The sequence below is a fragment of the Mycobacterium sp. NGS57 genome (assembly GCF_059812405.1).
Window position 1 is genome coordinate 57011 of the sequence record NZ_JCALCP010000005.1, and the last position, 55749, is coordinate 112759.

The 55749-nt window shown below is 67.6% G+C and carries 57 protein-coding genes (1 of these 57 running past the window's edge); 23 read left to right on the forward strand and 34 right to left on the reverse strand.

What is annotated here, in order from left to right; all coding sequences use genetic code 11:
• Positions 1 to 124 precede the first annotated feature (124 nt).
• Positions 125 to 1000, forward strand: a complete 876-nt coding sequence (locus AC5Y43_RS11190; RefSeq protein ID WP_499972313.1) for a slipin family protein — start codon at positions 125 to 127, stop codon at positions 998 to 1000.
• On the opposite strand, the gene AC5Y43_RS11195 is transcribed toward AC5Y43_RS11190, so the two are convergent.
• From AC5Y43_RS11195 to AC5Y43_RS11205, 3 genes are all read right to left on the reverse strand, one after another.
• Positions 981 to 1493, reverse strand: a complete 513-nt coding sequence (locus AC5Y43_RS11195; RefSeq protein ID WP_499972315.1) for a DUF3145 domain-containing protein — start codon at positions 1491 to 1493, stop codon at positions 981 to 983. The two genes, AC5Y43_RS11190 and AC5Y43_RS11195, sit on opposite strands and share 20 nt — an antisense overlap.
• A 134-nt stretch (positions 1494 to 1627) precedes the next feature.
• A complete protein-coding gene (locus AC5Y43_RS11200; RefSeq protein WP_499972317.1) occupies positions 1628 to 2455 on the reverse strand; it encodes a serine hydrolase domain-containing protein in 828 nt (275 codons plus the stop codon).
• Positions 2455 to 3474: a methyltransferase domain-containing protein gene (locus tag AC5Y43_RS11205; RefSeq protein ID WP_499972839.1), complete on the reverse strand. Its 1020-nt coding sequence runs from the start codon at positions 3472 to 3474 to the stop codon at positions 2455 to 2457. The genes AC5Y43_RS11200 and AC5Y43_RS11205 overlap by 1 nt, the downstream gene beginning before the upstream one ends.
• A 74-nt stretch (positions 3475 to 3548) precedes the next feature.
• On the opposite strand from AC5Y43_RS11205, the gene AC5Y43_RS11210 reads away from it, so the two are divergent.
• Both AC5Y43_RS11210 and AC5Y43_RS11215 read left to right on the forward strand, forming a co-directional pair.
• Complete coding sequence (locus AC5Y43_RS11210; protein WP_499972319.1) at positions 3549 to 4634, forward strand: S-(hydroxymethyl)mycothiol dehydrogenase; 1086 nt, start codon at positions 3549 to 3551, stop codon at positions 4632 to 4634.
• Positions 4634 to 5257, forward strand: a complete 624-nt coding sequence (locus tag AC5Y43_RS11215; RefSeq protein ID WP_499972321.1) for an MBL fold metallo-hydrolase — start codon at positions 4634 to 4636, stop codon at positions 5255 to 5257. The genes AC5Y43_RS11210 and AC5Y43_RS11215 overlap by 1 nt, the downstream gene beginning before the upstream one ends.
• An 81-nt stretch (positions 5258 to 5338) precedes the next feature.
• Here the strand turns inward: AC5Y43_RS11215 and AC5Y43_RS11220 are convergent, their stop codons facing one another.
• Positions 5339 to 6028 (reverse strand): SHOCT domain-containing protein, encoded by a 690-nt coding sequence (locus tag AC5Y43_RS11220; protein WP_499972322.1) that lies wholly within the window; start codon positions 6026 to 6028, stop codon positions 5339 to 5341.
• A gap of 63 nt (positions 6029 to 6091) precedes the next feature.
• On the opposite strand from AC5Y43_RS11220, the gene AC5Y43_RS11225 reads away from it, so the two are divergent.
• From AC5Y43_RS11225 to AC5Y43_RS11235, 3 genes are all read left to right on the forward strand, one after another.
• A complete protein-coding gene (locus AC5Y43_RS11225; protein ID WP_499972324.1) occupies positions 6092 to 7048 on the forward strand; it encodes an SDR family oxidoreductase in 957 nt (318 codons plus the stop codon).
• 13 nt (positions 7049 to 7061) lie between these two features.
• A complete protein-coding gene (locus AC5Y43_RS11230) occupies positions 7062 to 8162 on the forward strand; it encodes a class I SAM-dependent methyltransferase (protein ID WP_499972326.1) in 1101 nt (366 codons plus the stop codon).
• 69 nt (positions 8163 to 8231) lie between these two features.
• The gene (locus AC5Y43_RS11235; protein WP_499972328.1) at positions 8232 to 8615 is read left to right on the forward strand and encodes a hypothetical protein; all 384 of its coding nucleotides are present in this window, start codon (positions 8232 to 8234) and stop codon (positions 8613 to 8615) included.
• 13 nt (positions 8616 to 8628) lie between these two features.
• Here AC5Y43_RS11235 and AC5Y43_RS11240 read toward each other — a convergent pair whose 3' ends face one another.
• Both AC5Y43_RS11240 and AC5Y43_RS11245 read right to left on the reverse strand, forming a co-directional pair.
• Complete coding sequence (locus AC5Y43_RS11240; RefSeq protein ID WP_499972330.1) at positions 8629 to 10284, reverse strand: Hsp70 family protein; 1656 nt, start codon at positions 10282 to 10284, stop codon at positions 8629 to 8631.
• Between the two features lie 97 nt (positions 10285 to 10381).
• Entirely contained in the window at positions 10382 to 11467 is a 1086-nt protein-coding gene (locus AC5Y43_RS11245) for an NAD(P)H-dependent amine dehydrogenase family protein (protein ID WP_499972331.1), read from the reverse strand.
• 72 nt (positions 11468 to 11539) lie between these two features.
• Here AC5Y43_RS11245 and AC5Y43_RS11250 point away from each other — a divergent pair, with 72 nt between their 5' ends.
• The 3 genes from AC5Y43_RS11250 to AC5Y43_RS11260 all read left to right on the forward strand — a co-directional run bounded on the left by AC5Y43_RS11250 (position 11540) and on the right by AC5Y43_RS11260 (position 13829).
• Positions 11540 to 11890: an MmpS family transport accessory protein gene (locus AC5Y43_RS11250; RefSeq protein WP_499972334.1), complete on the forward strand. Its 351-nt coding sequence runs from the start codon at positions 11540 to 11542 to the stop codon at positions 11888 to 11890.
• A gap of 8 nt (positions 11891 to 11898) precedes the next feature.
• Positions 11899 to 13194: a cytochrome P450 gene (locus AC5Y43_RS11255; protein ID WP_499972336.1), complete on the forward strand. Its 1296-nt coding sequence runs from the start codon at positions 11899 to 11901 to the stop codon at positions 13192 to 13194.
• A gap of 86 nt (positions 13195 to 13280) precedes the next feature.
• Complete coding sequence (locus AC5Y43_RS11260) at positions 13281 to 13829, forward strand: ester cyclase (RefSeq protein ID WP_499972338.1); 549 nt, start codon at positions 13281 to 13283, stop codon at positions 13827 to 13829.
• On the opposite strand, the gene AC5Y43_RS11265 is transcribed toward AC5Y43_RS11260, so the two are convergent.
• The 4 genes from AC5Y43_RS11265 to AC5Y43_RS11280 are packed head-to-tail and all read right to left on the reverse strand — an operon-like array spanning position 13819 to position 16207.
• Positions 13819 to 14511 (reverse strand): haloacid dehalogenase type II, encoded by a 693-nt coding sequence (locus AC5Y43_RS11265; protein WP_499972339.1) that lies wholly within the window; start codon positions 14509 to 14511, stop codon positions 13819 to 13821. The two genes, AC5Y43_RS11260 and AC5Y43_RS11265, sit on opposite strands and share 11 nt — an antisense overlap.
• Positions 14508 to 15116: a class I SAM-dependent DNA methyltransferase gene (locus AC5Y43_RS11270; RefSeq protein ID WP_499972341.1), complete on the reverse strand. Its 609-nt coding sequence runs from the start codon at positions 15114 to 15116 to the stop codon at positions 14508 to 14510. Before AC5Y43_RS11270 ends, AC5Y43_RS11265 begins: the two co-directional genes overlap by 4 nt.
• A 9-nt stretch (positions 15117 to 15125) precedes the next feature.
• Entirely contained in the window at positions 15126 to 15869 is a 744-nt protein-coding gene (locus AC5Y43_RS11275; RefSeq protein WP_499972841.1) for an Rv3717 family N-acetylmuramoyl-L-alanine amidase, read from the reverse strand.
• 2 nt (positions 15870 to 15871) lie between these two features.
• Positions 15872 to 16207 (reverse strand): hypothetical protein, encoded by a 336-nt coding sequence (locus AC5Y43_RS11280; RefSeq protein WP_499972342.1) that lies wholly within the window; start codon positions 16205 to 16207, stop codon positions 15872 to 15874.
• A gap of 101 nt (positions 16208 to 16308) precedes the next feature.
• On the opposite strand from AC5Y43_RS11280, the gene AC5Y43_RS11285 reads away from it, so the two are divergent.
• Positions 16309 to 16677 (forward strand): ClpX C4-type zinc finger protein, encoded by a 369-nt coding sequence (locus AC5Y43_RS11285; protein ID WP_499972344.1) that lies wholly within the window; start codon positions 16309 to 16311, stop codon positions 16675 to 16677.
• Between the two features lie 2 nt (positions 16678 to 16679).
• On the opposite strand, the gene AC5Y43_RS11290 is transcribed toward AC5Y43_RS11285, so the two are convergent.
• Complete coding sequence (locus AC5Y43_RS11290) at positions 16680 to 17330, reverse strand: enoyl-CoA hydratase-related protein (protein ID WP_499972345.1); 651 nt, start codon at positions 17328 to 17330, stop codon at positions 16680 to 16682.
• A complete protein-coding gene (locus AC5Y43_RS11295; protein ID WP_499972346.1) occupies positions 17272 to 17955 on the reverse strand; it encodes a TetR/AcrR family transcriptional regulator in 684 nt (227 codons plus the stop codon). Before AC5Y43_RS11295 ends, AC5Y43_RS11290 begins: the two co-directional genes overlap by 59 nt.
• Positions 17956 to 18022: 67 nt before the next feature.
• Here AC5Y43_RS11295 and AC5Y43_RS11300 point away from each other — a divergent pair, with 67 nt between their 5' ends.
• Positions 18023 to 19192: an acyl-CoA dehydrogenase family protein gene (locus tag AC5Y43_RS11300; RefSeq protein ID WP_499972347.1), complete on the forward strand. Its 1170-nt coding sequence runs from the start codon at positions 18023 to 18025 to the stop codon at positions 19190 to 19192.
• Here AC5Y43_RS11300 and AC5Y43_RS11305 read toward each other — a convergent pair.
• Entirely contained in the window at positions 19189 to 19740 is a 552-nt protein-coding gene (locus AC5Y43_RS11305; RefSeq protein ID WP_499972349.1) for a TetR/AcrR family transcriptional regulator, read from the reverse strand. The genes AC5Y43_RS11300 and AC5Y43_RS11305 overlap by 4 nt on opposite strands.
• A 33-nt stretch (positions 19741 to 19773) precedes the next feature.
• Positions 19774 to 20373, reverse strand: a complete 600-nt coding sequence (locus AC5Y43_RS11310; RefSeq protein WP_499972351.1) for a TetR/AcrR family transcriptional regulator — start codon at positions 20371 to 20373, stop codon at positions 19774 to 19776.
• A gap of 75 nt (positions 20374 to 20448) precedes the next feature.
• Here AC5Y43_RS11310 and AC5Y43_RS11315 point away from each other — a divergent pair, with 75 nt between their 5' ends.
• A complete protein-coding gene (locus AC5Y43_RS11315) occupies positions 20449 to 20847 on the forward strand; it encodes an ester cyclase (RefSeq protein WP_499972353.1) in 399 nt (132 codons plus the stop codon).
• A complete protein-coding gene (locus AC5Y43_RS11320; protein WP_499972355.1) occupies positions 20844 to 21314 on the forward strand; it encodes a DUF1772 domain-containing protein in 471 nt (156 codons plus the stop codon). Before AC5Y43_RS11315 ends, AC5Y43_RS11320 begins: the two co-directional genes overlap by 4 nt.
• Positions 21315 to 21337: 23 nt before the next feature.
• Here the strand turns inward: AC5Y43_RS11320 and AC5Y43_RS11325 are convergent, their stop codons facing one another.
• The 17 genes from AC5Y43_RS11325 to AC5Y43_RS11405 all read right to left on the reverse strand — a co-directional run bounded on the left by AC5Y43_RS11325 (position 21338) and on the right by AC5Y43_RS11405 (position 37801).
• A complete protein-coding gene (locus AC5Y43_RS11325; RefSeq protein WP_499972357.1) occupies positions 21338 to 21826 on the reverse strand; it encodes an Rv2253/PknI dimerization domain-containing protein in 489 nt (162 codons plus the stop codon).
• 19 nt (positions 21827 to 21845) lie between these two features.
• Positions 21846 to 23114, reverse strand: coding sequence for a cytochrome P450 (locus tag AC5Y43_RS11330; protein ID WP_499972360.1), 1269 nt, complete (start codon positions 23112 to 23114; stop codon positions 21846 to 21848).
• A gap of 27 nt (positions 23115 to 23141) precedes the next feature.
• Entirely contained in the window at positions 23142 to 23741 is a 600-nt protein-coding gene (locus tag AC5Y43_RS11335; protein WP_499972842.1) for a TetR/AcrR family transcriptional regulator, read from the reverse strand.
• A gap of 115 nt (positions 23742 to 23856) precedes the next feature.
• Complete coding sequence (locus tag AC5Y43_RS11340) at positions 23857 to 25059, reverse strand: thiolase family protein (protein WP_499972362.1); 1203 nt, start codon at positions 25057 to 25059, stop codon at positions 23857 to 23859.
• Entirely contained in the window at positions 25056 to 25469 is a 414-nt protein-coding gene (locus AC5Y43_RS11345; RefSeq protein WP_499972364.1) for a Zn-ribbon domain-containing OB-fold protein, read from the reverse strand. Before AC5Y43_RS11345 ends, AC5Y43_RS11340 begins: the two co-directional genes overlap by 4 nt.
• Positions 25466 to 26677: a CaiB/BaiF CoA transferase family protein gene (locus AC5Y43_RS11350; RefSeq protein ID WP_499972365.1), complete on the reverse strand. Its 1212-nt coding sequence runs from the start codon at positions 26675 to 26677 to the stop codon at positions 25466 to 25468. The genes AC5Y43_RS11345 and AC5Y43_RS11350 overlap by 4 nt, the downstream gene beginning before the upstream one ends.
• On the reverse strand, positions 26678 to 27694 hold the full coding sequence (locus AC5Y43_RS11355) for a phosphotransferase family protein (RefSeq protein WP_499972369.1): 1017 nt from the start codon (positions 27692 to 27694) through the stop codon (positions 26678 to 26680).
• The gene (locus tag AC5Y43_RS11360) at positions 27691 to 28962 is read right to left on the reverse strand and encodes an alpha/beta hydrolase domain-containing protein (protein WP_499972370.1); all 1272 of its coding nucleotides are present in this window, start codon (positions 28960 to 28962) and stop codon (positions 27691 to 27693) included. Before AC5Y43_RS11360 ends, AC5Y43_RS11355 begins: the two co-directional genes overlap by 4 nt.
• 97 nt (positions 28963 to 29059) lie before the next feature.
• Positions 29060 to 29467 carry a cupin domain-containing protein gene (locus AC5Y43_RS11365; protein WP_499972371.1) on the reverse strand — a complete coding sequence of 136 codons (408 nt, stop codon included), beginning with the start codon at positions 29465 to 29467 and terminating at the stop codon, positions 29060 to 29062.
• Positions 29468 to 29470: 3 nt separating this feature from the next.
• Entirely contained in the window at positions 29471 to 30025 is a 555-nt protein-coding gene (locus AC5Y43_RS11370; RefSeq protein WP_499972844.1) for a TetR/AcrR family transcriptional regulator, read from the reverse strand.
• A gap of 104 nt (positions 30026 to 30129) precedes the next feature.
• Positions 30130 to 30558 (reverse strand): nitroreductase family deazaflavin-dependent oxidoreductase, encoded by a 429-nt coding sequence (locus tag AC5Y43_RS11375; protein WP_499972373.1) that lies wholly within the window; start codon positions 30556 to 30558, stop codon positions 30130 to 30132.
• A complete protein-coding gene (locus AC5Y43_RS11380) occupies positions 30551 to 31801 on the reverse strand; it encodes a cytochrome P450 (RefSeq protein ID WP_499972374.1) in 1251 nt (416 codons plus the stop codon). Before AC5Y43_RS11380 ends, AC5Y43_RS11375 begins: the two co-directional genes overlap by 8 nt.
• Entirely contained in the window at positions 31798 to 32595 is a 798-nt protein-coding gene (locus AC5Y43_RS11385) for an SDR family NAD(P)-dependent oxidoreductase (RefSeq protein ID WP_499972375.1), read from the reverse strand. The genes AC5Y43_RS11380 and AC5Y43_RS11385 overlap by 4 nt, the downstream gene beginning before the upstream one ends.
• On the reverse strand, positions 32595 to 33803 hold the full coding sequence (locus AC5Y43_RS11390) for an amidohydrolase family protein (protein WP_499972377.1): 1209 nt from the start codon (positions 33801 to 33803) through the stop codon (positions 32595 to 32597). The genes AC5Y43_RS11385 and AC5Y43_RS11390 overlap by 1 nt, the downstream gene beginning before the upstream one ends.
• Positions 33800 to 35266, reverse strand: coding sequence for an aldehyde dehydrogenase family protein (locus tag AC5Y43_RS11395; protein WP_499972379.1), 1467 nt, complete (start codon positions 35264 to 35266; stop codon positions 33800 to 33802). Before AC5Y43_RS11395 ends, AC5Y43_RS11390 begins: the two co-directional genes overlap by 4 nt.
• A 64-nt stretch (positions 35267 to 35330) precedes the next feature.
• On the reverse strand, positions 35331 to 36161 hold the full coding sequence (locus tag AC5Y43_RS11400) for a mycofactocin-coupled SDR family oxidoreductase (protein ID WP_499972380.1): 831 nt from the start codon (positions 36159 to 36161) through the stop codon (positions 35331 to 35333).
• 32 nt (positions 36162 to 36193) lie between these two features.
• Positions 36194 to 37801 carry an AMP-binding protein gene (locus tag AC5Y43_RS11405; protein ID WP_499972382.1) on the reverse strand — a complete coding sequence of 536 codons (1608 nt, stop codon included), beginning with the start codon at positions 37799 to 37801 and terminating at the stop codon, positions 36194 to 36196.
• A gap of 265 nt (positions 37802 to 38066) precedes the next feature.
• Here AC5Y43_RS11405 and AC5Y43_RS11410 point away from each other — a divergent pair, with 265 nt between their 5' ends.
• The 10 genes from AC5Y43_RS11410 (at position 38067) to AC5Y43_RS11455 (ending at position 53081) form a co-directional block, all read left to right on the forward strand.
• Positions 38067 to 39281 carry an MCE family protein gene (locus AC5Y43_RS11410; RefSeq protein ID WP_499972846.1) on the forward strand — a complete coding sequence of 405 codons (1215 nt, stop codon included), beginning with the start codon at positions 38067 to 38069 and terminating at the stop codon, positions 39279 to 39281.
• Entirely contained in the window at positions 39278 to 40309 is a 1032-nt protein-coding gene (locus AC5Y43_RS11415; RefSeq protein WP_499972383.1) for an MCE family protein, read from the forward strand. The genes AC5Y43_RS11410 and AC5Y43_RS11415 overlap by 4 nt, the downstream gene beginning before the upstream one ends.
• Complete coding sequence (locus AC5Y43_RS11420; RefSeq protein ID WP_499972385.1) at positions 40294 to 41370, forward strand: MCE family protein; 1077 nt, start codon at positions 40294 to 40296, stop codon at positions 41368 to 41370. The genes AC5Y43_RS11415 and AC5Y43_RS11420 overlap by 16 nt, the downstream gene beginning before the upstream one ends.
• Positions 41367 to 42677, forward strand: a complete 1311-nt coding sequence (locus tag AC5Y43_RS11425; RefSeq protein WP_499972388.1) for an MCE family protein — start codon at positions 41367 to 41369, stop codon at positions 42675 to 42677. Before AC5Y43_RS11420 ends, AC5Y43_RS11425 begins: the two co-directional genes overlap by 4 nt.
• Positions 42674 to 43867, forward strand: a complete 1194-nt coding sequence (locus tag AC5Y43_RS11430; protein ID WP_499972389.1) for an MCE family protein — start codon at positions 42674 to 42676, stop codon at positions 43865 to 43867. The genes AC5Y43_RS11425 and AC5Y43_RS11430 overlap by 4 nt, the downstream gene beginning before the upstream one ends.
• Complete coding sequence (locus AC5Y43_RS11435) at positions 43867 to 45417, forward strand: MCE family protein (RefSeq protein WP_499972391.1); 1551 nt, start codon at positions 43867 to 43869, stop codon at positions 45415 to 45417. The genes AC5Y43_RS11430 and AC5Y43_RS11435 overlap by 1 nt, the downstream gene beginning before the upstream one ends.
• A gap of 17 nt (positions 45418 to 45434) precedes the next feature.
• Positions 45435 to 46850, forward strand: coding sequence for a PE family protein (locus AC5Y43_RS11440; RefSeq protein ID WP_499972392.1), 1416 nt, complete (start codon positions 45435 to 45437; stop codon positions 46848 to 46850).
• 199 nt (positions 46851 to 47049) lie between these two features.
• A complete protein-coding gene (locus AC5Y43_RS11445) occupies positions 47050 to 48609 on the forward strand; it encodes a serine/threonine-protein kinase (RefSeq protein WP_499972393.1) in 1560 nt (519 codons plus the stop codon).
• Positions 48610 to 48663: 54 nt separating this feature from the next.
• Complete coding sequence (locus AC5Y43_RS11450) at positions 48664 to 50814, forward strand: McrB family protein (protein WP_499972395.1); 2151 nt, start codon at positions 48664 to 48666, stop codon at positions 50812 to 50814.
• Positions 50815 to 50816: 2 nt separating this feature from the next.
• Positions 50817 to 53081: a DUF2357 domain-containing protein gene (locus tag AC5Y43_RS11455; RefSeq protein WP_499972399.1), complete on the forward strand. Its 2265-nt coding sequence runs from the start codon at positions 50817 to 50819 to the stop codon at positions 53079 to 53081.
• An 89-nt stretch (positions 53082 to 53170) separates the two neighbouring features.
• On the opposite strand, the gene AC5Y43_RS11460 is transcribed toward AC5Y43_RS11455, so the two are convergent.
• From AC5Y43_RS11460 to hxsB, 3 genes are all read right to left on the reverse strand, one after another.
• Positions 53171 to 53707: a class I SAM-dependent methyltransferase gene (locus AC5Y43_RS11460; protein ID WP_499972401.1), complete on the reverse strand. Its 537-nt coding sequence runs from the start codon at positions 53705 to 53707 to the stop codon at positions 53171 to 53173.
• A gap of 34 nt (positions 53708 to 53741) precedes the next feature.
• Complete coding sequence (gene hxsC, locus AC5Y43_RS11465) at positions 53742 to 54773, reverse strand: His-Xaa-Ser system radical SAM maturase HxsC (RefSeq protein ID WP_499972402.1); 1032 nt, start codon at positions 54771 to 54773, stop codon at positions 53742 to 53744.
• A gap of 125 nt (positions 54774 to 54898) precedes the next feature.
• On the reverse strand, positions 54899 to 55749 hold the 3' portion of the coding sequence (gene hxsB / locus AC5Y43_RS11470; protein WP_499972849.1) for a His-Xaa-Ser system radical SAM maturase HxsB. 604 nt of this gene lie beyond the right edge of the window; the window shows 851 of its 1455 coding nt (coding positions 605-1455); the start codon falls outside the window, past its right edge; its stop codon occupies positions 54899 to 54901.

Consider the following 55749-nt stretch of genomic DNA (forward strand, 5'->3'; position numbering starts at 1 on the left):
CGGATACCGTCATCGAACTGCTCCTCGGTCAGTCGCGGAGCGCAACGTCAACCCAAATCCGATGACGAACAGCCCGGCGGCGCCTGCCGAAAGGTAAAGGCCAGGGGCGGAATTGGAGCCAATAATGATCATCCTGTACGCACTGGCCGCAGCGGGTGCGCTTGGCGTGCTGTGGCTGGGAGCGAGCCTGCGCGTCGTCAAGCAATTCGAACGCGGTGTCGTCTTTCGATTCGGCCGCGTCCAAAAAGCAGTCCGCGGACCGGGACTGACGATGTTGCTACCTTTCGCCGATCGGCTCGACAAGGTCAACATGCAGATCATCACGATGCCCGTGCCCGCTCAGGACGGCATCACCCGCGACAATGTCACGGTACGGGTGGACGCCGTCATCTACTTCAACGTTGCCGATCCGGTGCGGGTGGCCGTCGACGTGCAGGACTACGTGTCCGCCATCGGGCAGGTAGCCCAGACATCATTGCGTTCCATCATCGGCAAAAGCGATCTCGACGATCTACTGTGCAACCGGGAAGGTCTGAATCAGGGCCTGGAGCTGATGATCGACAGTCCCGCGCTGGGTTGGGGTGTGCACATCGACCGGGTCGAGATCAAGGATGTCGTCCTGCCGGACTCGATGAAACGGTCGATGTCGCGCCAAGCGGAAGCCGAGCGTGAGCGACGAGCGCGGATCATCACCGCCGACGGCGAACTACAGGCATCGCAGAAACTGTCCCAAGCGGCCGAAGTGATGGCCGAGCATCCCGCCGCGCTGCAACTACGGCTCCTGCAAACCGTCGTCGAAGTCGCCGCCGAGAAGAACTCCACCCTGGTGCTGCCCTTCCCCGTCGAACTGCTCCGCTTCCTCGAACGCGCGACGTCGCCAGCAGCCGAACCGAACGATGAGGCCACGCCCGCCGGGCCGGACGAAACGTCCACGCTCGAGCGTGCTCGGGTCCCCGACGATGCCAGCGAGCTCCAGCTAGCTAGCCGACCCCCCGGCTGAGCCAGGTCACCTCGCCGGCGTCGCCGCCGTCGCGATAGACCTCGAGCGCCTCGTCCCACGCCGTCCCGAGCACCGAATCCAGCTCGGCGGCCAGCGTGTCCGCGCCCTGGGCCATCATCACGCGCAACCGCATCTCGCCGACCATGACGTCGCCGTTGGCGCTCATCGACCCGCTCCACAACCCGAGCTGCGGGGTGTGGCTGAACCGGTGGCCGTCGACTCCCGGGCTGGGATCCTCAGTGACCTCGAAGCGCAGCACCGACCACGAGCGCAGCGCGTTGGCCAGCCGGGCGCCGGTGCCCACCGGCCCGACCCAGTTGGTGACCGCGCGTAGTTGTCCCGGCATCGCCGGCTGCGGTGTCCACACCAGGTTGGCCTTGGACTGCAGGGTCGACGAGAGCGCCCACTCGACATGCGGGCAGACCGCCGCGGGCGAGGCATGAACGTACACCACGCCTGTCGTCATGTCGGCGAATTGGTTCGACGCACGCATCTCCTGCTCCTTCGGTTCCACGAGGGACGTCTTCCCCAACGACCTGGCGGTTCCGTACGGACCAAAAAATTTGTGTGTCGTGCGTGTCTATTGTGCCTCGTGATACCCGTGTTGCGCTAGTGTGCATTCCCAAATCAGGTGTTTTCACATATCACCAGGTCGCAAACCTCGGGCCACACGCCCAGCGCCCACTCGCCGAATTCGCGGTCGGTCAGCACCACCAGCGCCAGGTCAGCGTCGGGATCCGCCCAGATGAAGCCACCTGCCTGGCCGAAATGGCCGAACGTGCGCGCCGAGTTGCGCGCGCCCGTCCAGTGCGGCGATTTCGCGTCTTTGAGCTCGAATCCCAGTCCCCAGTCGTTGGGCCGCTGCTGGCCGTATCCGGGCAGCACGCCGTCCAGGCCGGGAAATTGCACGGTCGTGGCCTCGGCGTGCAGCTGCGCAGAGACCGTCGTCGGGCGCAGCAGGTCGCCGGCGAAAACGGCCAGGTCGGCGACCGTCGAGGTCGCGCCGAACCCGGCGGCCGCAAAGCCGCCGTCCAGCCGGGTCGCCGCCATGCCCAGCGGCTCGCACACCGCCTCGGCCAGGTAGGCGCCGAATTCGATCCCCGACTCGGCCTGCACCGCCTCGGCCAGCACGGCGAAGCCGTAGTTGGAGTACATCCGCCGGGTGCCGGGCTTGGCCAGCACCCGATCGGAGTGCATGGCCAGGCCCGACGCGTGCGCCAGCAGGTGGCGGATCGTGGCGCCGGGCGGGCCGGCCGGGGTGTCCAGCTCGACGACGCCCTCCTCGACGGCGACGTGCACGGCGCGGGCCACCAGCGGCTTGGTCACCGACGCCAGCTCGAAGACCCGCCCGGTGTCGCCGTGGCTGGCCAGCACCCCGCCGGGCCCGACGACCACGGCGGCGGCGGCCGGCACCGGCCAGTCGTCCAGCACCGCCAGGGCTTTGGACGCGCCCATCACTTCCGGGCGATGTAGTAGCTGTTGATCGGGTCCGACTCGATCTCGACCACCGCGACGTCGTCGAACCCGGCGTCGGCGAGCATCGAGGTGGCCAGCTGCGTGCCCCACGCGGTGCCCAGCCCGGCGCCGTCCAGCGCCAGCGACACCGTCATGCAGTGCATCAGCGACACCGTGTACAGGTAGGTGCTCATCGGGACGCCGACGTTCTCCTCGAGCCGGCTCGACGCCTTGATGTCGGCCATCAGGAAGACCCCGCCGGGTCGCAGCGCGCGGTAGATGTTCTCCAGCACCCGCGCCGGCTGGGCCTGGTCGTGGATGGCGTCGAACACGGTGATGACGTCGTAGGCGTCGCGCTTGTCCAGCTCCGTCAGGTTGTGGCTTTCGAAACTCGCGTTCGTCAGGGCGAGCCGGGCGGCCTCGTCGATCCCCGTGGCGATGGCCTCGTCGGAAAAGTCGATGCCGGTGAACCGGCTGGCCGGGAACGCCCGCGCCATCACGTTGATCGCGTGGCCGCTGCCGCACCCGAAGTCAGCGACGTCGGCGCCGGCGCGCAGGCGGTCGGGCAGGCCGTCGACCAGTGGCAGCACGACGTCGACGAGCGCGATGTCGAACACCGCGGCGCTCTGCTCGGCCATCAGCGCGTGGAAGCGGGGGAACTCGCTGTAGGGCAGCCCGCCGCCGTTTTTGAAGCAGCCGACGATCTTCTGCTCGACCTCGCCGAGCTGCGGCAGGAACATCGCCACCAGGGCCAGGTTGGCCGGCCCGGCCGCGCGGGTGAGCGCGCCGGCGCGGTGGGCGGGCAGCGAGTAGGCGGCGGTGTCGGGGTCGTAGTCGACGACGTGCCCGGTGGTCATGCCGGCCAGCCACTCCCGCACGTAGCGTTCGTTGAGCCCCGCGGCCTCGGCGAGCTGCGCGCTGGTGGCCGACGGAACCTCGGCCAGCGCGTCCAGCAGGCCGGTCTGGTGTCCGATGCTCAGCAGTATGGTGAGGCTCGCGCCGTCGACGGCCGCGACCATTCGCTCGGCGAATTCTTCGGGCGTCTCGGTGGCCGTCACGCTTCGCGACGCTACACCCCAGTAGGTTGTAGTCCATGAGTCAGACAGTGCGGGGAGTGATTTCACGCAGGAAGGGCGAGCCCGTCGAGTTGGTCGACATTGTGGTGCCGGATCCGGGGCCGGGCGAGGCGGTGGTCGATGTCATCGCGTGCGGGGTGTGCCACACCGACCTGACCTATCGCGAGGGCGGCATCAACGACGAGTACCCGTTCCTGTTGGGCCACGAGGCCGCGGGCACCGTCGAGGCCGTCGGGCCCGGCGTAACCGCCGTCGCCCCAGGCGATTTCGTGATCTTGAACTGGCGCGCGGTGTGCGGACAGTGCCGCGCCTGCAAACGCGGGCGCCCGCAGCTGTGCTTCGACACCTTCAACGCCGCACAAAAGATGACCCTGACCGACGGCACCGAGCTCACCCCGGCCCTTGGCATCGGCGCGTTCGCCGACAAGACCCTGGTCGCCGCCAGCCAATGCACCAAGGTCGACCCCGCAGCCGACCCCGCCGTGGCCGGGCTGCTCGGCTGCGGGGTGATGGCCGGAATCGGTGCGGCGATCAACACCGGCGCGGTGACCCGCGACGACACCGTGGCGGTGATCGGCTGCGGCGGCGTCGGGGATGCCGCGATCGCCGGCGCCGCCCTGGTCGGGGCCCGCCAGATCATCGCCGTGGACACCGACAACACCAAACTGGATCTGGCCCGGACCTTCGGCGCCACCCACACCGTCAACGCCCGCGAATTCGACGTCGTGCAAACCATCCAGGACCTCACCGGCGGCTTCGGCGTCGACGTGGCCATCGACGCCGTGGGCCGGCCCGAAACCTGGAAGCAAGCCTTCTACGCCCGCGACCTGGCCGGAACCGTCGTGCTCGTCGGAGTCCCCACCCCCGACATGCAACTCGAGATGCCGCTGGTCGACTTCTTTTCCCACGGCGGCTCGCTCAAATCCTCGTGGTACGGCGACTGCCTGCCCGAACGCGACTTCCCCACCCTCATCGACCTGCACCTGCAGGGCCGGCTGCCCCTGGACAAATTCGTCTCCGAACGCATCGGCCTCGACGACATCGAAGGCGCCTTCCATAAAATGCACGACGGCAAAATCCTGCGCTCGGTGGTGATGCTCTGATGGTCAACATCGACCGCGTCGTCACCCACGGCACCTTCGAACTCGACGGCGGCAGCTGGGAAGTCGACAACAACATCTGGCTCATCGGCGACAACTCCAACGTGGTGGTGTTCGACGCCGCCCACGACGCCGCCCCGATCGTCGAGGCCGTCGCCGGGCGCCACGTGGTCGCGGTGGTGTGCACGCACGGCCACAACGATCACGTCACCGTGGCGCCGGAACTCGGCCAGACGCTCGACGCGCCGGTGCTGCTGCATCCCGGCGACGAGGAGCTGTGGCGAATGACCCACCCGGACAAGGAGTTCCGCTCGATCTCCGACGGCGAGACGCTGTGCGTCGGCGGCGCAAGTCTGCTGGCGCTGCACACTCCGGGCCACTCGCCGGGATCGGTGTGCTGGTATGCCCCCGAGCTGGGCGTGGTGTTCAGCGGCGACACGCTGTTCGCCGGCGGACCGGGCGCGACGGGTCGCTCCTTCTCCGACTTCCCGACGATCCTGCAGTCCATCTCGGAGCGCCTCGGCAAGCTGCCCGGCGACACCGTCGTGCACACCGGCCACGGCGACAGCACCACCGTCGGCGAGGAAATCGTGCACTACGAGGAATGGGTGGTCCGGGGGCACTAAGGCCTAGCCCGCCGAACGTGAAACTGTTGCGAGTTTTCGCGCCGAATTTCGCAACAGCTGCACGCTCGGCGATCCGAAAGCTCAGTACCCGTCGAGGATCCGCTGCTTCTCGGTCTCGAACTCCTCCTCGGTCAGCGCCCCGGAATCCCGCAGCCCCGCCAGCGTTTTGAGCCGCTCGAGGCGGACGCCCTGGTCGCTGGGTTCGTACGCCACCGCGGCCGCCACCACGGCCCGGCGCCGGGTGCGCGAAAGCCACACACCGGACCCGACCGCATCGACCAGGCCCACCACGAACAGCCCGACGAACACCCACACCAAAAAACCGTAGGAACTGTTGTGGCCGAACGCCAGACGCGGGTTGATGTACCCGTTGACCTGGCCGTCGGTGGTCACGGTGTAGGTGCCGCTGACGGGGATCTGCGCCACCCACACGCGCACCCGCGCGTCGTTGTTGACCGTCGTTGTGCTGCCGATGTTTTCGGTCACCGCGGGTTGCGCCACGCCCTCGGGCGGCGCGATCGTGACCCCAAGCGGCGGCACCGGCAACCCGCCGCGCGAACTGCCGATCACGACGGTGTGCAGGCTGACGGTCACCTCACCAGCGGGCAGGTACAAATTCGCCGAGCCCGGGATCGGCACCTCGCCGTAGGCGTTGTACTTGTCCAGCACGAACGCGTTGAGCACCAGGGTGACGATGAAGCCGCCCACCGCCACGACCATCATCACCACGGCGCCGGCCAGCGAAATCTTCGCGAGCCGTCTGCTGTTCATCCAGGCAGTGTGTCACGCAAACGGGCACACTGGGACGGGACTCACACGAAGGGAGTGACACGCATGGCCAACGATCTCGTCGCCACGGTGCCCGATCTGTCGGGCAAGCTGGCAATCGTCACCGGGGCCAACAGCGGGCTGGGGTTCGGGCTGGCGCGGCGGCTGTCGGCCGCCGGCGCCGACGTCGTGATGGCGATCCGCAACCGCGCCAAGGGTGACAAGGCCATCGAGGACATCCGCGCCACCGTCCCCGACGCCAAGCTGAGCATCAAATCCCTCGACCTGTCGTCGCTGGCCTCCGTCGCCGCGCTGGCCGAGCAGCTCAACGCCGAGGGCCGACCGATCGACATCCTGATCAACAACGCCGGCGTCATGACGCCCCCGGACCGCGACACCACCGCCGACGGCTTCGAATTGCAGTTCGGCAGCAACCATCTCGGGCATTTCGCGCTGACCGGTCACGTGCTGCCGCTGTTGCGCGCCGCGCAGGGCGCCCGCGTCGTCTCGCTGAGCAGCCTCGCGGCCCGCCAAAGCGGCAAGATCCACTTCGACGACCCCCAGTTCGAGAAGTCCTACGCCGCCATGTCGGCCTACGGGCAGTCGAAGCTGGCGGTGTTGATGTTCGCCCTCGAACTTGACCGGCGCAGCCGCGCGGCCGGGTGGGGCATCGTGTCCAATGCCGCGCACCCCGGGCTGACCAAGACCAACCTCCAGATCAGCGGCCCGTCGCACGGCCGCGAACGGCCCGCGCTGATGGAGCGGCTGTACAAGACGTCCTGGCGGTTCGCGCCGTTCTTGTGGCAAGAAATCGACGAGGGAATCCTGCCGGCGCTGTACGCGGCCGCCGCCCGGCACGCCGAGGGCGGCGCGTTCTACGGCCCCCGCGGCATCGGCGAGTTGGCCGGCGGCGGGGTCAGGCCGGCCAAGGTGCCCGCGCGCGCCCGTAACGAGGACGACTGCCGGCGACTGTGGGAGCTTTCCGAGCAGCTCACCGGCGTGCGCTACCCGCAACCCGACTGACTATCGTGGGCCCATGCGGCCGGAATCTCGTCTGCCCGAATCAAGCATCGTGGTCCGGCCCGAGCCGCCGGCCAGCGCCACCTACACCCAGTCGTCGCGGCTGCAGGCCGCCGGCCTGGCGCACGCCGTCGCGCTGTTCGAGCGGGCCGCGGAGGAGGTGCCGCTGCCCGCGGCCCCGCAGCCGATCGTCGTCGCCGACTACGGTGCCGCCAACGGGCACAACTCGCTGAAGCCGCTGTCGGCGGGCATCGCGGTGCTGCGCCGGCGCACCCGCGCCGACCACGCGATCCTGGTGACCCACACCGACGTGCCGGACAACGACTTCACGGCGCTGTTCCGGACCCTCGCCGACGACCCGGACAGCTATTTGCACACGGACGCAAAGGGTTTCGCCTCGGCCATCGGCCGGTCGTTCTACGGGCAGATCGTGCCGTCCAACACCGTCAACCTCGGCTGGACGTCGTGGGCCACCCAGTGGGTCAGCCGGATACCGTGCGAGCTCCACGATCACGTGCACGTCGCCCACAGCGGCGACGACGCGGCCCGCGCGGCCTATGCCCACCAGGCCGCCCTGGACTGGCACGACTTCGTGGCGTTCCGCGGGCGGGAGCTGGCCCCCGGCGGGCGGCTGGTGGTGCTGACGCTGGCCATCGACGACGACGGCACCCCCGGCTTCGGGCCGCTGCTCGACGCGATCGTCGCCACGCTGGCGGAACAGGCGCGCGACGGCCTGATCAGCGACGACGAGCGGCGCCGCCTGGCCATCCCCACAGTTGCCCGCGGCGAGAAGGACTTTCGTGCGCCGTTCGCGCCCAGCGGCCGGTTCGAGAGCCTGACTATCGAACATCTCGAGACGTTCAACGCCGAGGACCGATTCTGGGCCAGGCTTCAAACCGACGACGACACAGCGGCTTTCGGCGCGCAGTGGGCGGCGTTCGCACGGGCAGCGCTGTTCGGGGCCCTGGCGAGCGGGCTGGACGGTGGCCCCGACGACCCGCGGGCCGCGGAGTTCGTCGACCAACTCGAGGCGGCCGTCGCCGCGCGCCTGGCCGGCGCGCCCGAGCCGATGCGGATTCCGCTGGCCTCGGTGGTGCTGGTCAAACGCGAGCACTGACGAGAGTTTCGACACGACACCGCGGCGGGTAACCCGGGAGAATACTGCGACTCTCGAGGGGATACGTGCATGAGCGTGCAGGACGACAAAGAGGCTGGTCAAGAAGCCGATCAGCAGGCAACCGACGAGGCCGAGGACCGGCCGCCGACCGAAAAGCCGGAGCCGGACGACGACGACAAGAAGAAGGCCGCCGAGATGATGACGGCCTACGAGGAGCGGCCCACCGTGGTGCTGCCCGGCTCGGCCGCGATGGTCACCGGTACGGCGGTCAACGACTGGCTGGACGACGAGGGCAACCCGAAAACCGAGGCGCCCGAGGGCTCAGACGCAAACGCCCAGACCGACAGCGACCGGGACGAGGAAGCGTACAAGGAACAGGTCGAGAAGGACAAGGCGCTCAACGACCAACTGCGCGAGGCCGCCGCGGCCGACAACAAGGGCGAAAAAAGCTGAGCCGCAAGCTGTTTCAGCGAGGACCGAGCTGGCTGATCAACGTCGGGATCTCGGGCAGGCCGGGAATCGGCTCGTTGATCCCCGGGATCGGCGGCAGGGCCGGAAGCTCGGGGATCTCGGGGATACGCGGGATGCGAAGGCCTGGCGCCACGGGTCTGACGGCCGGTTCCGGGGCGAGCGGCGCCGGAGCGACCGTCTCCTGCTGAGCCTCCGGCGGCGCGGGCGGTTCCGTCGTCGCCGGTGGGCTCTCCTCGGCGCTGGGCGGGGGTTGCACCGCCGGCCGGGGCACGGCAGTGCTGACCGCCGGCGGGGTCGGCTTGGTCGCAGGCCGGCTTCCGGAGCCCAAGGCGATCGCTGCCGCGGCGCCCGCGGCCAGCAAAAGCGCCACCAAACCGCCGATGATCAGCAGCGCGGGCCTGCGTCGACGAGACTCGGGATCCGCGGCCGGGGGCTCCGGGTGTTCGCTCTGCTCATCCTGCTCAGCCTTGACGGCCGGACGAGCGGAAGTGCGGGCCTGCGGCCAGGCCAGCGCGGAGGTGTCGAGCACCGGGCCCTCGGTGGTCGCGGCCGCCGCGGGGCTGGTCGGCGCGGGGCTGGTCGGCGCGGGACTGGTCGGCGTCAGCATCCGCGCCGCGGCCGTCGCCGCGGCGGGAATCAGCGCGGTGGGGCTGTCGTCCCCCGCATCCTGGGCCGCGCGCACGCTGGCGCCCAGCGCGGCCGTCAGGTGCGGGCGCGGCGTCGTGATCACCGGCACCCGAAGATGTGCCGACAGCGTCGTGGTGACCGTCGGCATGCTCGCCCCGCCTCCCGCCGCGACCACTGCGGCCAGATCGCGAATCCCGTTGCGCCGCAACGTATCGTCCAGCACATCGACGAAGGTGGTCAGTGACCCGCGGATCGCCTCGTCGAGATCGGCCCGGCCGAGCCGGACGGGCGGTTCGTCGGCGACGGTGGCCACCGTGCCCGACGACAGCTGCTCCTTGGCGCCGCGGCACCCGGTGCGGAGCCGGCTCAACGAGCCGACCGTGTTCGACAGGCTGTCCACGACGGCGGTCAATAAGATCTGGTCGATCATGTCGCCGGAGAAGTCGTGGTGCCGCACGGTCGGTGCCACGGGCCGGCCGGCCGCGTCCATCAGCGTGATGCTGGTGCCGCTGCCGCCGAAGTCGCACACGGCCACGGTCCCGCGGGCCGGTAGGCCCGGATTCGCCCGCACCGCGGCCAGCGCCGCGGCCGCATCGGGGATCAGCAACAGCGGCCGCGCGCGGTGCGACCATTCGGCCACCCGGCCCAGCGCGTCGCCCAGCGCGTCGACCGCCCTCGCGGACCAATGGGCCGGATAGCTCACCGCCACGGCGTCGGGCAGGGGCCGGCCGGCGGCGGCGTAGGCCAGCGCCCGCAACCCATCGGCGACCAGGGCCTCGCTGCGATGCGCCGAGCCGTCGGCCGCCACGATCCCCACCGGATCGCCGACCCGGTTCACGAAATCGGTGACGACCAGTCCCGGCTCGTCGAGCCTGGAGTTCTCCGACGGCACGCCGACCTCGGGCGGGCGTTGGCGGTAGAGCGTGAGAACGGGCTTGCGGGTGATCGCGACGTCATCGGTCACGGCCGCCAGGTTGGTGGCGCCGATCGACAAGCCCAGCGCGGTTCTTGCTCTGTCGGCCATCTACTCAATCCCCCGTATGCGGCGGCACCCGCCCCATTGTGCCGCCAAAAGCTGTTTCCCATCCAAGCGTTAGCTATGCGTCAGCTGTACGACCCGCTCAGCGGATGGCGCCCTCCCCGGCGATCAGCGGCAGGTCGAGTGGGGTCACCCAACCCGGCCGCAGGTCGTTGACCGCCGGCACGGCGTTGAGCGCACGCATCCCCGTCGCCAGGCACCCGGCCGTCGCCGCATCGCGGCCCGAGCCGTCGGTGAACCGGAACGCGGTCTCCTGGAAGATGCTCGGCGTCCCCTCGATCTCGACGCGATAGACGTCGTTGTCGTGCCCCGACGGCCAGTCGGGCGCGGCGTCGAGCCCGATGCGGTTGACGTGTTCGAGCTGGATGCGCGTCTCACCCCGGTAGACCCCGTTGATGGTGAACCGGACCGCGGCGACGTGCCCGGGCTTGATGACTCCCTTGGCCGTGGTGCGCTCCGTCGGGGTCACCCACTTGTCCCACGTGGTGGTGATCTCGTCGAGCATGATGCCCGCGGCGTGGGCGATCATCGGGACGGTGGCGCCCCACGCGAAGACCAACATGTTGGTGTCCTCGAGCATCGGGCTGTATTCGGGCTCCCGGCCGATGCCCATCTCGACCTCGTAGTCGCCCTCGTAGTTGGTGTAGTCCAACAACTCCGACGCGCGCACCCGCCGGATCTCCGAGCACAGCCCCATCAGCGTCATCGGGAACAGGTCGTTGGCGAACCCGGGGTCGATGCCGGTGGTGAAGCAGGACGACTCGCCCAGCTCGCAGGCCTCGGTGATGGGCGCGATCCAGTTCGGCGGGTTGAGGTGCATCGTCGGCCAGACCCACGGCGTCATCGCCGTGGAGCACACGTCGATGCCGGCCCGCAGGAACCGGGTGATCAGCTTGATGTTGTCCTTGGCGTGCAAGGCCGTCGGGCCGTAATGCACCAGCGCGTCGGGCTCGAGCGCGATCAGCGCGTCGACGTCGTCGGTCGCGGTGACGCCCACCGGATCGGGCAGCCCGCAGATGTCGCCGACGTCGCGGCCCACCTTGCTCGGATTGCTGACGCCGACGCCCACCAGCTCGAACAGGGGGTGCTTGACGATCTCGGCGATCACCATCCTGCCGACGAAGCCGGTGCCCCAGACCACCACACGCTTTGAGCCGCTTTCGGACATGCTCGCCTTCCGCTCCATAAGCCCCCGGTTCACCCTAGACCGGGCGACGTCCGTGGTGACACGATGTGAAACATGACCAATCATCTGCGCCGGCCCGCGATCCTGTTCGCGATCGGCATCGGGCTCGCGAACGCGTGCGGTGTGGCGGGTGCGGCGCCGCCGGACAACCCGCGCGTCCGCTACGAGGTGAGCGGCCCGGGCGTCGCCGAATTCATTTCGTACCAGACCGACAACGGCCAGCAGCGCGCGGTGAACGCGCAGCTGCCGTGGTCGACGCAGTTCACCTCCTTCGGCGGGCAGGTGTTCGTGGTCAGCGCCCAGGGGGCGGGACCCATCAGGTGCAAGATCCTGCTCGACGGCAACGACGTGAGCGACGCGACGGCGACGGTGGGCGCGCCCGCCAGAACCGTGTGCACCCACTAGGTCCGCCGGTGCCGCTCACGACCGGAATCGCGACTCGGGTCAACGGGACGCCGCCGCCCGAGATCCCGCTCGCCGACATCCATCTCGAGTCGCTGGAGTTCTGGAGCCTCGACGACGACGTGCGCGACGGCGCCTTCGCCACCTTGCGCCGCGAGGCCCCGATCTCGTTCTGGCCCGCGATCCAGATGGAGGGGTTCGAGTCGGGAACCGGGTATTGGTCGCTGACCAAGCTTGACGACGTACATTTCGCCAGCCGCCATCCGGACATCTTCAGTTCCGCGGGCGGGATCACGATCAACGACCAGACCCCGGAGCTGGCCGAGTATTTCGGTTCCATGATCGTGCTCGACGATCCGCGGCATCAGCGGCTGCGCTCGATCGTCAGCCGGGCGTTCACGCCAAAGGTGGTGGCGCGCATCGAGGCATCGGTGCGCGAGCGGGCCCACCGCCTGGTCAGCTCGCTGATCGCCAATCATCCCGACGGCGAGGCCGACCTGGTCAGCGAGCTCGCCGGGCCGCTGCCGTTGCAGATCATCTGCGACATGATGGGCATCCCCGAGGAAGACCACCAGCGCGTATTCCATTGGACCAACGTGATTCTCGGGTTCGGCGATCCCGACCTGACGCTGGACTTCGAGGAGTTCATGCAGGTGTCGATGGACATCGGCGCCTACGCCAGCGCGCTGGCCGAGGATCGGCGATCCAACCACCACGACGACCTGACCACCAGCCTGGTGGAGGCCGAGGTGGACGGCGACCGGCTGACGTCGCAGGAGATCGCGTCGTTCTTCATCCTGCTGGTGGTGGCCGGCAACGAGACGACACGCAACGCGATCAGCCACGGCGTGCTGGCGCTGTCGCGCTACCCATCGGAGCGCGAAAAGTGGTGGGCCGACTACGACGGTGTGGCGCCCACCGCGGTCGAGGAGATCGTGCGGTGGGCCTCGCCGGTGGTGTACATGCGGCGCACCCTGACCCGCGACATCGAGTTGAGCGGGATCAAGATGGCCGCGGGCGACAAGGCCGCGCTGTGGTACAACTCGGCCAACCGCGACGAGTCAAAGTTCGCCAACCCCTGGGCTTTCGACGTCACCCGCGACCCCAACCCGCATCTCGGCTTCGGCGGCGGCGGAGCGCATTTCTGCCTGGGCGCCAACCTGGCCCGCCGCGAGATCCGGGTCGTCTTCGACGAGTTGCGGCGCGAGATCCCCGACATCGTCGCCGTCGAGGAACCGGCGCGCCTGCTGTCGCAGTTCATCCACGGCATCAAGCGGTTGCCGGTCGCCTGGACCCCGCCTTCCTGATCTTCGGCGAGCAGACACAAAAGCACCCTTTCGCGCGGCGTGTCGGGTGCTTTTGCGTCTGCTCGGCAAGCCATACGCTGACGAGCGTGAGCACTCCCCCCATTCCCGCGTTTCCCGCTCCCGAGGTGCTGGCCGCGCGCCAGAAGCTCGTGCTCGACCACTTCCACGACGAGGTCCGCCACGCCTGGGACGACGTGCTGGCGACCTTCCCGCACCCGCGCTACGAGCTGATCCCGCAAATGGTCGTTCACGACGGCGACGAGGCCGTGCGCGGCTACTACGTCTACACGCGGACCGCGTTCCCCGACCAGGACCACGAGATCATCGCGCTGCGGCACAGCGCCGACGCGGTGATCGTCGAGTTCTGGCTGATGGGCACCCATCGCGGCTACCTCGGCAAGGTTCCGCCCACCGGCGGTCGCTTCCGGGTCCGGATGACCGCCTACTTTGTGTTTGACGAGACGGAAACGCTTGTCTGCGAACGCATTTACTTCGATACCCTGACGATGATCAAACAGCTGCTGGGTGGGCTGGACATGAAGAAGCCGGCGAACTGGTTGCTGGCCGCGCGCTGCGTGCGCGGGTTCCTGTCGATGTCCTCGGAAAAGCCGGACCCGGCACTTGCTACCAGCTGAGCTGGTCGGCCAGGTCGAGGAAGTCGGACGCGTTGACGTCGAACTCGTCGGAGTAGGCGACGTCGACGTCACCGTCGACCCCGAACTCCAGCGGGCGCGCGACGAAGGCTGTCGCGAAGCCGAGGTCACCCGCGGCGCGGATGTCGTACTTGTGGCTGGCCACCATCATGATCTCGGCGGGCGGCAGGCCGAGATAGGTCGCGGCCATGCGATAGATCGCCGCGTCGGGCTTGAACACCCCGGCCATCTCCGCGGCGAAAACCGCGTCCCAGGGCAGGCCCGCACGCTTGGAGAGGTTGACCACCGCTGACACGTCGGCGTTCGACAGCGTGGCCAACGTGTAGACGCCCTTCAGCCGGGTCAGCCCGGGCAGCACGTCCGGCCACGGCCTCAGCCGCTGCCAGGCCAGCGTGAGCTCGTCGCGGTCGGCGTCCGGGAATCCCGTGATGCCGCAGTCGGCCAAGACGGTATCCAGGGTGCGGCGATACACCGAGTGCACCGATACCCACTCATCGCGCGGGACCTCGAGCGCCGCGAAATAGCCGGCGCGCCAACGACGCACCACGTCGGGCCAAACCGAGTCCGGGTGCCGCCCCGCGCTGATCCTTTTCGCCTCGTCGCACACGGTCGAATGAAAATCCGTCGCCGTGCCCTGCACGTCGAACAACAGCGCCTTGATCATTCGCCGCGCCCCCGCGCGAGCCAAACGGTATGGCCGCCGCAGTCGGGATCCTCGACGACGTGCGCGACGACGTCGAAGCCGTTGTCGCGCAACAGCCGGCGATACTCGTCGCCGTCCAGGCTGGCGTGGTACAGCGGCTCGCCCCGGTAGCTACCCACCCGCTCGCCGGCCGACGGGCCGCTGGTGAACAGCAGCGCGGCACCGGGCGCGGTGTGGCGGGCGAAGATCGCGAACATCCGGCGCTGATCGTCCTGCGTTAGATGAAAGAAGCTGTCCCAGGCCATGATTGCATCAAAAGCCCGGTCAAGGCCCAGCTCGCGCATGTCGGCGACGTGCCAGTCGTGGCCGGGGAACCGCTCGGCGCACATCGCGATCATCGCGCCCGACGCGTCCACCCCGGTCACCCGGCAGCCGCGTTCGACGAGATAGCGGGCCATCGGAACGCCGCTGCCGCAGCCGATGTCGAGCAGGGTGGGCTCGTCGGGAAGCAGCGCGAGAAACCGGTCCAGCCAGACCTTTTCGACCAAATGTTCGCCCCGGTCACGCGACCACGCGATCGCGTGGCGCTCATAGAGGTCGACGACCCGGTCGGCGGCGGACTCCACCGGTCGACGCTAACCGGCCCTGGCGCTCAGGTACGCGACGATCCCCTGGACGACGGCGTCGGCGTACCGCGCCCGACCGTCGGCGCTTTCCATCCGCGCGGCGTCTTCGGCGTTCTTCATGTTGCCCAGCTCGACGAGGACCGCCGGGTACTCGGCCAGGTTCAGCCCGGCCAGGTCGGCGCGCCCGTACAGGCCATCGGAGCCGATGTAGGTGGCCGGGTGAAAGCCGGCGTGCGCCAACGCGTCCCGCATCGTGTGGGCCAGCTCGATGGCGGGCCCGGAGTGGGCGTCGTTGAGGGGCGGGCTGGAGTAGTTCACGTGAAAGCCGGAGCCGGACGGCGGCCCGCCGTCGGCGTGGATGCTCACGATCGCGTCGGGGTGCATCGCGTTGGCCCGCGCCGCCCGTTCGTCCACGCAAGGCCCGGCCGAGCCGTCGTCGGCCCGCGACAGCTGCGTGCGAACGCCCCTGTCGTTGAGCGCGCCGCCGATCAGCCCGACCACCGCCCACGTGAACGCATGCTCGGGATAACCGTCGTCGGTGGCGGTGCCCGAGGTGTTGCACAGCTTGGTGCCGCCGCGGCCGGTGGGGACCTGTCGCGTGATCGAGGCGTCGTTGACCGCGTTGTGGCCCGGGTCGAGGAAGACCCCCATGCCCGCGATGCCGGCGCCCGCCCGTGGGGCGGCGATCAGCCCTCCGATGCCGAGCACCGCCGGCGCGACGGCGGCGTACCGCAAGGCGTCGCGCCGCGTCAGGTTCACGCGCGTGATCGTAGTCGCTGCACCTGCTGGCGGGCCGGATAGAGGTAGTGCATGAGCTCGGCACCCTCGGCGCCGTAGATGCCGCGGTCGTCGCCGCGCAGCACCCAGTTGTGCTGCTGATCGGCGCGGGCGGCGATCGCGGCCAGGTGGGCCGCGCGCAGCTTGGCGCGTCTGCGGTTGTCGCGCGCGATCGCCCGGACCACGAAGAACAGGCCGACCAGGGCCGCGGCTCCGACGATCCACCAGATCAACTTGATGATGACCCAGATGACCAGCATCGCCACCACGAACGCGCCGAACCCGCCACCCGAGCCCGCCCTGGACTTGCTCATGCCCGAAAGATACGCCGCTCTACCGACAACGGCGGGCCCTTGTCGGGGCCACCCTGACGTCGTACGGTTTGTCAGGACCAGCCTGACAACTGGGGGTGTCGATGAGTCCCACAGCCAACGCGACCGCGCAGATCTGGTGTTCGTTCTGCGGCAAGTCCAACACCGATGTCGACAAGCTGGTGGCCGGGCCGGGCGTGCAGATCTGCAACGAATGTATCGACCTGTCGCAGGCCATCATCGACGAGTATCGCGAGAAGCCGAACGAGCTTCGGCTGCCGATCTGGGACGCCATGAGCGACGAGCAGATGCTCGACCACGTCCCCCGCATCGCGGTGGTGGCCCAGCAGGTCGAGGCCGACCTGCGCGCCTGGGTGCGCGAGCTGCGCCGGCGCGGGTTCACCTGGTCGAAAATCGGCCAGACGCTGGGCATCACGCGGCAGTCGGCGTGGGAGCGATTCTCCGGCGAATAGGTTTAGGTCAACGCCTGAGTCGCGGCGCGGAACATAGTCTGCTTGATCGCGCCGAGCGTGCCGGGGTCCTTGCCGGCCGACGGCCGCAGCAGGTCGGTGGCCGCGCCGGTCACCTCACCCTCGGCCGCGGTGGCGTCGACGATGCCGTACTCGGCCGCCTCGAGCCCGCCGAAACGCCGCCCGGTGGTCATCGAGGCGACCGCGGCCCGCGGCGTGAGCTTGGCCTGGATCAGCGCGGCCATCCCATCCGTGAACGGAATGCGGATGTCGACCTCGGGAAAGCAGAAGTAGCCCCGGTCGGCGCGCATCGTCCGCACGTCGTGGGCGATGGCGAGCATGGCGCCCGCGCCGAAGGCGTGCCCGGTGATCGCCGCGGCCGTCGGCGCCGGGAACGTCAGGACACGCGCCAACAGCGCATGCACCCGTCCGATGTAGGCCTGTGTCTGCTCGGCGTGGGCGGCAAGCCAGTCCAGGTCCAGCCCGTTGGTGTAGAACTTGTCGCCCCCGGTGGTAACCAGGCCGTGCGCGCCGGCCTTTTCGACGTCGTCGAGTTGGTCGTTGACGGTGTCCAGGAACTCCGGCGAGAACCGGTTTTCATCCTCGCCGAGGTCGAGGACGGCGATCTTGCCGTCCCAGCTCAGGGTCGGTGCCATGGGTGCTTCCTTTCTGTCGTTTGCGTTTTGGCAATGGCGGTGCGCCGACGGCCAGGACGGCGCGGACGGCGGCCGCCAGACGTTCGCGCGCGTCCGGGTCGTCGATTCGGTTGCGGCGCAGCAGGATCGCGGTCGGCAGGTCGACGACGCAGGCGGTGATGACGTCGACGGCCGCCGCGTCCTTGCGATCCCACAGGCCGCGGGCCAGCCGGATCATGGACTCCACCAGCAGCCGGTCCAGGTCGCGCAGTTGCGCGGCGATCTCGTTCGGTGTCTCGGGCCCCGGGAGTTCCTCGCGGCGTACGGTCAGCAGCAGCTGCGAGGAGTGCGGATGGGTCTCGGCGAACACCGCCGGCGCCCCGGCCGCCGCCACCACCGCGGCAACGCCTTCGGGTGCGGCATCGATCAATTCGCCTTGCGCGGCGAGGAATCGGTGCCCGGCGCGCAGCCAGGCGTGGCCCACCAGGCCCGCGCGCGAACCGAACGTGTGATAGACCGCGCCGTTGGAGACGCCGATCGCGTCGCCGAGCGCCCGGATCGTGACCGCCGCGGGTCCGGACTGCACCGCCAACCGCTCGACCGCATCGAGGATCCGGTCCTGGTCATACACGCGGGGACGTGGCACTTCGGCAGCATAACAGAGCGTACGCTCTGTTAGAAACCATACTAAAAGGTATGTTACGGTCGACGGCATGTCCGTGGTAGAAACTCAGCCAATGCACGGGATCCCAGACGAATTCGTCAAGCGGCTCGCCGAGCGCGCCGAGGAGGCCGAGCGGCTGCGCCGGCTGCCCGCGGCGACGGTCGCCGAGTTCCGGCAGACCGATCTGTTCCGGCTGCTGCTTCCCACGCGCTTCGGCGGCCTGCAGGCGCCGTTTCCCGAACTGCTGCAACCCATCCGGCTGATGGCGCACGGGTGTGCGTCCAGTGCGTGGACGCTGGGGTTCTATGCGCTGCACAACTGGATGCTGTCGCTGTTCGATCCGCGGACGCAGGAGGAGGTGTTCGCCTCGGGCCCGGTGCTCGCGCCGGCTCCCCTGGCCCCGACCGGGCGCGGCACCCCGGCGGACGGCGGGGTGCGCCTGACCGGCCGGTGGGCGTGGGCGACGGGCGCGATGGACGCGGACTGGATGATCGTCGGGGCGCTCGTCGAGCGGCCCGACCGCATCGATCCGGTGCTCGCGGTGGTGCCCGCCGAGCAGGTCGAGGTCGTCGACACCTGGTACACGGCGGGCATGCGTGGCACCGGTTCTCACGACATCGTCCTCACCGACGCCCTGGTCCCCGAGCACCGCATCGTCGCGGTGGCCGACATCTACGGCGGGACCGCGCCGGGGGCGGGCTTTCACGACGCGCCGACGTACCGGTGGCCGCTGGTGCCGGCGCTGGCGCTGACGGCGTCGATGCCGGTGCTCGGCGCCGCCGAGCGGGTGACCGAGTTGTTCGCCGGGCGCCTCGGCGAACGCGTCCTGGCCTATAGCGGTGTGGCGCAAAAGGATCAGCCGTCCGCGCAGATCCGGCTCGCCGACGCGCGGGTGCGGCTGCGGGCGCTGCGGGCGCTGGTGGCCGAGACGACCGCCGGCATCGAGCGTCTCGTCGCGGCCGGCGAGCGGGTGGGTCGCGCGGTGCGGGCCGACGCGCGGGTGGCGGCCGCCCACACGGTGCACGAGAGCCGGGCGATCATCGCCGACCTGCTGGAGGCCTCGGGTGCCAGCGCGCAGTTTCTGTCGAACCCGTTGCAGCGTTTCAAGCGCGACGTGGACATCGCGTCCGGGCACGTCGTGTTCGACTACGACATGGCCCGAGAGTTGGCGGGCGCGTTGGCGATTGGCGCGAAGATCTCGCCGATCGCGATGGTCTAGTCGGCCAGCATCAGGTCCAGGAACCGTTCGCGCTGGGTCGCCCGCTGCGCCTCGGCGGCCGAGCCGGCCAGGTGCAGCAGCCCGATCCCGGCCGCGAACGTCAGCTCTGCGCGCAGCCTGGCGTCGGCGGAGCTGAACCCGTAGTCGCTGTACGCCTTGGCGACCGCGCGCAGCAGCCGGCGGTCGGCGGCGTGGATGTTGGCGGCCGCGGCCGGGTCGGTGCGCGCCCATTCGCGCATCGCGCGTTCGAGCATCCAGTGCTGCGGGCTCACCAGTGCAATCATCATGGCGGACAACCGGTCCCGCGGGGGCAACGCGTCAAGATCGGCCAGCGATTGCCGGTCGCGCTCCAAAAACGTGTTCCACGAGTCGACGAGGGCGGCGCGAAAGCTGCCCATGTCCTCGAAGTGCCAGTAGAAGCTGCCGCGGGTGACACCGACCTGCTCGCAGAGGCGGTCGACCTTGAGCGCGCGCACCCCGTGCTCGGCGAGCAAGGTGTAGCCGGCCTCCAGCCACTGTTCGACCGTCAGACGGCTATTCGTGGCCACCGGGTCAGATTACTTGTGGCCGTTGGTGTGTCCTCAACCGATTGCGGATATGCGCGTTTTCGCGATCCACGGCACGAAGCGGGCGATCAACGCGTCCACGCGTTCTCGCTCGTGGTCCGGACGTAGCCGGCCGCTGCGGCTCAGGGAGACGAGCCCATGCAGTGCGGCCCAGAACACCTCGGCGAGGGTGTCGGGGTCTTCGGTGATCGGGTCCATCGCCTGGCGCAGTTCGGCGAAGCCGGCAACCAGCGCGGGTGGGGTGTCCGCTTCGGCGAAGCGCAGCGTGGTGCCGGCGGTGAACATCGCGTCGTAGACGGCGGGGTTGTCCCGGGCGAAGTCGAGGTAGGCGTACGCCAGGCGGGCGAGCACGTCGGCGGGCTTTCGGGCGTCGGCGCGCGCCGCGCGGGTACGGCCGGCCAGCTCGGCGAAGCCGTCGAGCGCGACGGCGGCGGCGATCTCGTCCATGCCCGCGAAGTGTTTGTAGAGCACGGGTTGGCTGTATTCGATCTCGGTCGACAGCCGCCGCGTGGTGACGGCGTCCCAGCCCTCGGCCTCCGCGACCCGGCGGGCGGTGTCGACGATCAGTTGACGGCGCGCGGCGCGCTCCCGGGAACGGCGGTCTTCGTTGGGCATCTCCGTATTTTAGCATCGCTAGATTTTCTAGCAACGCTATTGACAGCCGCCTGTCGTGGGGTTAGCATTGCTAACATGACTGGTACCGGAGAACGGCTCGCCCATGCCTACCTGGGGATGCTCAACGATCACGACGCGGATAGGGTCGACGGCTTCGTGGCCGGCGACTACCGCAATCACAACGCGTTCGTCGCCGACGGCCGCGAGGCCAACCGGCAGTTCTGGGCGTCGTTTTTCGCGGCATTCCCCAACCTGACCGCGACCATGGAGGATCTTGTCGTCTCGGGCGATCGGGTGGTCGGCCGCTTCGTCTACCGCGGCAGCCACCGCGGCGACTTCATGGGGATCCCGGCCACCGGGCGGCCAATCGAGATGCGGTCCATCGATATCTGGCGCGTCGCCGACGACATGTTCGCCGAGCACTGGGACGAGCTCAACACCCTGGAGCTTTTTCGGCAGCTGGGGGCGGCGTGACCGAGTTGGCCCGGGTGGCCGCGGTGCTTGCCGTGCTGGGCACCGCGGTGGTGTTCGGCACCGATGCATTCTGCGCGATGGTGCAGCGACCGGCGTTGGCGCGCATCGACGATCGGGCGCTCGTCGCGGTGATGGGCAGTGTGCACCGTTACGGTGACCGGCGCATGCCGCTGCCGGGAGTGGTCGGGGTGGTGTGCGCGTCGGTGAGCGCTTTGGCCGCGGCTGCGGCGGGCCGATGGACCGCGGCAGCCCTCGCGGGCGCGGCGGTCGCACTGCTGCTGGTCTGGCTCGGGCTGTACCTGCGGGTGAGCGCTCCGATCAACCGGCAACTGACGGCCGCGGCCGAAGCTCACAGTGTGCCGGCGAACGCCCGTGCGCTGCAATCGGACTGGGACCGCATCATCAATGTCCGCGCTGCGCTACAGGGCGTTGCCGTTTGTGCGCTGTGCGTCGCCCTCATGATGTGACGGCCCGCTCATCGCGAGGGAGCTCAGCCCACCTTTTCCAGGCGGAAGGGCATCGTGATCACCAGCGCCTTGTTGATGCCGCAGGCACCGCTGTCGCCGACGGTCTTGTCGAAGCCGGCGAGAATCGTCGAACCCTGTGAAACCCAGCCCTTTTCGTCGACCGGATAGAACCGGTAGATCTGATGCCCGGTGCGCGCCGACCCGTCGGGGCAGGGCTCCCAGTTGGGGATGTCGCGCTTGACGACGTACTCGCTGCCGTGGATGCCGACGTCGGCGCTCCAGCCGAGATCGCTGGTGACCCGTCCGGTGCATTCGACGGGCGTGCTGCAGGTCATGGTGACCGTCCAGGTGCTGCGGACGCTGGCCTCGTCGCGGTAGATCTCGTTGGTTTGCGCCCACTGGCCGTTCGACGTGGCGAGGTAGGTTCCGTTGAGTCCCCACTCGTCGCCGGAGGCCGCCGCGGGAGGCGCCGCGAGCGCCAACGCCACCGCCGGGACCGCCGCCACCATCATCCGCAACACCGCTGACCGCCTAGGAAATTGGCGTGAACCGCAGGTGCAGTTCGTTGAGCCCGCGCAGGATGTAGCTCTGGGCGTAGGTATAGCGACGATCGGCCTCCGAGCCGTGTTTGGTTTCGTCCACCCGGATGTCGCCCATCCGGTCGAGGATGCGCTCGAGGGAGACCTTGCCCTCGACGCGGGCGAGCGGCGCGCCGGGGCAGGTGTGCACACCGCGCGCGAACGCGATCTGCTCGCGGACGTTGCCGCGGTCGAGGCGGAACTCGTGCGGGTCGTCAAAACGCCTGGGGTCGCGGTTGATTGCGCCCGGGGCGACCATGACGGTGGTGCCGGCCGGGATGTCGACGCCGCCCACGCAGGTCGACCTGCGCGCCAGCCGGAACGTGGTCTTGACCGGGCTTTCCATCCGCAGCGTCTCCTCGATGAACGCGGGGATCAGGCTGCGGTCGTCGCGCAACGCCTGCTGCAGATCGGGCCGGTCGCACAGGATTCGCAGCGCGGCGCCCAGCAGCTTGGCGGTCGTTTCCTGGCCGGCGCCGAACAGGAATGTGGCCGTGCGCACGACGTCGACGACCTCCGGCGTCGACCCGTCCGGATACTTCGCGGCCGCAAGCTCACTGAGCACGTCGCCGCGCGGCTCGCGGCGGCGGTCCTCGATGTAGAAGCTGAACTTCTCGTCGAGGAAGTCCAGCGGGTTGATCGCGGCGGGGTCGTGCTCCAAATTGCCCACGGTGTGCGAATTCCCGAATACCGCGCGGAATTCCGCGTGGTCGGCCTCGGGCACGCCGAGCAGGTTGGCGACGGCCAGCAGCGCGTAGGGCTTCGAATACGCCTCGAGGAACTCGCATTCGCCGTCTTTGACGAACTCGTCGAGCTGCTGGTCGGCCAGCCGACGCAGGAAGTCCTGATTCTCCTTCAGCCGCGCGGGCGTCAGCAGGCGGCTCAGCACCGACCGGGCCCGGGTGTGCTCGGGCGGGTCCATGGTCACCATGTGCTCGTGCAGCGGCATGCGAGCGCGGTGCTGCTCTATCTGGCCGTTGATGTCGTCGCCGGCCGGTTCGAACGGCAACGGCGGAAACGGCCCGCCCACGGCGATGCAGCTGGAGTACGAGTCGACGTCCTTGTACAGCGCCATGGCCTCGTCGTAGCCGGTGATGGCGACGACGCCGTGGTGCGGCTCCCGGACCACGGGGCCCTGTCCGCGCAGGTAGTCGAAATAGGGATGAGGATCGGGAACGAACGTCGGGTCGGTGAAGAAGTCCAGCGCCTCAAAGTCGTTCATACGCAACCTTTCCCGTGCGGTCGACGGTCATGCGGGCGACGCCCCCAGCGCCATCCTGCAGAACTGCCAGATGCTTTCCTTGATGTGATTCAGGTCATCGTCGGGCCTGGCCGCATAGGCGTAGTAGTGGTAGGTCGCGCGCAGCAGCTCGACGATGAACCAGACGTCGGACTCGGGATTGCGCGGGTGCAGCAGCCCGCGGTCGGTGGCGCTTTTGACCTCGGTGAGCATCAGCTCCAGGAGCGGCTTCCCGGCCTCGGCCAGCTCCTTGGGGAAGATGCGGTGCAGGTGCCAGTGCGTGGAGACGACGAACCGCATGCCGCCGGCGCCGCCGTTGTCGAACTGTTCGAGCGGCGCGGTGATGTAAAACCGCAACCGCTCCATGGGATCCGAAATGCCGGCGGCGGCCTCCGACCAGCGCTCGCAGGCCTCGGTCATCGCGTCCCCGATCACCGCCAGCAGCAGCTCATCCTTGGACGCGAAGTAGCGGTAGAAGGTCTGCAACGCGACGCCGGCCTCGACGACCAGATCCTGGGTGGTGAAGTCGCCCTTGTCCCGGATGAGCCGCTGGGCGGCGTCGAGCATCAGCCGCACCTGGTTGGCGATGCGCGTGCGCGAGCGCTGCACGGCGGCAGACCGATCGACTGCGCGCTCCACCCAGGACTCCGACGGAACCGTCACCGCGACTCCTAAACGCCAGTAACAGTAGAACGATATTCTACTAATTCTGAGAGCACAACTCTCAAAATGGCTCCGCGCTGTAGGCGACGGCGCCACCGAAATGCGGCGACGAATGGCACGCCAGCCCGATCGTCGCGCCGTCGCGCTGCCGGTCCCCGGCGCGCCGCGACAGCTGTAAATAGCACTCCAGCATCTGCGGAATGCCGTGCATGCGCCCGTTTCCCAGCGCGCCGCCGCCGGACAGCGCGGGGATGCCGCCGGGCCGGTCGCTGTCGATGCCGCCGGCCTCGACGAAGCGGTGCGCCTCGCCGGGCGGACACAGGCCGAGCACCTCCAGCCACAGCCACACGAACGGCGAAAACCCGTCGTACACCTGGGGCAGGTCGACGTCGCCGACCCCGATCCCCGCGTGCTCCCACAGCCGCCGCGCCGTCTCGGCGCCGCCCTGCACGATGTCGTCCAGCGGCCAGTGCAACGGAAGCCGGCGCTTGACGGGCACGCCGGCCGCGTACCCGGCGACGTACACCGGCGGGTGCGGCAGGTCCCTGGCGCGTTCGGCCGAGGTGAAGACGAACGCGGCGACACCGTCGACCGGGATGTCGCAGTCGTAGCGGCAGACAGGGTCGAAAAGCGTTGGCGCCTGCAGGTATTCGTCGGCGCTGAGCGACCGGTCGTGCCAGAAGGACCACGGGATGCGCGCGCCGTTCTTGCGGGCTTCCACCGCGACGGCGGCCATCGATTCCCGCTTGGCGCCGTAGCGCTGCAAATATTCGGTGTAGGGCAGTGCGATCATCGCCAGCGGCCCGAAAAACCCCTGGGGCGCGGTCCACTGCTGCGGTCCGCGCGCCTCGCGCATGGGGTTGGCGTGATAGCGGCCGGCGGGGTTGTGCAGGGCGCGGTGCAGCAGCACGTAGTCGGCGGCGCCGCTGGCGACGGCGTTGACGGCCATGCCGACCGAGCCGGTGATCTGCCCGATGCCCTCGAAACCGGCGACGTAGCGCGGGTTTACGCCGAGGTGCTGGGCCAGCCACGCCGACGAGACGGTGCTGACGCCGTCCTCGGCGGCCTGACCCCCGGCGCTGGGCAGCAGGCTGGAGCTGACGAACCCGTCGACCTGCTCGGCGCGCAGCCCCGCGTCGGCGATCGCGTCACGGGCGGTGTCGACGGCCAGCGCGCCGAGCGGCCGTTCGGCGCGGCGCTGGATCGGCGATTGCGCGTAGCCGGCGATCGCGACCTTGTTGCTCGCCGCGAACCGGCCGCTCACGCGAGCTCGAAGGCGGGGACGGCCACGCCGGGCGCGAGGTCTTCGAAGGCGGCGGTGACGGCGGCGCCGACGCGCAGGTCGGCGTCCGGTCCGTCGAGCAGGCGGCCGATCAGCCGCACGTCGTCCTGCTCGGCGAGTTCGACGTCGACGAGCACGAACGGCAGGTCGTCGTCGAAGCCGGGCAGCAGCGCCTGGCGCACGACGGTCCACGACCGCACGGCACCGCGCCCGCTGACCGGGGTGAATTCGAACCCGGGATCGCTGGAATGGCAATGGGGGCAGACGATGTCGGTGGGCATGGCGAACCGGGCGCACCGGCCGCAGCGCGCGACGGTGAGGACGTGCTCGGCCGCGGCCGACCAGAACGGCGCCGACGTCTCGTCGGGCACCGGGACGGGCCGCCCGGTCACGGGATCACGCCCTGTTCGGCGAGTTTGGCGATCGCTTCCCAGTCGTAGCCGAGCTCGAGCAGCAGCGCCTCGGTGTGCTCGCCGTGCTCGGGGGCGCGCCGCAGCGGCGGCGGCCGCTCGTCGAGTTGCACGGGCACCGCGGGCAGGCGGTAGGCCTGGCCGCCGTCCAGCTCGACCTCGCCCACGTAGCCGTTGGCGGCCACCTGCGGGTCCTCGGCGACCTCCTGAACGGATTGCACTGGGGCCCAGGGCGCGTCGAGCGTGGCGAGCAGCTCGCGCCATTCGGCGAGGGTGTGGCGGGCGAACACCGCGTCCAGCTCGGCCACGCAGGCCTCCGCGTTCGCACGTCGGGCAGCCATGTCGGCGAAGCGCGGATCGTCGAGGAGGTCGTCGCGGCCGACCAGCCGGCAGAATCCCGGCCAGTACCGGTCGCCCTGCAGGAACATCAGCTGGATGTGGCGGCCGTCCTTGGTCCGGTAGTTGCCGGTGAGCGGGTTGACCTGCGGGCCCCGACCCCCGACCGGGCCGGCGTCGCCGCCGTTCAGCACGGCAAGCAGATCCGAGGACAGCATCCACATCGCGGTCGCCAGCAGCGACACGTCGACCACCGAACCCACGCAGGTCTTGCCGCGCTTCAGTAGCGCGGCGGCGATGCCGAAAGCCAGTGCCATGGCGCCGTTTCGGTCGCCCATCGCGCCGCGCTGGCTGATCGGGTAGTCGCGCTCGGGCGGGGTGAGGATGTGGCCCACTCCCCCGCGCGCCCAGAACGCCGAGCTGTCGTAGCCGGGCTGGTTGGCGTCGGGGCCGCGCACGCCGAAGCCGTGTCCGCGGGCGTAGATCAGCGCGGGATAGCGCTGCCGCAATGTGTCGGCGTCGAGGCCGAGGCGGCCCAGCGCGCCGGGGCGCAGGCTGGTGAGGAAAACGTCTGCGGAGCCGAGCAATTCGTGCAGCACGGCCAGGCCGCCCTCGTGGCGCAGGTCCAAGGCGATCGAGCGCTTGCCCCGATTGGCCAGGGCCATCGAGAGATTGACGCCGTCGCGGTCGGTGCCGATGCCCTGCGTCGCCAGGCCGCGGTAGGGGTCACCTTCGAGGCGTTCGATGCGGATGACGTCGGCGCCCCAGTCGGCCAGCAGCGCCCCGGCCACCGGGACGAACACCCATTGTGCGAGCTCCACCACGCGCAGCCCCTCGAACGCCGTGTGGTCCATCTATCGCCTCCCGAGCGCGTCGTGATCCGCGACGGCGGTGCCCAGCCGGTGCAGCAGGGTGGCGATGACCGGCGGCGGCTGTTTGGTGGTGATGCCCCACAGGAAGAAGCCGTGCAGCATGCCGCGGGCGATGGCGCGGTAGGCGTCGTCGAACGGCGGCGGTGTGACGCTGTGGGAGGCGAGCGCATCGAGGTAGTGCCGCAACAGGTCTCGTTCGGTGCGCCTGCGCTCGTCGACGGTCAGGGTCGAGGCGATGTGGTACCCGACGTCGAGGTACCACTTGCCGCGCTGCACCAGCTGCCAGTCGACCAGCGATGCGACGCCGGCGCTGTCGACAAAGAGATTGCCCACGTGGGCATCGCCGTGGATGACGCACCACGGACCCGCCTCCGGCGTCATCAGCCCGCGGTAGGCGTCGACCAGCCGGTGTGCGTCGCGCCCGCTGTCGAGGTTACGGGTGATGATCTCGATCGCTTTCGATTCACCCCAGACCTCCAGCACGCGGCCCAGTCGCGGCGCCAGCCACGGCACGTCGGCATAGCGCGGGTCGGCCCAGGTGGCCGCGTGCAGCCGGGCGAACTCGGCGAGCGTGTCGGCGGTCTGGTCGGGGCTGTAGGGGCTGTTGCCGTCCAGGAACGTGGCACCTCGGGCCACAACGTCTTCGCTGATGACGACGCCATGGCGCGTCGCCGGGTCGATGTCGGCGTACACGGCGCGCAGCGTGCGCACCCCGGTGGCGGCGGCCAGGTCCCGGTAGAAGCCGGCCTCCGGCGCGCCGATGTAGGGGGCGGCGCGGCCGATGTCGTTGAAGTAGCCCTTCACGCACAGCGCGTGCGACGCGCCGTCGGCGCAGTCGATGGAAAACCTTGCGTTGGTGGAGATCCGGTCGACGACCGGGCCGGGGGTTACCGCGACGACGTCGATGCCCGGCATGCGGGGGCGCAGCGCCGCGGTGAGCCACTCCGGGGACAGCGCTCGGTCGAGGGTGTCCGGGACGGGAACGGTCTGCACGGTCATGCGAACGCGGCCTTGGCTTTGGCGGTCTGGTCTTCCAGGATCGCCGCGCGATCCTCCTCGAGCAGAAAGCCCGCCGCGATCGTCTCGTCGAGGCTGGTGGTGAACTCGGCGAGGTAGGTCTGCGCGTCACCGTAGCGCTCGGCGAGCACCTCGTGCGGCAGCGGGGTTTCCCGGCCCGCGAGCGCGCACAGTGGCCCCGGCGTGGAGTGCGCCTGGTAGCGCGCGAGCGGCACGTCGAGGAACGGCGACCGCACCCCGCCGATGGCGTTGCCGAACCGGTCGACAGCCGCCTCGGCCACGGTGTCGTCGACGCGCAGCGCGATCCGCGGCGCCCGCGGTGGCGCGATGTCGTCCTCGGACCAGCGAAACAGGTTGCGCAGCGCGGCGCGAACGAACGCCGGCATCGGGAAGCTCGAGCCGTCGCCGTCGCAGCCGGTGATCGTGGCGGCGTGCGGCGCCCCCGCAATCTCGTACAGCCGGAAGCGGTCGGCGGGGTCGTCGCTGTCGTCGCGGCGCACCGAGGCGCTGCCGGGGTTGACGAAGGACTCGAAGGCGAATCCCTCGACGTCGCTTTGCGGTTGGATCTCGATGACCGGGACGCCGACGGCCGGCATGGGCGCGTATTCGAATCGCGGCAGGCCCTCGCCGACGGCCAGCGGTGTCAGGCTGGCCGCGTGTGAGGCGGGGAAATAGCCGTCGTAGACCTTGCCGAAGGCCGCGGCGAAAGTGGCGGTGTCGACGGCGCTTTGGGAATAGCCGCCCAGGTATACGTGGCGGACCGGGAGCTGTCCCAACAGGCAGCCGGTCTTGGCCAGCGCGCCGACCGTGCGCAGCAGGTCCCAGACGAGGTCGTTGGAGGGGATGTCGACGCCGGCGTAGCGGAGCGGGTCGCGGCGCTTGAGTTCTTGTGCCGACCAGGTGCGCACACTGATGCCGACCCACGCGTCGCCCTGCGCCTGCAGCAGCCCGGCGACGTGCAACCACAGCGCGTCGCGGTCGACTCCGTAGGTGGTGTTGAACGGCTCGACGAGGACGCGGCCGCTGAACCGCGCTGTGTCCGGGTAGCGCACCAGGACCCGGGTGACGTAGCGATGCCCTTGGGTGGCGGTTGTTGCCGGTCCGGTCGCGGGGCCTTGGTAGGTGTCGGCGGTGCCTTCGAGCAGGTGCTCGGTCTCGGTGTAGTCGGCCGCGAATTCCGGTAGGGTTTCGTCGAATTCGGATGGTGGCCGGGTGGCGCTGGTCTCGGGAACCCCTGGGCCAGTGGGCATCTCCCGTAGCTCTGTTCTAGGCAGCATCATGAGTTTTCTTCGGCGGCTGACGCGGTTGTAGCTCGACCAGCCAGAGGCCACTGTGGCAGCTGAGGTTTCACGGCGCCAAGTCCCGAGCTCTCTCCCCCGCCCTCTGCATCGCATCCATGCACTGCTGCAAAGCGAACGCCGGGTTCAGCTCCAACGCCCGCGTCGGCTCGGGATAGATCAAAATGTGGCCCGCCGGAAAGAAATACACCTCACCGGCGCCCGCGGTCTCGTCGGGCCAGTCGGTGTTCGGGTACGTCGCGCGGATCGAGCCCTCGAAGATGTAGCCGTAGTGCGGGCAGGTGCACACCCCGCCGGGCAGCCCACCCACCAAGTACAAATCGGTGCAGTCCAGCGGGCCGGTGGTGGTGTAGCCGACCTCCATGTCGCCCCACTGCACCGACCGGAACCCATCCCCGGCCGCCGGCCACCGTCCTCCCCCAGCGCTGGGTAATTCGTCCGGTCGCGCGTGCGGCATGGCTTACCTTCCCGTCCCGCCCAGGGCGCTGAGGCAGAACTCCCACAGGTGATCGGTCGCCTCCGCGGCCAGCGGCGCGTAAGCGTGGTAGTGGTACACCGACCGCACCAACTCGGCGATGAACCACGCCGCCCATTCCGGGTCGGCGGGCGCCAGCAGCCCGGCCTCCACGCCGGCCTTGATCTCGCCGAGCAACAAGTCGGCGAACGGCTTTTCGGCTTCGGCGAGTTCCTCGGGGAAGATGCGGTGCAGCCGCCAATGCGTCGACACGATGAATTTGGCCGTGCCGCCCTCGCCCTCCTCGGCGTCGAGCACCTCGATGACCGTCGTGACGTAGAAGCGCAACCGCGCCACCGGATCCGGCAGGTCCGCGGCGGCGGCGGCCCACCGCGTGCACGCGTCGTTCATGGCGTCGGCGATCACCGCCAGCAGCAGCTCGTCCTTGGAAGCGAAATAGCGATAGAACGTTTGCAGCGCGACGCCGGCCTCCTTGACCAGCTCCTGGGTGGTGAACCCGTCGCCCTTCTGGCGGATCAGCCGCAGCGCCGCGTCGAGCATGAGCCGCACCTGGTTGGCGATGCGGGTGCGCGACCGCTGTACAGCCGCCGACCGCTGGGCGGCCCGTTCCTCGGCACGTGACACCGAAGAAATGCTAGTCGCCCTCATGCCGGGGTGAGTATCACGACGGGAATGTCGCGCTCGGTCCGGGATTGGTAGACGTCGTAGTTGGGCCACACGTCGGTCAGGATCGTCCACAGCCGCGGCTTCTCGGAGGCCGGCGCCGTGCGCGCCGAAACCGCAAACACCTCGCGCTGCACCTGAATCTCGGCCCGCGGGTTGGCTTGCAGGTTCAGATACCACGACGGGTGCGTGGGCGCGCCGCCCATCGACGCCACTACCAGGTAGTCGGAGCCGTCGCGCCCGAAGATCAGCGCCGACGTCAGCGCGCGCCCGGTGCGCCGCCCGGTCACGGTGAGCAGCAGGGTGGGCACGCCGTTCCAGAGGTAGCCGACCTCGCCGCCGCTGTCGCGATATGCGCGGATGTGGTCCTCCCCGATCAGGCTGAGGTCGGGCTGTGTGTACTCAGGCATCGAACACCACCGGTATCGCGGTCGCGCCGCGCTCGTACATCCCGACGAAGCGCGGCGGTTCGGCGTCGGGGTCCAGGCGCAGGTTCGGCAGCCGGTCCAGTAGCGCCGAGATCGCCACGGTCATCTCGGCGCGGGCCACGTGCATGCCGAGACAGATGTGCGCGCCCTGACCGAATCCCAATGAGGGCCGGAGCTTTCGGGCGATGTCGTACTCGTCGGGCCGCTCCCATCGGGCGGGGTCGCGGTTGGCGGCGCCGAGCGCGAGATGCACGACGGACCCGGCGGGGATGTCGACGCCGGCGAGTTCGGTGTCGGCCATGACCCAGCGGGAGAACATTGGGTCGGTCGGCATCCACCGCACCGACTCCTCGATCACCGGACGCAGCAGCAGTCGGTCGGCGCGCACGGCGTCGAGGAGTTCGGGTCGCTGCAGCAGCGTGGTGATCGTGGTGCCCATCTGCTTCCAGGTGGTGCCCGAGCCCGCGCCGAGCAACAGCAGCACGAAGGAATCGATTTCGCGATCGGTGAGCCGGTCGGTGACGCCGTGCTCGTCGGTCAGCTCGGCCTGGACGAGGATGCTGATCAGGTCGTCGCGGGGCTCCTTGCGGCGCGCCGCGACGACCGGCTTGAGGATGTCGACCACCTTCTGCGGGTCCCGCGACAGCGCCTCGCGGATGTCGAGGGCCTGTTCGACGGGCACGCCGAAGCTGCCGGTGATGGTGAGCACCGGGATGGCCGCGCAGAAGTCGACATTGAGCTCCGCGCGCCCGTCGCGCACGAACCCGTCGATGAGCAGATCCACGGTCTCGGAGATCCAATTGTCAATCCACCACTTGGCATTCGACGACAGGAACGACGGCTGGACCAGCGCGCGATACCGCTTGTGCTGCTCGCCGCCCATCGACAGCATGCTGTTGGTCAGGCCCAGCGGACCGTTCTCCAGGTCGACCGGATCCGGCGACGACGCGAACACCTCCGGGTTGCGGTAGACGACCATGCAGGTGTCGTAGTCGAACACCGTGAAGTGCGGGCTGTCCGGGTAGGGCAGGCCGTGGAAGAACATCGTGTCGGTGCTGCCGGTCAGCTCGTGCAGGATGCCGGGCAGCACCGGGCCCCGTTCGCGCAGCCGGTGCCACGCCGGGTACGGGTCCTGCTCGTAAGCGCCGCCGGCCCAGGCGTTGTAGGAGCTGCGCAGATCGAACAGCTCGCGCAACCGGTCGCGATCCAATGCGGGGGCGGTCATTTCGCCACGAACCCGCCGTCGACGGGCAGCGCCACCCCGGTGACGTTGCGCGACGCGTCCGAGACCAGATACAGCGCGGCCTCGGCGCAGTCCTCGGCCGTGATGGCGCGCCCGAGCGGGTGCTGCCCGCCGACGGATTCGGCGATCGCCGCCTGCTGGTCGGCGTCAACTTGCAGTCCGCCGGCGGCCATGAAACCAGTCAACGGCATCGCGGCCGGGCAGATCGCGTTGACCCGAATCCCGAAGGGCGCGCCCTCAATTGCGACCCCCCGGGTGAGTTGGATGACCCCGCCCTTGGTGGCGCCGTAGACGGTGCCGCCCCAGCCGACCAGGCCGGCGACCGAAGCGGTGTTGAGGATGACGCCTCCTTTTAGGCCAAGCTCCCCTTGCTTTTTGAAGCGCAGCACCGCGTACTTGCAGCCCAGGAACACCCCGCCGAGGTTGACCGCGACCAGGCGGTTGAAGTCGTCGAGCGTGTGGTCCTCGAAGGTCATGCCGAGGCGCGGTGTCGGGATGCCGACGTTGTTGAACAGGATGTCGAGCCGGCCGTATTGGTCGACCGCGGCCGCGATCATCGCCTGGACCTGCCGCTCGTCGGACACGTCGGTCCCGACGGCGATGGCGGTGCCGCCCGCCGATTCGACCTGGCGCACCGTCTCTTTCGCGTGGTCGAGGTCGATGTCCGCGGCGACCACCAGCGCGCCCTCCGCGACGAAACGCAGCGCCGAGGCCCGGCCCACCCCGGAGCCGGCGCCGGTGACGATGGCGCTCTTGCCGTCCAATACGCCTGACATCAGGCGTCAGCCAGGACGGGTGGCTCGGCCGGCGTGAACCGGTACAGCTTCTCGGCGTTGCCGCGCAGCAGCTTGTACTGCACGTGCTCGGGCAGGTCCTTCATGGTGTTGCGGGCGACGTCGATGCAGTCGGGCCAGGTGGAGTCCGAGTGCGGGTAGTCCGTCTCGCACATGATGTTGTCCTCGCCGATCTCGTCGAGACTCTTGACGGCGTGCCGGTCCTCGATGATGCAGCCGTAGATGTGGTTGCGGAACGTCTCGCGGATGTCGAGGGTGTCGAGGTCGATGGCCTTGCCCGCGCCGGCGTGGGTGTCGAACTTCGCGCCGCGCATCACCCAGTACCGCTGCTTGTCGAGCACCTGCTCGGCCCGCTCCAAAAAGTAGGGCATCCAACCGACTTCGCCCTCCGACAGCGCGATCTTGAGGTTCGGGTACCGCTGGAACATCCCGCTGAACAGCCAGGACAGCATGGTCCCCGACGTGCGCGACGCACCCCAGGTGAGGTTGGCCATGAACGGCGCGTCCGAACAGATCTTGGGCAGCGTCGACGACGAGCCGACGTGCATGCTGGCCACCATGTGCAGCTCGTTGGCCGCGGCCATGACGGGCTCCCAGTAGCCGTTCGGGTCGTGAATGGTGGGCAGCCCCAACGGTTCCGGGTTCTCGGAGAACGCGAACGTCGTCACGCCCCTGGCCGCCATCCGCTCCATCTCCTTGGCCGCCAACGGCGGGTCCCACATCGGGATCAGCATCAGCGGGATGTAGCGGCCCGGGGCCGCGCCGCACCACTCCTCGACGAGCCAGTCGTTGTAGTGCTGCAGGCATTCGAAGCCGAACTCGCGGTCGCTGGCCTCCATGAACAGCTGCCCGCAGAACCGGGTGATCGTCGGAAAGCACAGCGACGCAAGCACACCCGAGCGATCCATGTCCTCCACGCGGGCCTTGGCGTCATAACAGCCCGGCCGCATCTCCGAGTACGACAAGGGCTCGGGGCTGAACTCCTCCTTCGACTTGCCGACGACCGCGCTCAAGCCCGAGTTCGGGTAGCGCTTGCCGTCGTAGACCCAGTTGTCCACGCCGTGCTCGTTCTTCTCCATGTGCGGGGCGCGGTCGCGATCCTTGGCGGCCACCCGGTCGACCCACAGGTTCGGCGGTTCGAGGATGTGGTCGTCGACCGAGATCAGCCAGTTCAGGTCGTATTCGCTCACTTCAACTCTCCGATCGACATGTGCTTGACCTCCTGAAATTCGCGGATGCCGTCCGGGCCCCGTTCGCGGCCCAGCCCGCTTTGCTTGTAGCCGCCGCTCGGCGCGTAGGCGGAGAACACGGTGGTGTTCACGTTGACCGCGCCGGTGCGCAACCGGCGCGCGACCGCCACCGCCGCGCCCACGTCACTCCCGTACACCTGACCCGACAGGCCGTAGATGCTGTCGTTGGCGATGGCCACCGCGTCGTCGATGTCGCGGTAGCCCAGCACGCCGATGATCGGGCCGAAGATCTCTTCCTGCGCAGCGGGATTCGCGTTGCTGGGCAGGTCGAGCACGGTCGGCTCGAAGTAGTAGCCGCGGTCCAGGCCGGCCGGGCGCCCGCCGCCGCAGAACACCTTGCCGCCGTGCTCCTCGGCCAGCGCCACGTACCGCTCGCACTTCTCGCGCTGCGCGGCGCTGATGACCGGGCCCATCAGCGAGGTTTCGTCGCTGGGCGGGCCCACCTTGATCTGGGAGTACATGGCGCTGACCGCGTTCAGCACCTCATCCTTCTTATCCTGCGGCACAAGCATTCTCGTCGCCGCCACACACGCCTGGCCTGCGGTGCTGGCGACCACCACCATCGCGCCGCCGGCGGCGCGGTGCACGGCGTCGGGCAGGTAGATCTGCGCCGACTTCCCGCCGAGTTCCAGCGACACCCGTTTCACCGTCGGCGCCGCCTGCGCCAGGATCTTGCGCCCCGCCAGCGTCGAGCCCGTGAACGACACCATGTCCACACCCGGATCGCTGGTCAGCAACTCCGCCCCGGCGATGCCGGACTCGACGACCACGCTGAGCACCCCCGGCGGCACGCCGGCCGCGTCGGCGGCCGCCCCGAAGATCAGCGACGAGATCGGCGTCAGCGGGCTGGGCCGCAAGATCACCGAATTGCCCGCCATCAGCGCGGGAATCAGCTTCTGGAAACCCATGATCAGCGCCGCGTTGTACGGCGTGATGGCCGTGACCACGCCGACGGGTTCGTGGCGGCGCACGCTCAACGCGACCCGCCCTCGCACCAAATCGTCGACGGGGACCGGGCTGGCTTCCTCGTGCGACATCGACAGGTAGAGGTCGATCGTCTGGCGCGCGATGGCCGTCCCGGCGCCCAATTGCGTCATCTCGGCGAACCGCGCCGACTGGCCGGCCTCGGCGACCAGCGTGGGCACCAGCTCGTCGCGGGCGGCGGCGACGTGGTCGATGAACGCGTGCAGCACCCGCGCCCGCTCGCGCGGCGCCGCGCCGGCCCACACCCCGTCGTCGAAGCTGCGGCGCGCCTCGGCGATCGCGCGGCGCACCTCTTCCAGCGGAGTGGCGGTGATGTCGGCGACGTGGGTCTCGTCGGCGGGATTCTCGACGGCGACGACGTCGTCGCCGGTGACCCAGCGGCCGGCGACATAGGTCCGCTGCTCCGCGAGGATGCTCACCTGCTGGCTCCTAAATGGCTGTTCGAAGTAGAACGTTATTCTACTTCAGTCAGATGTTCAACTCTCATTTCAGGCAGCTGCCGCAGTCGATCGGCAGCGCGACCCCGGTGATGTAGCGCGACTCGTCGGAGGCGAAGAACAGCACAGCGTTGCTGATGTCCTCGGGCTGCACCCACGGCACCGGTAGCACGTGGAACATCTGGCAGATCGGGGCGAGGTCGTCGGGGCCCGGGTTTTCCAGGTCGGGCCGAAACGTGTGGTAGGCCGACTCGTTCATCAGCATCGGCGAGTTCACGTGGGTGGGGTGCACCGAGTTGACCCGGATGTTCTCCGCGCCGAGCTCGACGGCGAAGCTGCGCATCAGCCCGACGACGCCGTGCTTGGCCGCCACGTAATGCCCGACCCGCGGGTACGCCTTCAGCCCGCCCACCGATCCGGTCAGCACGATCGATCCGCCCGGCTGCAGGTGCGGGACACCGGCCTTCACCGACTTCCACACGCCGGACAGGTTGACGTCGATCGTGTCCTGCCAACGGGTTTCGTCCATCTCGTGCAGCGGGGCACCGGACGTGCCGATGCCCGCGTTCGCCACGATGATGTCGAGGCGGCCCAGCTGTTCGACGCCGCTGTCGACGGCGGCCTTGAGCGCGTCGAAGTCGCGGACGTCGACCTCGGCGGTGACGATGCGCCGGTCCAGCGCCTTGACCAGGTCCGCGGTTTCGGCGAGGTCCTCGGGCGTCGACGGCGGGATCGTGCTGTAGTCCACGACGTCGCGGCAGGCGTCGACGGCGATGATGTCGGCGCCCTCCTGGGCCAGCCGGACCGCGTGGCTGCGGCCCTGACCGCGCGCCGCGCCGGTGATGTAGGCGACCTTGCCCTCGACCCGTCCCGTCATTACTGCCTCCTATTTCGTCCGCGAGCCAAACGTCACTGCGAAAAATCGCCTGGGTTTTCGCAGTGACGTTCGGCTCGCGAGCCGGTGACCGATTCCCGAATGCGCTGGCGCACCACGTATTTCTGGACTTTGCCGCTGGCGGTGCGGGGATAGTCGTCCACCTGGTGCAGGCTCTCCGGCCATTTCTGCCGGGCCACCCCGGCGCGCTCGAAGTGCGAGCGCACCTCGCCCAGCGTCGGCATGCCAAGACCGGGCTTGAGGCGCAGCACCGCGGCGGCGTGCTCGCCGAGGCGCGCGTCGGGTGCGGCCACGACGACGGCCTCGGCGACCGCGGGCAGCCCGAGCAGCACCTCCTCGACCTCCAACGCGCTGATGTTCTCGCCGCCGCGGATGATGATGTCGGACTTGCGGTCGGTGATGGTGAGGTAGCCGTCGTCGTCGAGGATCCCGATGTCGCCGGTGTGGTACCAGCCGTCGTCGTCGAAGGCCCGCGCGGTCAGGTCGGGGTCGGTGTAGCCGAGGAACAGATCCGGCCCGCGGGAAAGGATTTCGCCGTCGTCGGCGAGCTTGATCTCGACGCCGGGGCGCGCGTTGCCGTCGGTGAGCAGCCGCTTGTCCTCCGGGGCGGTGTAGTGCGAGCCGGTGATCGAGGGGTGTTCGCTGCTGCCGTAGGAGCGGGTGACCAGGATGCCGAGGTCGGCCAGGCGGCGGGTGACGGCCGCGGGCACGGTGGATCCGCCGAGGCCGATGTGCGTGATGTAGCGCAGGTGTTCGTCGGTGAACCGGGGGTGGTCGAGCAGGCTGGTGACGAAGTAGGGCGGCCCGCCCCCGAGCGAGACGCCGTCGGTTTCCATCAGGTCGATCGCCCGGTCGGGGTCCCACACGTCGCACAGATCGATTGGCGCGCCTTCGATTACGGGGATCAGGAACGAGCCGAGCATGCCGATGAAGTGCCCGACGGGCAGCGCGGTGAGTTGGCGGCCGCGGTCGGGCGGGTAGTTGGCCAACAGCTGGCGGGTCTCGAAGCCCAGCGTCTGATGGCTGTGGACGACGCCCTTGGGGTCGCTGGTGGTGCCGGAGGTGAACGCGATCAGCGCCGGGGCGGCGGGGTCGGCCTCCAGCGTGCCCTCCAACGGCTCGGCGGCCAGCAGCGCGTCGAAGCCCGAACCCACCAGCGCGACGATCGGGACGCCGGCGCTGACGTCGGGGTCGTGGGTCATGCGCCCGAAGCTTGCGGTGGTGATGAACACGCGCGGGTTGACGTGGGTCAGGATGAACCGCAGTTCCTTGGGGCCGTAGAAGTGGACGATCGGGACGATCACCGCGCCCAGAAACGTTGCGGCCCAAAAGGTCGCCGCGGCCTCCACCCAGTTGGGCAGCTGGAAGGCGACGACGTCGCCCGGCCCGACGCCGCGGGCGCGCAGCCCGGCCGCGAGCCGGCGGGCCAGCAGCTCGACGTCGGCAAAGGTGCCGGCGTAGGGCCGCTGCGCGGAGTGCACCCGAAACGTGGCGTGCGGGCTGTCTTTCAGGCCGCGGCCCAGCAGGTCGCCGAGGGTGTCGCGCGTCCACCATCCCTCGTCGGCGTAGCGCTGCGCCAGCTCGCTCGGGATGCTGCGCCGCGCGGCCCCGAGACCGGTCATATCGCTCCTTCGTTGGAGTGTCGGCAGTGGCCAGTGTAGAACGACACTCTCGTGCAAAGCAGTCTTGTACTTTGAACAAGACGAATGTATCGTTCTGGTCGCCGCTGCTGTGAGATTTGTATCACACCAGGCCGGTGGACTTGAATAGCCGCGCAAAGCTGTTGTCGCACACGGCATTTCGTAGTGCGGCGGAGGGCTGCGCCGCGAAGGAGCGTAGGTGACCGGAAGCTTGGGGGCCGGACCGGCGCAGCATCGAGCGCCGGCCATGCTGCCCGCCGGTTACCGCCGCACCAATCGGCGCGGCTACGGGCGCCCGCTCGCCGGCCTGGTCACGGTCGCGGTCGCCGTCGCGGTCGTCGCCGTGGCGCTGACGCAGTTTCGCGGCGGCTTCACCGACACCGTGCGGGTGACCGTGCTGTCCGATCGCGCGGGCCTGATGATGAACCCCGGCGCCAAGGTCAAACTGCACGGCGCGCCCGTCGGCGCCGTCGCGTCCATCGAGGACATGCCCGACGGGCGGGCGGCCATTCAGCTGGCCCTCGACCCCGCCCGGTTGCGGCTCATCCCGGCCAACGTCCTCGTCAACGTCGTCGCGACGACGGCGTTCGGCGCGAAGTTCATCCAGCTGATTCCGCCCGCCGACCCCTCCCCGCAGCCGCTGCGCGCCGGGCAGGTGCTCGACGCGAAGCGGGTGACCGTCGAAATCAACACGGTCTTTTCCGAACTCACCTCGGTGCTGGCCAAGATCGACCCCGCCAAACTCAACGAGACGCTGGGCGCGATCGCCACCGCGTTCAACGGGCGCGGGGACCGGTTCGGCCAGACGCTGCAGGACCTCAACGCGTTTTTGGCCAAGTTCGAGCCGAGCCTGCCCCAGCTCAGCCACGACCTCGAGGCCACCGCCGACGTGTCGATCGCCTACGCCGACGCCGCACCGGATCTGATTGCCACCGTGGCCAATACGACGAAGGTCAGCCAGTCCATCGTCGACGAGCAGCACAACCTCGACGCGTTCCTGATCAGCTCGATCGGCCTGGCCGACATCGGCAACGACGTCGTGGGCGCCAACCGTCAGGCGCTCACCGACGTCACCCACCTGCTGGTGCCGACCACCGACCTGACCAACCAATACCATCCCGCGCTGACCTGCTCGCTGCGCGGCATGCTCCCGCTGGCCAACCAGCCCCCCACCCAGGTGCCCGGCCTCGAGGTGCTCGGCGGCATCACCCTGGGCGCCGAGCGCTACCGCTACCCGAAGAACCTGCCCAAGGTCGCCGCCCGCGGCGGGCCGCAGTGCGAGCACGAATTGCCCGTGGCCTTCAACACCTTTCCGCCGTTCGACGTCGCCGACGTCGGCGCCAACCCCTGGCAATACCAGCAGCAGGGAATCCTGCTGAACTCCGATTTGCTCAAGCAGATTCTGTACGGGCCGCTCGACGGCCCGCCGCGCAACACCGCCCAGATCGGCCAGCCCGGATGACCGGCCGGTCCACAACGGGCACCCTGCTGAAGTTCGGCGCCTTCGCCGGCGTGATGCTGGTGCTGTCGGTGTCGCTGTTCTTCGTCTTCGGCGAGTTCCGCAACGGGCCCACCCACGGCTATTCGGCGGTGTTCATCGACGCCTCGCAGCTGAAGCCGGGAGATTCGGTGCGGGTGGCCGGAATTCGGGTCGGCACCGTCAACGCGGTGTCGTTGCAGGACAACAACAGCGTCCTGGTGGATTTCGACGCCGACGACGACGTCGCGCTGACGTCCGGCAGCAAGGCGGCGGTGCGCTACCTCAACCTGGTCGGCGATCGCTACCTGGAGCTGATCATCGGCCCCGGGTCGACGCGGGTGCTGCCCCCGGGTGCGCGGATCCCGGTCGAGCGCACCATGCCTTCGCTGGACCTCGACCTCCTGCTGGGTGGCCTGAAACCCGTTATCCGGGGCCTGAATCCGCGCGACGTCAACGCGCTGGCCGCCGCGCTGCTGCAGGTGTTCCAGGGCCAGGGCCAGACGCTGCACTCGCTGCTGGCCAAGACGTCGTCGTTCTCCAACGACGTCGCCACCAAGAACGAGGCCATCGAGAAGCTGATCGACAACCTCAACACGGTCGTGCAAACCCTTGCCCGGCAAGGCGATCAGTTCTCCGGCGCGATCGACCGCCTGCAGCGCCTGGTCAGCGACCTGTCGCAGGACCGCGACCCCATCGGCGACGCCATCGCCGCGCTCGACAACGGCACCGCCTCGGTGGCCGAGCTGCTCGGCGCGGCGCGCCCGCCGCTGGCCGGCACCGTCGACCAGCTCACCCGGCTGGCCCCGCTGCTGGAGAAGGGCAACGGCTACCTCGACGACGCGTTGCAGCACGCGCCCGAGAACTACCGCAAGATCGCGCGCACCGGCGCCTACGGCAGCTTCGTGAACTATTACATCTGCGGGTTGACGTTCCGCGTCAGCGACCTGCAGGGCCGGACCGCGGTCTACCCGTGGTTTAGGCAAACCGAGGGAAGATGTGCGGAGCCGTGATGCTGAAATACCTTGGCGCCCAACAAATCCGGGCCGGCTTCATCGGCGTGGTGCTGATCATGCTGGTCGTCGCCGTCGGGCTGAGCCCCGAACGGCTGGTGTCCTGGGCGACGACCGTGCACTACCAGGCGCTGTTCTCCGAGGCCGGCGGGCTCGCCACCGGAAACAAGGTCCTGGTGTCGGGGGTCAAGGTCGGCACCGTCTCCGACGTCTCGCTGCGCGACGGCGACGCGCTGGTCACCTTCGGGGTCAACGGCAGGGTGCGGCTGGGATCGCAGACCACCGCGCACATCCGCACCGGCTCGCTGCTCGGCGCGCGAGTGCTGACCCTGGAGCCGACCGGCGGCGGCACCATGCATCCCTCCGACGTCATCCCGATATCGCGGACGTCGTCGCCCTATTCGCTGAACGAGGCCGTCTCGGAGCTGACCACCAACACCGCCGCCACCAGCACCGACACCCTCAACCAGTCGCTGACCGCGCTGTCGGCCACCATCGACCAGATCGCCCCGCAATTGGGGCCGACGTTCGACGGGCTGACCAAGGTCTCGCGGGCGATCAACAGCCGCGGCGAGACCCTCGATGCGCTGCTCAAGAGCTCCGCCAACGTCACCGAAATCCTTTCCGGGCGAAGCCAACAGGTCAACACGCTGATCCTCAACGGCAGCGTCCTGCTCGACGTGCTGGTCAAGCGGCGCGACGCGATCAGCGAGCTGCTGGCCAACGTGTCCGCGGTCGGCAAGCAGCTGTCCGGGCTGGTCGCCGACAACGAAAAAGATCTCGAGCCGACGCTGGACCGGCTCAACACCGTGGCCGCGATGCTGGAGAAGAACCGCGACAACCTCGCCAAGGCGCTGCCCGGCCTCAAAAAGTACGAATTCACCTCGGGCGAGGCCGTTTCCAACGGCTTCTACTACAACGCCTACGTGCCCAACCTGGCGATGCCCGAGCTGATGCAGCCGTTCTTCGACTACTACTTCGGGTTCCGCCGCGGCGACCCGAACATGCCGCGCGCGCTGTTCCCGTGGCCGCACAACGGCATCCCGGGGGGCTCGCGATGACCCGCCGACGGCTGGCGGTGGGCGCGCTCCTGGCGGTGTTGCTCGCGGGCGCCACCGCGTTCCTGGTGCGCGAGACGTACTTTCACCCGCTGACGATCACCGCGTACTTCCCCTCGGCCACCGGCATCTACGCCGGCGACGACATCCGGGTGTCCGGCGTGAAAGTCGGCACCGTGGCATCGGTGCAGCCGCAGCCCAGCCGGGTCCGGCTGACCCTGCACGTCAAGCGCGGGGTGTCGATCCCCGCCGACGCCCGGGCGATCATCGTCGCGCAGAACCTGGTGGCCGCGCGCTACGTGCAGCTGTCCCCCGCCTACCGCAAGACCGGGCCCAAGCTGCCCGACGGCGCGGTGATCGACCAGGATCGCACCGCGATCCCCGTCGAGTGGGACGAGGTCACCAAGCAATTGACCCGGCTGGCAACAGATCTCGGACCCAGCGGAGACGTGTCGACCACGGCGGTCAGCCGGTTCATCGACAGCGCCGCCGGCGCAATGGACCGCAACGGCGACAAGCTGCGCCAGACGCTGGCGCAGCTGTCGGGCATCGGCCGCATCCTGGCCCACGGCAGCGGCAACATCGTCGACATCATCAAGAACCTGCAGAACTTCGTCACCACCCTGCGCGACACCAACCAGCAGATCGTGCAGTTCCAGAACCGCCTGGCGACACTGAGCAGCGTGATCAACGACAGCCGAACCGATCTCGACGCGGCGCTGTCGAACCTGTCGATCGCCGTCGGCGAGGTGCAGCGCTTCGTCGCCGGCACCCGCAACAAGACCAGCGAGCAGATCCAGCGGCTGGCCAACGTCACCCAGGTCCTCGTCGACCATCGCCTGGACGTGGAGAACATCCTGCACGCCGCCCCGACCGCGTTCGCCAACGGCTACAACATCTACAACCCCAACACCCCCGGGGCGATGGGCAGCTTCATCATCAACAACTTCTCCAACCCGACGCAGTTCATCTGCGGCGCGATCGGGGCCGTCGCCAACGTCACCGCGCAGGAAACCGGCAAGCTGTGCAGCGAGTACCTCGGCCCCGGGCTGCGCACCGCGAATTTCAACGAGCTACCCATCCCGACGAACCTGATCCTGCAGCAGATCGCGACACCCGGGAAGGTCATTTACGCCGAGCCGCGCCTGGCCCCCGGCGGCGAGGGGCCGAGCCCCCAGGCGCCCGACATTCCGCCCGCGATATCGGCGTACGCCGGCCTGACCGACTCGGCGCCGCGATCTCTGAATGACATGTTGTTGCCGGTCCCCAAGCCGCCCGCCGATCACTCGGCGCCTGGAGGCGCGCCGTGAGCGCGCTCCGGGCGCTGGGCGTCGTCGCGTGCGCGCTGTCGGTGGGTGGCTGCGCGTTTCAGGGCGTCAACTCGCTGCCGCTGCCCGGCGCGGTCGGCCGCGGGGCGCACGCCCACGTCTACCACATCGAGATCGCCAATATCGGGACGCTGGAATCGAATTCGCCGGTGATGATGGCCGACGTCGTGGTGGTCAGCGTCGGCAGGATGCGCGTGAAGGGTGACCACGCCGACATCGAGGTCTCGGTCAAGCCCGACGTCGTCGTGCCCGCCAACGCGGTGGCCGCCGTCGGGCAGACCAGCTTGCTGGGGTCGATGCACGTGGAGCTCAATCCCCCGCTGGGCCAGCGGCCGCAGGGCCGCCTCGAGCCCGGCACCACCATCCCGCTGGACCGGTCGTCGTCGTACCCGTCGACCGAGCAGACCCTGTCGGCGCTGTCGGTGCTGCTGAACTCCGGCGGGCTGGGCCAGATCGGCGACATCATCCACAACTCCAGCACGGCGCTGGCCGGCCACGAGAACGACGTGCGCGAATTGCTGTCGCGGCTCGACGATTTCGTCGGGGTGCTCGATCACCAGCGCGACCGTATCGTCGCCTCCATCGACGCGCTGAACCGGCTCGCCGGCACGTTCGCCTCCCAGCACGAGGTGATCGCCGAGGCGCTGCGCAAGATCCCGCCCGCGCTGGAGGTGCTGATCCGCGAGCGACCGCGGCTGACCGCCGCGCTGGAGAAGCTGCACGTGTTCTCCGACACTGCGACCCGGCTCGTCCGCGACGCGCAGGCCGACCTGGTCAAGGATCTGCAGAACCTGGAGCCGACGATCCGGGCGCTGGCCGACGTGGGACCTGAGCTGCCCATCCTGCTGGGCTACATCCCGACGTTCCCGTTCACCCAGAACTTCGTCGACCGGGCCATCCGCGGCGACTACTTCAACGTGTTCGCCGTCATCGACATGACCCTGCCGCGGCTGAAGCGGACGATGCTGGCCGGCACCCGCTGGGGCGATCCCGACGCGCCGCTGGTGCCCGCCCCCGGTGATCCGTGGTACCTGGGTTACACCCGAGATCCGTTGGGGGTGGGCATCAATCCGCCCGCGCCCGCCGCGCCGCCCGGTCCGGCCCCGTCGGCGCCGCCGGCGCCCGTGGCGTCCGATTTGAGCGCGATTGCGCCCGTGGACGGCGGCGGCTGATGCTGACCCGTTTCGTGCGTATTCAGCTGGGCGTGTTCATCATCGCGTCGGTGATCGGCATGGCGGCGATGTTCTTCGAGTACATGCAGGTGCCGACGCTGCTCGGGATCGGCCGGGTCACAGTGACCTTGAAGTTGCCCGACACCGGTGGGCTGTACCGGTTCAGCAACGTCACCTACCGGGGTGTGCAGGTCGGCAAGGTGACCGCGGTCGGTCCCACCGCGGCGGGTGCGGAAGCCACGCTGTCCCTCGACGAGTCGCCGAAGATTCCGGCCGACGTGCACGGCGCGGTGCGCAGCATGTCGGCGGTCGGCGAGCAGTACGTGGATTTGGTGCCGCGCTCGGAGACGGCGCCGTATCTGCGCGACGGGTCGGTGATCGACGCCCGCGACACCAGCATCCCGCAGCCGGTGGGGCCGATGCTGGATCGGCTCAGCGCGCTGGTCAACAGCATCCCCAAAAACAAGCTCTCCCAACTGCTCGACGAGTCGTTCAAGGCGTTCAACGGGGCGGGCTTCGACTTCCAGTCGCTGGTCGACTCGTCGTCCAGGATCTCGCACGACGCCCGCGCCACCGCCGAGCACACCGACGCGCTGGTGAACGACGCCGTCCCGTTTTTGGATGCGCAGGCCCAGACCGGCGACGCGACGCGGCGCTGGGCACACAACCTGGCCGGGGTGACCGGCCAGCTGGTGACCGACGACCCGCAGATCCGGCGGCTGCTGCAGACCGGACCCGGCTTCGCGCAGGAGGTTTCGCGGCTGCTGACCCAGGTGAAGCCGACGCTGCCGGTGTTGCTGGCCAACCTGACGACCATCGGCCAGATCGGGGTGACCTACCACCCGTCGCTGGAGCAGCTGCTGGTGCTGCTGCCGCCGTCCGTCGCGGCGTACAGCTCCTACGGGGTGGTGAACAACCCGACCGGTCTGGCCGTGGGCGGGTTCACGCTGACCATCGCCGACCCGCCGGCGTGCACGGTGGGATTCCTGCCGCCCTCGCAGTGGCGCTCGCCGGCCGACACGACCACCATCGACACCCCCGACAACCTGTACTGCAAGCTGCCGCAGGACTCGCCGATCGCCGTGCGGGGGGTGCGCAACAACCCCTGCATGGGGCATCCCGGAAAGCGCGCCCCCACCGTCGAAATCTGCAACAGCGACCAGCCGTACGAGCCGCTGGCGCAGCGCCAGCACGTGCTGGGTCCGTATCCGGTGGATCCGAACCTGCTCTCGCAGGGCGTGCCGCCCGATGACCGGGTGACCGTGGGCGACAGGCTTTTCGGCCCCGTCGACGGGACGCCGCTGCCGCCCGGGGCAGAACCCAGGGGAACGCCGCCCGGGCCACCGGCGCCGGGTTCGGTCAACCAGCCGCCAACGGCGCCAAGCGCTTTCGGGGGCAACGGTTCCGCTGTAGCGCCGTCGGTGGCGACCGCGCACTACGACCCGGCGACCGGCAAGTACGTCACGCCGGACGGGCAGCTTTTTCGCCAGACCGATCTGGCGCGGTCTGCCAAGGCGACGTCGTGGAAGGACATGCTCGTACCGGGCTGAGCGAGGAGGGGTCTGAAATGTCGTTCGTGAGTGTGGTTTCCGAGGCGCTGGGCGCGGCGGCCACGGATATGGCCGGGATCGGCTCGACGTTGACTGCGGCCAACGCGGCCGCGGCGGCGCCGACGACGGGCGTGCTTGCCGCCGCCGAGGATGAGGTGTCGGCGGCCATCGCGGCGGTGTTCTCCGCCCACGGGCAAAGCTTTCAGGCGCTCACGGCGCAGGCGGCCGCGTTTCCGCAGGCGTTCGTGCAGGCGCTGCAGTCCGGCGCGGCAATGTATTCCGGCGCCGAGGCCGCCGGCGCGCGGCTGCTGCAGCAGGCCGTCGGTGCGGCGAACGCGCCCGTCAGCGCGGCGTCGACCGCGTTGATCATCGGCGGCACGTTCAACCCGCAGCCGACCCCGGGCTACGTCGCCGCCATCGAAAACCTGTTCATCCAGTCCAATCCCCTCTACGCCGGCTACCAGGCGCTGGGCCTTTACACGCCCGAGCAGGTCGCCCCCTTCTTCGGCTCGCTGACCCTGGATCAGTCGGTGCTGCAGGGGCAGATGATCCTGAACAACGCGATCATGAACACGCCGGCCGGCCACCCCCTGCTGGTGTTCGGCTATTCGCAGAGCGCGGTGATCGCCACCATGGAGATGCGGGCCATGGATGCGCTGCCGCCGTTCGCCCGGCCGAGCCCCAGCGACCTGTCGTTCATGCTGATCGGCAACGGGGACAACCCCAACGGCGGGCTGTTCTCCCGGTTCACGTTGCACATCCCGTTTTTGGACATCTCGACCGCGGGCCCGACCCCGCCGGACACCCCGTACCCGACGACCATCTACACCCTGCAATACGACGGCCTGGCCAACTTCCCGCAGTACCCGCTCAACATCGTGGCTGACCTCAACGCCATCGCCGGCGCGGCCTTCGTGCACCCCCAGTACGCGTTCTTGACCCCGGATGCCCTGGCCAGCGCGGTCCCATTGGCGACGTCGCCGGGCTATTACGCCAACGGCGGCATGACGCACTACTACATGATTCCCAACCAGAACCTGCCGCTGGTGGAACCGCTGCGGTATATCCCCGTGGTGGGCACGCCGCTGGCCGATCTGCTGCAACCCGATCTGCGGGTGCTGGTCAACCTGGGCTACAACCCCAACGGCTACGCCGACATCCCCACCGCCGCGCAGCTGTGGCCGGGCTTCAGCCCCATCGACGACCTGCTGCGCGCGGTTCCGGCGCCCTACAACATGCTCATCGCCCAGCCCGTCGTATCGCCTTCTCCCCCACCGAACTTCAATCCGGTGACCATCGCCGGGCAGCTGGTGCTGGGGGCGCAGCAGGGGGTGACCGACGCGCTGGTCGACTTCGGGGTGTTGCCGGCTTCGTACTACGCGACGACCTATCCAGCGATCAACGACCTGTCGTACATGACGGCGGTTGCGTAGCGATACGGGTAGATGGCCAACAGCCGGGCGTCGGCGGAAAATCGCAGCCATCGCGACACGGCGTTGACCCCATGAAGTAGCGAACCACCAGGCGGGCCTGCTGAACAGAGGCGACATAAATACAAACTTTCCTGGGTAAACCGCTGCGCAACGGTTTGTAGTCAACCGATACTGACCGCAGCGAGGAGAGGAAAGGCGAGTGAAGTCGCGCGTCGGTCAGACATTTGGCAAGTACGCCATCCGGCGTCTGCTGGGGACAGGCGGCATGGGCGAGGTCTATGAGGCCTACGACACCGCCAAGGGCAGGGTCGTCGCCCTGAAGTTGCTGGCGGACCAGTACGCGCAAGACGAAACCTTCCGCGCGCGATTCATGCGCGAATCCCGCGCGGCAGCGATCCTGCAAGAACCGCATGTCATCCCGATCCATGACTGGGGAGAGATTGACGGTGTCCTGTACATCGACATGCGGTTGGTCCATGGTCAGACGCTGCACGACTTGCTCAAAAGCGGTCCCCTTGAGCCAGAGGCCGCCGCCGACATCATCGGGCAGGTCGCTTCGGCCCTGGACGCCGCTCACGGCGAAGGACTGATCCATCGCGACGTGAAACCGCAAAACATCCTCGTCACACCAAACGAATTCGCATATTTGGTCGACTTTGGCATCGCCGAAGCTCGGGGCGACACTCATCTGACCGTGGCCGGGTATCAAATCGGCACCTTTGACTACATGGCACCGGAACGTTTCGCCGACGAAAAAGCGACCGCAGCTGTGGACGTCTATTCGCTGACCTGCGTCCTCTACCAAGCACTGACAGGCGACAAACCGTTTCCCGCTCACAGCGCTGGGCAGGCCATCAACGCTCACGTCTCATCACCGCCTCCGCGGCCCAGCGCCGTGAACCCACGAGTTCCGGCGTCTTTTGACGAAGTGATCGCTCGCGGGATGGCAAAAGACCCTGACGACCGCTACGGCAGTGCAGGAGCTCTGGGACGCGCAGCGAAGCGCGCACTCTCGTCATACCCCAGCACAGCGGTCGCTCCAGGATCGCAACCTCCGATGCCTCAACCGAGTGGGCCCCCGAGCTATCCGCCGTTCAATGTCCAATATCCCTATCCAGCAACCGGTCCCACGCCTGTAGCAGTTCCCGAGCGAGGAATCGCAAGGCAATTCCTGATCGGAGCCGCCATCGCGGTCGTCGTGGCCCTGGTATGCGGTGTCGGTGTCATCATCGGTTTCCTTGCCAACCGAGACTCCACCAGCTCGGAGCCCTCGACAGCGGGGGTCGTCCCCTACACCGGTCCCGTAACCACGGGTGAAACCGAATCGCCTTCAGCGACACAGTCGTTTCGGGCGCCAACAACTTCCACGCTTGCTCCCCAAGATCCTGTCCAGCGGCTACGGCAAATCGCTAGTGACGACCGATCTTTCGTCAGCGCGCAACTCGCCGACCGCTGGGTTCCACAGCTCAGCTCAAAGCGTCCCGGCGTCGTCGATGACGGCGTGCTGTGGGACAACTCGATGACGCTGCAGGAGCACCTGAAGCTCAGGCAGCGGTACCCCGACGCGCGGCTCCTGTGGTCGGGTGACTGGTCAACTTTTTCGGCGCCGGACTTCTGGGTCACAGTCGTCGGCGTTACCTCTACCGACTCTGCGCCTGCGCTGGCGTGGTGCAGGTCCCAAGGGTTCGATCGGGACCACTGCATCGCCAAGATCGTCAGCACCACGCATCCCGTTGCGGGAAGTACGGCCTACAACTGACGCCGCCACACGCAAGTTGGCATCGTTATCGAAAGCGGGGGCTAGCCTGAGACCGTGTTGGCCATCCCGACTCTCAAGTTCAGCTATGGCAATCTGCTGCTCGCACGCCTTCGCGAGCTTGGCTCGGCCCATTCCGAGGAGCTCCTCGGCGACGATCCGGGGCAGCTCTTCAAGTCCCAAGGACCGTTCGAGAACCCGCAGCGGCGGGCTCGTGATTGTCTTCGGTACGCGAAGATGCTCGACCTGGTAGTGGAGGACCAGCACGGGTGGAACCTCACCGCGCCGGGCATCGCTTACGCCGAAAATGTCGACCGCAGCAATCCATGGATTGTCAATGGCATCCAGGCTGCGGTCCTTCGTGACCGGCTAGCCGGTGACGCTCCGCTGGCTGGGGACGCTCATATCGCTCTTCAAGTTGTTCGTGACTTGCCCGCCGACTTTTCCAATGACGACCTCGGGCGCGCGCTAGCTGAGCATGCGAACACCGACCAGTGGCGAGCAGACCGGACCTTCGAATCGCAAGGTGCTCGCTACCGAGAACTCCTTACCGAGAGTGGACTCACCAATAGAGACGGTGAACTAACTGAGCAGGGGGTTTCTTTCCTTGGACGACAGCCTTCGGTCTGGTGGGTGAATCAAGGCGCCACCTACACCAAGGAGCGCGATGGAGGGTTTCTTTGGGCGCCAATGCTTAACAGGCTGGGCCGCCCGCAATACCACTGGGACACAATGGATGACGTTCGTGAAGGTGATGTCGTTCTCCACTACAGCAACGGTTCGTTGCGTGCGGCAAGCTATGTAAGCGCAGCTGCGAGGCCGGCGCCGAATCCGCTCGGTGGCCAGGCCTGGGAGGACGCGGGCCGACTGGTCGAGACGCAGTATCAGGAGCTAAATGAGCCAGTCGCGCTTGGGGCTATCGACGAGGCTGCCCGAATCAGGCAAGGTTCGCCATTCACTGTCTCTGGATCCGTCCAACAGGTCTATCTCGTTCGGCTTCAGGAAGACTTCGTGAACGAGCTGGCCCAGCGGTTCCCCGAGCTTGCTGCGCACCTGCCTGCGGTACCGTCCGACGCGCGTTCGACGCCACCACCGCTGAAGACGCCTATGCCGGACGAGCTGTTTCGTGATTTCACCTTCGCGGTGGAAGCCTCTGGACTCCGCTTCCCAGCAGGCTCGAATCTTGTTCGATCATTCGTGAGCAGTCTGCTTGCCAAACCCTTCGCAATCCTGACGGGACTCGCCGGTTCGGGCAAGAGCCAGCTCGCGATGAGACTCGGTGAATGGTTCGGCACAGATGAACACGGACGTCATCGCCACGTAGTCGTCCCCGTGCGCCCCGACTGGACAGGACCCGAATCCATCTTTGGCTACGAGGACGCGCTACGTTCGTCGGCGTCTGGCGCCCCAGTGTGGTTCGTTCCGGAAGCATTCGAGTTTGTCCTCCGCGCGGTGAACGACCCCGAGCACCCATACCTGCTGATCCTCGACGAGATGAACTTGGCCCACGTCGAGCGGTACTTCTCGGACTTTCTCTCCGGGGTCGAATCGCGGCGCCCGGTCTTGCCGGATCTAGTCTTCGATCAATCATCTCTTCAATGGCTCCTACGCGACGCAGAAGCAGAGCGGCAGCCGTTGCCGCGCAATCTTTTCGTGGTCGGCACTGTCAACGTGGACGAGACGACCTACATGTTCTCGCCGAAGGTTCTCGACAGGGCCTCCACCTTCGAGTTTCGGGTGACCTCCGATGAACTCGATGCCGAACTCCAGCGACCCATTGCTGCGCCGGCGGGAGAGGACCAGCGAGTGCGCGCCTTCGCGTCGCTGGCTGAAAGCGACGATTGGCAGCGAGAGCATCCTCATCCGGCTCGCGCCGAGATTGTGTCGACGCTTCGCGAGGCGCACGCGATCTTGGCTGGGGCCAACCAAGAGTTCGGGCACCGAACGCTTTACGAAATCCTGCGATTCTGCGCATTTTTCGCAGCGACGGGAGATACCGATGCTGATACGGCGCTCGACCTCGCGATGATGCAAAAAGTTCTGCCCAAGCTACACGGATCGCGTCGGCGCCTCGAACCCGTTCTCACCGAGCTCGATGCGCTGGCGGTAGGGACCGGTACGGTCCCGCGGCTTCCGATAACACACCACAAGATCGTCCGCATGATCGAGTCCGTTCGCGCGAATCAGTTCGTCAGCTTCGCTGAGTAACCATGTCCCAGGATTCGGTGCAGTTGGAGCTTCGAAATGACGAAGGCCACGTCGTCGGCAAGCTGCTGATTGCCAACCTTCCAGGCCGGGAAGACACGACGCTCTCGCCGCACGGTGATGTCGCATTGCGTGAAGCGGCAATGTACCGCTACCGAATAATCAGCGACGCAGCGAATGTCAACGTCGAGCCGCGTGAGTTGTTCGATCCTGATGATCCTAGTTGGAAGCAAGGGAGGCTACGTCCTGGTCAAGCCGTTGGGCGTCTGCGGATCCGAGTCGTTGATCGCGCGACAAACCTAGCAGGGACGACCGAAGTCGACGTTCTGGCAATCAAACTCGACCACGAAACTGAGTATCGCCAGATGCTGACTGATATCTCCTCGTTCGCTGCTGAGGCAGTCTTGCAGGGATTCGCCCCAAGTTTGTTGGATCTTGCGCCAAGCGAGCTACCTGTCGAACTGCTATACCTTCGCTTCGCGATGATTGCGGCGTATCTACGTAATCCGGCGGTCGAGGCGGCACTTGCGCGTGTGACCTCGCAACCACACCGCACATGGGTATCTCAGCAAGAGATCCGTCCGGTTGGGTCGCCGTTTCCAGCGGGGGCCGGTTTCCGCCGCGCAGTGTGCGCGCCCGGTCGACGAGTGCCCTGGACGGCTGGCTCGGCCGCACTCGCTTCTTTGCCCGCTGCTCTCACCCGTGACCGCACCGAAGCGAGCGTCGACAACTCAGCTAATCAGTTCGTCAAGTTTGCTCTAGAGCGTTGGCGGGCCATCGCGCTGGAATTGCTGAACCGGCTATCGCTAGCGTCGCAGACGGTCGAGTCAGGACCGCTGCGCCGCGGTCAACAAATCGCTGCTGAGGTCGGAGCTCAACTCGATGAGTACCTGGCGCACCCCCTCTTCCGGGGAGTTAGTTCCCTACGGAGGATGCCTAGTTCGGACCAGGTGTTACTCAAGCGCGCGGGCTATCGCGAAATCTTCCGGACGTTTGCGATGACTGAGTCCGGCCCTACCGTGCGGATGGATCGCGTAGACATCACCGACGTCTACGCAGCCTCGCAACGCAATATCGCAACTCTGTATGAGTTTTGGTGCTTTCTCGCGGTGGTGGATTCACTCGGGCGAGTCTGCGGGGAAGACCGGACGGCGCGTGCCTTCGCTGTCGCTGAAGATGGCATGTCGATGACTATGCGATCAGGCCGCGCGTCGAAGTTGTCGTGGTCTGTCAGACGCGGAGGCCGCCCACTTCGTGTCGATGTCTTCTTCAATCGGACGTTCGCCGGAAGAGATGATCGGCGGGGCTCATGGAGCCAAGCGATGCGTCCTGACTGCTCCGTGCGAGTTCAACCTGAAGGGAGCACGCCTTCGCGCATTCCCACGCAAGAGCTGGAGATCTGGCTCCACTTCGATGCGAAGTACCGTGTTGACAATCTCCTGGCGCAGCTGGCACCCGCACCTGATTCCGATGAGTTGCTTGGCGAATCGACGACCGCTGGCGTTACTAAGCGCGACGACCTGCTCAAGATGCACGCATACCGAGACGCGATCTCGCGAACGGCAGGAGCATACGTGCTGTATCCCGGATCAGAGATCCAGGACATCCGACGACATCCGGGGTTCAAAGAAGTGTTGCCTGGCCTCGGCGCCTTTCCGCTCCGGCCGAGAAGTGAGGGTCTGCAATTGTCATCGGCGGCCCTCGACCACTTCCTGAGCGATGTGCTCACACATGTCGCTAGTCAAGTCACACGCGACGAGCGGCACCGCTATTGGACCGCGACTGTGCATCGACCTGGTCAGCCCGACCTCGTGTCATCACTGACGACGGACTTCCTGGACGAACCTCCTGCGGATACAGATGTACTTCTCGGTTTCGTCCGAAATGTTGGACACCTCCGATGGATAGAACGTTTGCAGCAGTACAACATTCGCGCGGGAGATCGGGTTGGCGCCGTAGAAATTGGCGGGCGAGAGCTCGGCGCCGAGCTTCTTCTCTTGTACGAGAACCGGAACGGCTCTCTCCATGTGGTCCACGCTGCGAAGGTAGCGCGCTGGCGGCCATCGACGGCAGGCGATTTGATGGCCACTGGATACCCCGACCCTCGCGGTGACATCTACTTCGTCGCCGACCTCGAGTTCGTCGAACATCTGCCCGCGTGGGCCGACTCGATCGACCTCGAACTATTGACATCGAAGGCCCGCTACGGGGCGCCAATTGTGGTGACGTGGTGGGATGTCGTCCGAGCAGCGTCGATCGTCGAGCCGTGAGCCGACGGGCGAGCGGTCAGGCTATCGGAAGAAATTGACTCGGATGCCTCGAAGAACGCCGACGATCGGCGGACAGCGTGGCATTTTCTTCAAATTCTTTGAGCAAGCATTCGTACGGTAACTTTGCCACTTTCGCTCGGACCGGCATGCCTTTCTTTCAGATGGATAAAATCAAAGGTATTTGCAAGGAGATTCTGGACCTCCCCCGCCTTCGGAAGTTGCGTATGATTACCTTTTCTATTCGCAATAGTTTCAATATAGAACAAACCACCTGAAGCTAAAGACCGGGCAATGTTAGTTATCAGTCTGCTTTCGAAAAAGTGGACGTTCAGAGCTCCACTGAACTGACCTTCTTCAAAAGGCCAATCGTCGTCAACCAAATCAATCTTAAGAAGCTGAAGATGACTTCGTTCCCTCTTCGCAAGATATTTGTTGAAGCAAGCCAGTTGCCCAAGAGCTTTATCGTCAATGTCCGCACACGTGATCCGACACCCCAATTCTTGCAGCGTCAGGGCATGCCGCCCATATCCACACGGCGCATCCAAGATCGGTCCGTCGAGCGCCGCGAAAAGCGGTATAAACTTTCTGAATTCTGGAGCCAGCGACCTTTCTGATGGCGCATCCATGGTATGCGTATGCCTCGTCCTGCCACTTATTGAATCAAATCGGGGCTATCCCGCGACTGAATTTCGGTCGGCCCGTCGAGAAAAAGCCTGCGCAATCGTCGCGGGCCGAGCAGCCGTCGCACGCGCGCACATACGTGTTCTTCCAGTCTGAGATGGATTGCACCGCGAAGGGTCGAACGCTGGGGTGAAGCACGCACAGAGGCAGGTTGTAGACCGAAACGTTGACCCTAGCCGTCGACAGCGCGTCAATGCCGGCCGCCAACTGCTCTTGATAGTCCATCGGATCGACCCAAAGCACGTTATCGTTGGCAATCGCAAAGCCGGTATTTTCCAGGCCCATCAGCGCCACATGATCCACGAACGGGAGATTCCGAGCGATCCACGAGCAGGTTTCACGTAGACGCGGCGCAGTAATCGCGTGGAGCACTACCCGAATTTCAACCCGCTGCCCGCGGTCTTTTAGCCGCAGCACACCAAGGACCGTCTGGTCGAACGCCCCCTTCGCTTGCACGACGTAATCGTGGATGTAGTCGACGGCGGCATAGAGCGGTATGCCCGCCGAAAGATGCGGGTGGCCAACTGCCGTCCAAGCGCTCACGACGTCGCGAGATGCGAAGGCACGGCCATTGGTCAGCACGTGCAACGCTGTGTTCGGGAGCAGATCACGCGCCAGCTCGAGTAGACGGATGAACCTGCGCCATTCCGTGAGCGGTTCGCCGCCAGTGAAAGTAAGAGAGGGGGTCGTTGGATCTACCAGTGGCAGCGTGTCCTCGATTTCATCCATCAGCCAGCCGTCATCGACTGACTTGGGTGGCTGCGAACACATCAAGCAATAGTTGTTGCAGCGCTCCGTCACGAGGAAAAAGTTGTGTTTCGAAGAGCGGCGGTAAAGCACCCGCAGCCGACGGGTTTCAGGTTGGATGCGCAGCACGTCGCCGTCGCCGAGTTCGGCGAACCCGGTGGGTAAGCGGACGTAACTCAGCGAACTCTGTGCTGGACGCTCATCGCGGCCGACAGCGAGTTTGTAACCATGCGCGCGCGCCTGCTCCCAGTCTTCTCGCTGCACAACTAACGCGGCATCTCGATCGTCCGCAGCGAAACTTGCCGGGGATCGAAGCCGCCATGACCGCCTATTCGGCCCTAGGCTGGCGAGGTCGGCTGCGGGTGCACGTCCGGAAAGAACAAGCGGTCTCATTGCGCCCAGCTCCGGAGGATGGCGGCGTCTTCAGGGGAATGTTCCAGCAGCTCGAACAGATAAGTGATCACACCCTTCTGTCGCTGGCAGAACTCCGACAATGGCTTAATCCCTAGTGGGTCTTTCTGGGTCGCATGGTGGTAGACAGGATCAGCGCCGCAGTGAGGTTCAAATACGCAACTTGAGCACTGTGGCGCCGTTTGCGTTAGTGAATCCGCGACAGCCGAAACCAAGGTGTCGGACAACACTAAATCTCGATAGCTGTGCTCATGGACGCTGCCAAGTTCGAAGGAACGGTCCCCCATCTCGGCGAGCATTCGGGCCTCGTCGGAGGCAAATACAGCTCCATCGTAATTGTAGACGAGAGCTCCGAGCCCAGCCCCAGCCGGGCTCCTCAGATCGACATACCCGATCGGCTCGTCACTTAACATCCGGCGAAGTATTAGGGCCGAATAGAACTCGGGGAAGAACCGGCCAGAATTGTTGATTTCGAGGATGTATCGAAGACCGTGTTTCCAAAACCGAAGCCAATCCTCGCCACGATACTTATGAAACTGCTTGGTCTTGATCGCAAACCCGTAGGGAGACAGCGGTCGAAGGAAGATGCCGTCGAGCCCCTGCCTGAGGTATTCGTCCACGATCTCTTCGACACGATCCAAACTCGCCTCAGTGGTCGTCATCAATGCACCGACCCGATCCGGTCCGAGGCGCTCTTTGATGCGCGCAATTCCCTCTACCGCGAGCTCATAGCTATTGTTGCCTCGCCGTGGGCGGTTCTTATTATGAAGGTCGCGAGGTCCATCCAAGGATGTAGATAGCAGAACATCATGCTCGGCGCAGAAGTCAA

Bases quoted from the DNA above. Each gene is read 5' to 3' on its own strand.
- AC5Y43_RS11230 (WP_499972326.1), top strand. From the start codon at position 7,062: ATGCGGCCGGAATCTCGTCTGCCCGAATCAAGCATCGTGGTCCGGCCC.
- AC5Y43_RS11380 (WP_499972374.1), bottom strand. From the start codon at position 31,801: ATGACCGCCCCCGCATTGGATCGCGACCGGTTGCGCGAGCTGTTCGAT.
- AC5Y43_RS11310 (WP_499972351.1), bottom strand. From the start codon at position 20,373: ATGCCCAACGAAGACCGCCGTTCCCGGGAGCGCGCCGCGCGCCGTCAA.
- AC5Y43_RS11210 (WP_499972319.1), top strand. From the start codon at position 3,549: ATGAGTCAGACAGTGCGGGGAGTGATTTCACGCAGGAAGGGCGAGCCC.
- AC5Y43_RS11440 (WP_499972392.1), top strand. From the start codon at position 45,435: ATGTCGTTCGTGAGTGTGGTTTCCGAGGCGCTGGGCGCGGCGGCCACG.
- AC5Y43_RS11285 (WP_499972344.1), top strand. From the start codon at position 16,309: ATGAGTCCCACAGCCAACGCGACCGCGCAGATCTGGTGTTCGTTCTGC.
- AC5Y43_RS11240 (WP_499972330.1), bottom strand. From the start codon at position 10,284: ATGGCCGACAGAGCAAGAACCGCGCTGGGCTTGTCGATCGGCGCCACC.
- AC5Y43_RS11425 (WP_499972388.1), top strand. From the start codon at position 41,367: ATGACCCGCCGACGGCTGGCGGTGGGCGCGCTCCTGGCGGTGTTGCTC.
- AC5Y43_RS11400 (WP_499972380.1), bottom strand. From the start codon at position 36,161: ATGACGGGACGGGTCGAGGGCAAGGTCGCCTACATCACCGGCGCGGCG.
- AC5Y43_RS11435 (WP_499972391.1), top strand. From the start codon at position 43,867: ATGCTGACCCGTTTCGTGCGTATTCAGCTGGGCGTGTTCATCATCGCG.
- AC5Y43_RS11235 (WP_499972328.1), top strand. From the start codon at position 8,232: ATGAGCGTGCAGGACGACAAAGAGGCTGGTCAAGAAGCCGATCAGCAG.
- AC5Y43_RS11200 (WP_499972317.1), bottom strand. From the start codon at position 2,455: ATGGGCGCGTCCAAAGCCCTGGCGGTGCTGGACGACTGGCCGGTGCCG.
- AC5Y43_RS11245 (WP_499972331.1), bottom strand. From the start codon at position 11,467: ATGTCCGAAAGCGGCTCAAAGCGTGTGGTGGTCTGGGGCACCGGCTTC.
- AC5Y43_RS11190 (WP_499972313.1), top strand. From the start codon at position 125: ATGATCATCCTGTACGCACTGGCCGCAGCGGGTGCGCTTGGCGTGCTG.
- AC5Y43_RS11215 (WP_499972321.1), top strand. From the start codon at position 4,634: ATGGTCAACATCGACCGCGTCGTCACCCACGGCACCTTCGAACTCGAC.
- AC5Y43_RS11355 (WP_499972369.1), bottom strand. From the start codon at position 27,694: ATGACCGTGCAGACCGTTCCCGTCCCGGACACCCTCGACCGAGCGCTG.
- AC5Y43_RS11225 (WP_499972324.1), top strand. From the start codon at position 6,092: ATGGCCAACGATCTCGTCGCCACGGTGCCCGATCTGTCGGGCAAGCTG.
- AC5Y43_RS11330 (WP_499972360.1), bottom strand. From the start codon at position 23,114: ATGAACGACTTTGAGGCGCTGGACTTCTTCACCGACCCGACGTTCGTT.
- AC5Y43_RS11455 (WP_499972399.1), top strand. From the start codon at position 50,817: ATGTCCCAGGATTCGGTGCAGTTGGAGCTTCGAAATGACGAAGGCCAC.
- AC5Y43_RS11300 (WP_499972347.1), top strand. From the start codon at position 18,023: ATGTCCGTGGTAGAAACTCAGCCAATGCACGGGATCCCAGACGAATTC.
- AC5Y43_RS11420 (WP_499972385.1), top strand. From the start codon at position 40,294: ATGTGCGGAGCCGTGATGCTGAAATACCTTGGCGCCCAACAAATCCGG.
- AC5Y43_RS11375 (WP_499972373.1), bottom strand. From the start codon at position 30,558: ATGCCTGAGTACACACAGCCCGACCTCAGCCTGATCGGGGAGGACCAC.
- AC5Y43_RS11350 (WP_499972365.1), bottom strand. From the start codon at position 26,677: ATGGACCACACGGCGTTCGAGGGGCTGCGCGTGGTGGAGCTCGCACAA.
- AC5Y43_RS11410 (WP_499972846.1), top strand. From the start codon at position 38,067: ATGCTGCCCGCCGGTTACCGCCGCACCAATCGGCGCGGCTACGGGCGC.
- AC5Y43_RS11460 (WP_499972401.1), bottom strand. From the start codon at position 53,707: ATGGATGCGCCATCAGAAAGGTCGCTGGCTCCAGAATTCAGAAAGTTT.
- AC5Y43_RS11325 (WP_499972357.1), bottom strand. From the start codon at position 21,826: ATGATGGTGGCGGCGGTCCCGGCGGTGGCGTTGGCGCTCGCGGCGCCT.
- AC5Y43_RS11195 (WP_499972315.1), bottom strand. From the start codon at position 1,493: ATGCGTGCGTCGAACCAATTCGCCGACATGACGACAGGCGTGGTGTAC.
- AC5Y43_RS11265 (WP_499972339.1), bottom strand. From the start codon at position 14,511: ATGATCAAGGCGCTGTTGTTCGACGTGCAGGGCACGGCGACGGATTTT.
- AC5Y43_RS11360 (WP_499972370.1), bottom strand. From the start codon at position 28,962: ATGCCCACTGGCCCAGGGGTTCCCGAGACCAGCGCCACCCGGCCACCA.
- AC5Y43_RS11205 (WP_499972839.1), bottom strand. From the start codon at position 3,474: ATGGTCGCGGCCGTCGACGGCGCGAGCCTCACCATACTGCTGAGCATC.
- AC5Y43_RS11415 (WP_499972383.1), top strand. From the start codon at position 39,278: ATGACCGGCCGGTCCACAACGGGCACCCTGCTGAAGTTCGGCGCCTTC.
- AC5Y43_RS11365 (WP_499972371.1), bottom strand. From the start codon at position 29,467: ATGCCGCACGCGCGACCGGACGAATTACCCAGCGCTGGGGGAGGACGG.
- AC5Y43_RS11385 (WP_499972375.1), bottom strand. From the start codon at position 32,595: ATGTCAGGCGTATTGGACGGCAAGAGCGCCATCGTCACCGGCGCCGGC.
- AC5Y43_RS11250 (WP_499972334.1), top strand. From the start codon at position 11,540: ATGACCAATCATCTGCGCCGGCCCGCGATCCTGTTCGCGATCGGCATC.
- AC5Y43_RS11280 (WP_499972342.1), bottom strand. From the start codon at position 16,207: ATGAGCAAGTCCAGGGCGGGCTCGGGTGGCGGGTTCGGCGCGTTCGTG.
- AC5Y43_RS11315 (WP_499972353.1), top strand. From the start codon at position 20,449: ATGACTGGTACCGGAGAACGGCTCGCCCATGCCTACCTGGGGATGCTC.
- AC5Y43_RS11370 (WP_499972844.1), bottom strand. From the start codon at position 30,025: ATGCTCGACGCGGCGCTGCGGCTGATCCGCCAGAAGGGCGACGGGTTC.
- AC5Y43_RS11290 (WP_499972345.1), bottom strand. From the start codon at position 17,330: ATGGCACCGACCCTGAGCTGGGACGGCAAGATCGCCGTCCTCGACCTC.
- AC5Y43_RS11220 (WP_499972322.1), bottom strand. From the start codon at position 6,028: ATGAACAGCAGACGGCTCGCGAAGATTTCGCTGGCCGGCGCCGTGGTG.
- AC5Y43_RS11405 (WP_499972382.1), bottom strand. From the start codon at position 37,801: ATGACCGGTCTCGGGGCCGCGCGGCGCAGCATCCCGAGCGAGCTGGCG.